Genomic DNA, 57,444 nt, shown 5'->3' on the forward strand with positions numbered 1-57,444 from the left:
AGCTCCAAATTATGACCCAGCCAAAGATGCAAGCTTAATAACCTATCCAACAACCGGAACTATTACTGGATTCAACGGTTTAACAGATATAGATAAATATATTCATATCGTTTCAGTGGATCGTGCCACTAATGTGAGTAGTGTGAAAACAATTCAAGTAAGAGATCTTGTTCAAAAGTTCAGAATCACAGAAAAATATCAATATCAAGATGCTGATGGGAATTTTCATGATTTACAAGCGCCAAAAACAGTTGAAGTGAATCGGGAAACAAATTATAGTCAGCTAGCTCCAGCACAAGCAGACAATTGGGAGATTGTTTCTTATATGGTGGATAATGGCAGTGAAATCAAACAAGATACTGCAACTATTAACAATGTAACAGACCATCATACAGTCACCTTTATTTATAAAAAAGCGGTTTCGACAGTGCATGTAAGACAAGTTATTTTAACCGCAGAGCCATCACTAGTTGAGCCAAGCTCAGGTTATATTGATTTTCTTCAGCAGGATACGCTGATGCATACTAAAGCTAATTCAGGAACAAAAGAGGATTTAGCATTTACACCAATCAAGTTGGAGATGCTTACAGGCTACTACACCTATCAAATCAGTCCGATTATTCCGGAATATTATCAATATAAGGGCTACCTAGTAACAGATAATTCTCATACAACAGGTGTAACAGTAGAGGATGGAACACTTCCTGTTTTAGATTTTAAAGTGAAGAAAGAATATTGGGTGACTATTTATTTAGAACCAATCACTACAACACCAAAACCTTATAGTTGGATATATCAAGCAGGAAAATTTGGACAGATACAATAAAATATAGCCATTTTATCTTTTATTTTAATTGAAGATAAGGTGGCTTGTTTTATGACTAGTGATATTTTAAGAAGTGATATATGGCGTGTCCTAATGATAAAATTGCTGGATTTCCCCTCATTTTATGAAACCCCTTACAAAAAGTTGTTGACAGGCATTTTTATTGATGATAGAGTAAACGTGTAAAAGTTAAGAAAACGCAGTGGTATCTTTCTTCTCTTTTATTATTTTTACCTTTTAAGTAAAACGTTTTACCTATAAATTAAAAATTTGAGGGGGTTGGATTGGAATGATGAGTAAAAGAGCCGTAATAATTGATACAGATCCAGGGATTGATGATGCAGTAGCACTTGCGATTGCCTTATATTCAGAGGCATTAGATGTTCGCTTATTAACAACGGTAGCTGGTAATGTGAGCTGTGATAAGGTCACAAATAACTTATTGAAATTGTTAGCATTCTTTAAAAAAGAGATACCTGTTGCAAAAGGGGCAGCACGCCCTTTGTTAAGAGAAGCGATTGATGCCAGTGATGTTCATGGTTTATCAGGAATGGAAGGTTACGATTTTCCTGAGGCTAGCAATCATTTATTACTTGAAGAACATGCAGTAGAAGCGATGTACCGTGTCATTATGGAAGCAACATCCAAAATCACATTGGTTGGGATTGGTCCTTTAACCAACTTTGCATTGTTATTAAGAATTCATCCAGAGGTTGCAGAGAAAATTGATGAAATCGTGATTATGGGTGGCGCAATAGCAGGTGGTAATAAAGGAGTAACCTCTGAATTTAATATTGCAGTAGATCCAGAAGCTGCAAAAATTGTGTTTGAAAGTGGTATTAAGATTGCTATGGCTGGGTTAGATGTTGGGCTGAAAGCTTTGGTTTTCCCAGAGGATAGCGAAAAAATTAAGTTAATGAATCCTGTTGGAGATATGATGTATCATCTCTTTAAAAAATATCGCGGCGGTTCATTTGCTACTGGGCTTAAAATGTATGATAGCTGCGCCATGGCTTATTTATTAAAACCTGAGATGTTTGAATTGGTGGATACTTATGTGGCTGTTGAAACGACGGGTGCATTAACTTCTGGCACAACTTTGGTTGATTTTAAAGGGTACTTAGGGCAAGCCGCGAATACAAAGGTTTGTGTGGATATTGATGAAGCGGTCTTTAAATCTTGGTTTTTAGCTGCCATTGAAAATTGTAAAGAATAGGGAGGTATTTCTAAATGGTTGAGTCGTTATTAGTGTTAGTTGTATTGGGTATTGTTGGCTATTTTATTATTAAAAATTATAATCCTGCTTTGATTTTAATTAGTGGTGCTTTAATTTTATTAGTGGCATCTGTTGTGATGGGACATGCGTTATATCCAGCAGGTGAAGGTACGGGTATTGCATTTTTTGATATTTTCTTGAAATTAAAAGATACGATTATTGGGCAGTTAAGTTCTGCTGGTTTGGTCATTATGATTTTATTTGGTTACTCAGGTTATATGAATGCGATTGGCGCAAACCAAAAAGCAGTTAATTTCTTAGTAAAACCAATGACAAAAATTAAATCTAAACATCTTTTTGTACCAATTGTTTTCTTATTAGGAAACCTAATGTCATTAGTGGTACCTAGTGCGTCTAGTTTAGCGATTATTTTGATGGCTATTTTATATCCTTTATTACAAGGGATTGGGATTTCTTCATTAACGGCAGCAGGTGTGATTGCGATGACTGCAACAATTATGCCAACACCTTTAGGTGCGGATAATGTGATTGCAGCAGAGACCTTAAATTATGATGTATTGGATTATGTTTTATGGCATGCAAGAGTTTCGATTCCAGTGCTATTAATTTTAGCAGTGGTGCATTATTTCTGGCAAAAATACTGTGACCGTAAAGAGGGCGCAGCAGCTTTTGTTCAAGTAGATGAGAAAAAACTAGCAGCTAAAGAAGAGATTCAAGTTCCTTCATATTACGCAATTTTACCATTGTTACCTTTAATTTTAATTGTGGTGGTTGGTATTATCGGGATGTTCCAAGCGGATATTAAAATGGATATTTTCGTGTTAACCTTTATTTCCTTCTTTATCTCTCTTATTATTGAGTCACTAAGAAGAAAATCTTTCAAAATGGCACATGAAACGTCTACTGAAATGTTCAAAGGTATGGGACAAGGCTTTAGCCAAGTTGTAATGTTAGTTGTGGGTGGTTCATTATTTACAACTGCGATTCAACAATTGGGTGTGATTGATATGCTGATGTCTAGTGTTGAAAATTCGCAATCAGCAGGTGTTTTAACAACCTTAATCTTTAGTGGCGCAACCGCCTTGTTTGGTGTCTTAAGTGGTGGAGGACTTGCCATGTTCTATGCGGTGATTGAATTGATTCCAAATATTGCTGAGCGTGCAGGGATTGATGGGATTTTAATTGCCTTACCAATGCAAATGATTGCCAACTTAGCGAGAACGATTTCACCAGTTGCTGCAGTTGTGATGATTGTTTCTTCTTCAATTGGAGTTAGCCCAATGAAACTATTGAAACGTACCAGTGTACCAACGATTATTGGGATTATTCTAGTTGTTGTCTTGTCACTCATTATTTTACCTTACTAATGATGGAAGCTTATCAATTTGAGCATGCCTCAATGAGAGATTATTATACTTTGTCTCAATTGTTGGCTGATGCAAAAGCAAAAATGACGTCGCTTGGAATTATCCAGTGGAATGAACACTATCCAAATGGTAATGTAATAGAACAGGATATTATGGAGGGAAAGCTTTGGGTGCTACGTTCACTTGATGATGAGGTGCTTTGTATGGGCACCTTGACACATGAACCGCTTGAGCAAGGCGCAGCAATAAATCCTCATCAAATTTATTTGAAAAGGGTTATTACTGCTTCCAATAGTGGGATAAAAGGCTTAGGTAGTTTATTTCTGAAGCATTGTTTCTTACAGCTAGAGCCACAAATTACTACCATTTATTCTTGTACCAATCATACAAATTTTTTAATGAGAAAGTTATTGGAAAAAGAACAATTTGTTAAAATAGGTGAACATCAATTAGCTGGCCGAGAAGCGATGGGATCATTTTATATTTATGAAAGAAAATTAAATACAGATTTTTTGTTTTAGAAAGAAGGGATGTCCTGTGAAAAAATTGATTGTCTTAGGTAGCTTAAATTTAGATTTGGTGATGACAACAAGCAAGTTACCAAATATTGGAGAAACGATTCTGGGTGAAGATATTCAATATATGTTAGGTGGGAAAGGTGCTAATCAGGCTGTCGCAGCTTCACGTATTGGGCAAGATGTGACTTTGTTAGGTGGTTTAGGCGATGATACCTTTGGTGAAAAAATTCGTAAGCATTTAGCAGAAGAAAATCTTGATCTCACCCATGTGAAGACCTTTAACAATATGTTTACAGGAATCGCAAGTATTTTCAAACTCCCAACTGACAATAGTATTGTTGTGATTCCGGGAGCCAATCATTTAGTTGATACACAGTATCTGACAGAGGTTCAGTCAGTGATTCAGAAGGGAAATGTTTTATTGAGTCAATTGGAAATACCTTTAGAGACTGTGAAAGAGGGGATGGCATTTGCGAAAGAGCAACAGATGTTGACCATTTTGAATCCAGCGCCTTATCATGAGGGTGTGAAGGAGATCATGCCTTTTGTCGATATTGTGACACCAAATGAAACAGAATTTGAAGGCTTATGTGGCCAATCTTGGTCAACTGTTGCTGAATTAGAGCAGGAGATGCTGGCTTGGAGTGAAGCGAATCAAACCCAGCTGATTGTGACAAGAGGAGAGCATGGCACTTCTTATACCAATCATGGGAAAGTGATTCATTTACCAGCGATTCAAGTGAAGGTTGTAGATACAACTGGAGCAGGAGACACATTTAATGGGATTTTAGCTTATGAGCTAAGCCAAGGGATGTCAATGGATGATGCAGTTCGCAGAGCAAGTATTGGTGCATCATTGTCAGTACAAGCTTTTGGGGCGCAAACAGGGATGCCTACTAAAGCTGTTTTAGATCAAACAGATTGTGCTTAAAATAGAAGAGAAGAAAGAAGCTGAGACGGTGTGAATCAGCTTCTTTTTTGCTGTGAAAAAATTTTGCTTTTTTAGTGAAAAATGATTGTCAAAAATTAAAAATATCTGTATGATGTAGAAGTTGCTAGTAAACCTTTAGTTTAGTATTGGTAAACTATATTGTTTGTAAGTTTAGTAGAAGTAAACTAGAATGCTTAAAGGAGCTTATCATGGAGATTGGTAGTCGGATTAAGAATTTAAGGATACAGAAAAATTTAACCCAAGAAGAGTTGGGCGAACGAACGGATTTAAGTAAAGGGTATATTTCTCAGTTGGAGCGTGATTTAAGCTCTCCTTCAATGGAGACCTTTTTTGATATATTAGAGGTTTTAGGCTGTACACCAAAGGATTTCTTTGATGAGGGTGAGCAGGAGCAGCGCGTGGTTTATCCAAAAGAGGAAATGACGACTTTTTGCGATGAAGAGCGAGGCTATCAAATTGAATGGTTGGTCCCAGAATCAAATGAAAATGAAATGGAGCCAATTATGCTTTATTTAGAAAAAAAAGGAATGTTTAAAGAGTTTGAGCCATCCCTAGCAGAAACCTTTGCTTATGTAATAGAAGGAGCGGTTTGTGTTGAAATTGGGTTGAATCGATACTATGCAAAAGCGGGAGAATCTATTTATTATCACGCCAATGCAGCGCATCAAATCAAAAATAATTTTGATGGGGCGAGTAAATTATTACTGGTTGCCACCAATTCATATTTATAATTTTTTAGGAGGGGGTAAAAAATGCCAAATCAAAGCATTATTACATTTAAGGATGTTGTGAAGGAATACGATGATCAACCAATTTTAAATCATGTTGATTTTGAAATAGAAAAAGGGAAATTTTATACATTATTGGGACCCTCAGGCTGTGGTAAGACCACTATTTTACGCTTAATAGCAGGCTTTACTGATGCAACTTCGGGGGAAATCTATTTAGATGGGAAAAAGGTCAATGATATTCCTGCTAATAAACGCAAGGTCAATACTGTTTTTCAGGATTATGCTTTATTTCCGCATATGAATGTGTTTGACAATGTGGCTTTTGGGCTATCTATTAAAAAAATGGCGCAACAGAAAATTGTTGAGAAAGTCAAAGAAGTATTGAAAATGGTGCAGTTATCAGGCTATGAAAATCGTGAAATTAGTGAAATGTCAGGTGGGCAGCGCCAACGTGTGGCCATTGCGAGAGCCTTAGCAAATGAACCAGAAGTGTTGCTATTAGATGAACCCTTATCAGCATTGGATTTAAAATTGCGAACAGAAATGCAATATGAATTACGTGCCTTGCAACGTCGCTTAGGGATTACCTTTATTTTTGTCACCCATGATCAAGAGGAAGCCTTAGCGATGAGCGATGAAATTTTTGTGATTAATAAGGGGCATATTGTGCAAAGTGGGACACCAGTTGATATTTATGATGAACCAATTAACCGATTTGTTGCTGATTTTATTGGGGAAAGTAATATTGTTAAAGGGAATATGATGGATGATTATCGTGTGAAATTTGTTGGGAAAGAATTTGAATGTGTGGATGCAGGGATGCGTGAAAATGAAGCAGTTGAAATTGTCTTACGACCTGAGGATTTAGAGATTACTGCTGTGGAAAAAGGCAAGCTCAAGGTTAAAGTAGATACCCAGCTTTTCCGTGGGGTACATTATGAAATTGTTTGTTCAGATACAGATCAAAATGAATGGGTGATTCACTCAACTAAAAAAGCAAAAATTGGTGCTGAGGTGGGCTTGTATTTTAATCCTGAGGATATCCATGTGATGCGCTTTAATGAAACTGAGGAAGAATTCGATGCTCGTTTAGAAGCTTATGAAGAAGAATAGGGGGAAATGAAATGACGACAAAAAAATCGAAATTATTTTATTTTATTCCTTATAGCATGTGGATTTTGTTATTTGTGATTGCTCCTATTTTATTGATTATTTATCAATCATTTTTTGATGTCAGTGGCCATTTTACTTTTGCTAATTATCAAACCTATTTTAGTTCTGGGACGTATTTGCAAATGACTATTAGCTCGGTTTGGTATGCTTTTTTGATTACACTATTTACTTTTTTAGTGAGTTATCCAACCGCCTATTTATTAAGTAAGACTAAGCATAAGCAATTATGGTTGCTATTAATTATTTTGCCAACTTGGATTAATTTATTGCTGAAGGCTTATGCATTTATTGGGATTTTCAGCAGTAATGGGAATGTAAATGGCTTTTTAGAATTTATCGGGATTGGCTCAAAGCAGATTTTATTTACGGATGTCAGCTTTTTATTTGTAGCGACTTATATTGAGATTCCATTTATGATTCTACCGATTTTTAATGCTGTAGAGGAAATTAATCCATCTTATATTAGTGCAAGTACAGATTTAGGGGCAAATGCTTGGCAAACTTTTCGTCGAGTGATTTTTCCGCTGACTTTAAATGGCGTGAAAAGTGGGGTTCAAGCAGTCTTTATTCCTTCTTTATCCCTATTTATGTTAACCAGATTAATTGGTGGCAATCGTGTAATTACGCTAGGAACAGCGATTGAGCAGCATTTCTTGGTAACGCAAAACTGGGGGATGGGCTCTACGATTGGTGTGGTGCTGATTGCGGCAATGGTCATCATTATGCTACTGACTGGAGAGAAGAAAAAAAGGGGGCGTAAAATGAAATGAAGAAAACTGGATTGAAATGGTCAAATCTTTATTTGATACTCGTTTTTGCGATTTTGTATATCCCCATTTTTTATTTGATTTATTACTCTTTTAATGAAGGTGGGACCATGAATAGCTTTACTGGCTTTACTTGGGATCACTATAAAGAAGTTTTTTCTGATACGCGCTTATTGGTGATTGTGTTAGATACTTTGTTAGTGGCTTTATTGTCTTCGCTGATTGCTACTTTTATTGGAACAATGGGTGCTTTAGGCATTTATTATACAAAAAAGCGGCCAATGAGAAATGCGTTGTTAAGTGTGAATAATGTGTTAATGGTCTCGCCAGATGTGATTATTGGCGCAAGCTTCCTAGTATTCTTCACTTTTTTAGGGATTGGATTAGGCTTTGGCTCGGTTTTAATGTCACATGTGGCCTTTAGTATTCCCATTGTTGTGTTGATGGTTTTGCCTAAATTGAAGGAAATGAATGATTCCATGATTTCGGCGGCTCACGATTTGGGCGCAAACAATTGGCAAGTCCTCAGTCGTGTGATATTACCTACTATTTTACCAGGTATTTTAGCCGGGTATTTTATGGCCTTCACTTATTCCTTAGATGATTTTGCGGTGACCTTCTTTGTAACAGGGAATGGCTTTAGCACCTTATCCGTTGAGATCTATTCACGTGCAAGACAAGGCGTTAGCTTATCGATTAATGCATTAAGTGCATTGATGTTTGTTTTTGCTTTAACATTGGTTATTGGCTATTACTTTATCATGCAGCATAACATAAATAAAAAGAAAAAACAGCGGAAACTCGCAGAAATTGAGGCGGTGAAGATGCGATGAAAAAATTAGCACCATTGATTATGGGGATTTTATTGATTTGTGGTATTTTATATGGGACAACAACATACATGAACCAGGCGCAAGGCTATACAGTTGGGAATACATTAACCTTATATAATTGGGGCGATTATATAGACCCAGCCTTGATTAAGAAATTTGAAACAGAAACAGGCTATAAAGTCTCTTATGAAACATTTGATTCAAATGAAGCGATGTTTACGAAAATAGAGCAAGGTGGGACCAGCTATGATTTAACCATCCCCAGTGAATATATGATTCAAAAAATGATGGATAAAAACATGCTACTCCCCTTAGATAAAAGTAAAATTGTTGGATTAGAGCATATAAATCCAGCGTTTCTGGATTTAGCTTTTGATCCAGATAACCAGTATTCGATTCCCTACTTTTGGGGTACTGTAGGTATTGTTTATAATGATAAATTTGTAAAAGAAGAAGAGATGCTGCATTGGGATGATTTATGGAATCCAGCCTTGAAAAACAATGTGATGCTAGTCGATGGTGCAAGAGAAGTGATTGGTTTTTCTTTAAATAGTTTAGGGTATTCTTTAAATGATCGAGACCCAAAACATTTAGCAGAAGTAACTGAGAAGCTAGATGCCTTATCGCCTAATGTGAAAGCGATTGTAGCAGATGAAATAAAAATGTATATGGCGCAGGAAGAAAGTGCGGCGGCGGTGACCTTTTCTGGAGAAGCTGCGGAGATGTTAGCAGAGAATGAGCATTTGCATTATGTTGTGCCAGAGGAAGGGTCAAATGTGTGGTTTGATAACTTTGTGATACCAAAAACAGCAAAGAATTTTGATGCAGCTTATGCCTTTATTAATTTTATGTTGCGACCAGAAAATGCAGCTCAGAATGCAGAGTATGTAGGCTATTCAACACCGAATAAAGATGCGTTGCAATATTTGCCAGATGAAGTGACTGCTGATGAGCAATTTTATCCTAGTGAAGAGACCATGGCGCATTTGGAAGTGTATGAGAATTTAGGGCAACAGGCGTTGGAGTTGTATAATGATTTATTTCTTGAGTTTAAAATGTATCGGAATTAATAGCAAAAATTCGGTGAAAATGGTCATTTATTTTATCGTGCAAAGCAATATGATATTCGAAGACGTGAATATCTTAGAACGAATGGAAAATATTGTTTATGTAGAATTGCTTCAAATAGAGTATATGGTAGATGTTGGGAAACTTAGTAATAAAGAGATAGATTTTGTTGCAAGAAAACGAGATGAAACGCTTTATGTTCAAGTCGCCTATGAGTTACCAGATAATAATCATGAAACAGATAATTTATTGAACATCAAGGATAATTATAAGAAGATTGTTGTGACTGGGAGATATCATGAGGTGGAACAAATTGATGGGATATCGATTGTTTATATTGTTGATTGGTTGTTGGGTGAATAGTTTAGGAACTAAGTAATGAAAAATAGTGACATTTGTGATTTTTTATTTTTTTTAAATAAGGCAATCAAATGCTATAGGCTATTAAAACAGCTAGTGACTCGTTAAAAAATAGCAGAATACACTCACTCTATTTAAATAAAAAGGATTAACTTTGGTAAAATCATCAAAGTTTAATCCTTTTTTTACTTCATAATTTGATTTTTTAGTAGTTCGATTAATCCGGGGAAGTGTTGATTCAATCCGTCTATGTTGACTTCGTATTTATATTTATTCCTTTCCTTATGAAGTAAGATAATATCTGCTTCTCTTAATGTTTTTAGATGATGAGACATTGTCGACTTTACTATGGGATAACGTTCTTTTAGTAAACAGCCTCTTTTCTCATCCAATAAACAAAGAACAATATCTAAGCGAATAGGATCGCTTAGTGCTTGGAGAACTTGCAGTAAGTTCATGTCATATTTTTCATCGTTATCAGTATTTATAAAGGTTTTATCAATTTTCATACTGTCATTTTACCATAGAAAAAAAATAATCGATAGACGATTGATTTCATTTTTAAAAGTAGTATACTAAAAGTAGGTTCGATTGAAATCGAACCTGATTAGGAAATAGGGTCTTTGGCTAAAAAAAGAGAGTAATAGACAGAGTTGGCAGGAAGTTACATAAAGAAAGGGAGTAAGAGACGTATGGGACAAATTGATTTCAAAGATAAAGTAATTTGGATAACAGGTGCTTCTTCAGGGCTAGGAGAAGCTATGGCACATGAATTTGCTGATTGTGGAGCGAAAGTCATTTTATCTGGTCGTAAAGAAAAGGAATTAGTAAGAGTACAATCTCAAGTGGCTAATTCAAGTATCTTAATTCTTGATTTATTACAATCAGAAACCTTTGAAAATAAAGTGAATGATGCAATTTCTTTGTACGGTCATGTAGATATCATTGTTCATAATGGTGGAGTAGGACAAAATGCGTTGGCAATAGATACGAAAAAAGAAGTGCAGCATACTATTTTTGATGTGAATTTCTTTAGTACAACAGAATTGACACAATACTTGCTCCCTCATTTTAAAAAAAGAAAAACGGGAAATATCGTTTTAATATCTGGTGTTTTAGGAAAAGTAGCATTACCTGGTCGCTCATCATACTCTGCTTCAAAGGCAGCACTTCATGGTTACTATGACAGTTTAAGAGCTGAGCTGATAGAAGATAACATTGATGTTACCATCCTTATACCAAGCTTTTTAAAGACTGATTTGACAAAAAAATCTTTGAGTTATAATGGAGACCGTTCCAACAAAGAAGCTGAAACTGCTGGTTGTCCAGTTGATAAGGCTGCAAAACAAGTTGCAAATGCAGTTTTTAAGAAAAAATACCAAGCTTTTATTGGGAATAACGATAAGGGGCGGTTATTACTCCTTATTAGTCGATTATTCCCATCATTAGCAATTAGTATGGTTTTGAAACAAGTAAAAAATAATTAGAAATCATGATAGATTTGCTATTTACTATAAAACAAAAAGATTGGAGAGTAAAGTACCTTTTGATATAAGGAAGAGTTACATAGTAAAGCTTTATAGGTTAGAAACGTTCAATCAAAAAAGATATTATTATCGCTACGTTAGTTGGTTGTATTGTGAAACTGAAAAAGAAATAACAATTGAAGTGATTATCTAACCACACTATTTTTAGAGGATTTGCAAGGTGATAAAGTGTTGGAAGATTTGAATTATTGGAAGAAAAATAATGCGACTAATGTAAAATGAATAAAAACTATGAGTTTATGGGGTAGATTTACTTGGTTTTGGTTTTTTACCATTCTACCAAAGAGTATAGGATTATTTTTAAATTAACGATGAAGAGACGATTTTACCAATCTAAGATGTATCAGAATTAATAGCAAAACTCAGTGGAAATGGCTAAAACCAATAAAAATAGGAGAGAGAGTATCTCCATGTTCACTGTCAGTTTTCCAAAATAACAAAAAAAGCGACGAATTTGTCGCTTTTTTTGTTATTTAATTTTTTCTACCAAGAAAGCCGTTATGAAATGTTAAAATGCGGATGGTGTACCAGTTTTTTGTATTGAGCTCGGCTACTATTTCGGTAAAAGATCAGCTAAATAGTATTGTTTTAGTACATCATGCATGCTATTTTCAGCTTCATTTAATACTCTGATACCATTATTTGTAATTTCATCTAGAATTTCAGTCTCATATAGAACCTCTCGATTAAATTTTTTGTGTATACTAAATAAATGATTTTCATTTTCAATAGCTAAAAAAACTTCCATTAGAGTAACCTCATCTATACTCTTATTTAATGCAACACCACCAGTTGGTCCAGCTTTAGAAACTAATAATTGTGCGTTTTTTAATTTAGTAAGCACCTTATTTAGAGTCGGTACAGGTATGTTTAGACCTTTTGACATCACACTGGTTGATAGGTAGCTATATTTCTTCTCTGATGACTTAAAGTGAATGTATAGTAAAATCTCAATTGCTTGAGAAAATGCATGTGAATAAGCACTCATTTTTTTCCTCCTTATCTTATTACAGTCTGTATTTTATCGAAATCTCACAAAATAGCAATTATTGCGTCACGCTTACTTTACCAGTATAGCCAAGTTTTTATTGACAAACAAGATAAAGAGGAGTATCTTTCATACAACAGCTAATTATATACATATTAGATAGATATATATAAAGAGGCGTCAGAAAAAAGTATTCAGTCATATATGAAGACAAACTAAAGAAAATGATTGCTGATGTTTTGGAAGGTAAATCTATCGCAGAATAAATATACCTAGACAGTGAGTTGGAAAGGATAACTATTGTGAAGGCTCTTCTAGAAAAATTAGAAGAGCTATCCAACTGCTTCGCCTTTAGCTGTATGACTGATTGAATGGAGGAGGAAATCTATGAAACGAAGAGTCGTCATTACAGGACTTGGTCTCGTTACTCAGTTAGGGACAGGAGAAATTGAATCGTTCGAAGAAAGGCTAATCATATCACCTAAAATAAGTATCAAAGTACCAAAAGAAACCAGATAAAAATAGAAGTTATCAACTTTTCACTATATTCCTGCAGCAGAGGCAGAAAATGCTGATCATTCAACTTAGTAAACCTACTTTGCTAATTAACGATAAACTAAAAGAAATGAGGAATCAGAGATGAGTTTTATCCAAATAGAAAACTTGAAAAAAGAATACAAAACAGGAGATCAAATTACCACAGCATTGAAAAATATATCTTTTAATGTCGAAAAAGGTAGTTTTACTATTATTTTGGGGCCTAGTGGTTCCGGTAAAAGTACAACGCTAAATGCTATCGGTGGCATGGATCATATGACTGCTGGAAAGGTTATTGTGGACAGCGAAGATATTGCTAATCTTTCTTCTACACAGTTAACAGATTACAGAAGAAGTGAAGTCGGGTTTGTTTTTCAATTCTATAATCTCATTCCTTCTCTAAACGTTCTAGAAAATATTGATATTGTCAGAAAAATGAGTAAGTCTTCAATATCAAGTGAGACAATTCTAGAGGAAGTTGGTTTAGCTCAGAGAAAGCACCATTTTCCTAGTGAACTTTCTGGTGGTGAACTTCAACGAGTATCAATTGCGAGAGCTATATGCAAAGACCCAAAAATACTTTTATGCGATGAACCAACAGGAGCGTTAGACACCGAAACTGGTAGAAAAGTCTTACAATTGTTGCAAAGTATGGCTAGACTACATAATAAAACTGTCGTTATTGTTACACATAACTCGTCTATTGCTCAAGCTGCCGATAGAATCATTCACATTAAAGATGGCATAGTTGAAAAAGTAACCAATAATCCGCACCCTATCGGAATCGATAAGGTGGTGTGGTAAATATGCTAGAACTACTAAAAAAAAATCTAAGAGATTTTTGGTCACTAAAAGGAGAATTTTTCTCAATAATCTTTCTATCATGCATCGCAATCTTGCTTTTTTCTGGCTACACAAATGGTTGGCATGGGATGCAAAAAAACTTTGATGAACTGAGTGAAAGTAGTCATTTGGCCGATGCTTGGGTTAGCGTCTCTGATATTGCTGAAGATGATATAGAAGCGCTGAAAAAATTAGAGTATGTAGATGAAGTTCAAGGTGAGACTCGCATTCAAGCGGATGTTGTTGATAAGGATGATCATCAAATTCTCACCGTTATTCCTGATTCAAATGAAATATCTACAATAACAAGTCTAAGCGGTCAAGATTTTGATATTGATTCTGAAGGCATTTGGATTGATCAAAAACATGCAGAAGAAAACAGTTATGGGATTGGTGACAAGATCATTTTGTTAGTTAACAACGAACCTTTGTCAATTACTGTCAAAGGAATGATTAGCTCTCCGGATTTCATTGGTTATACAGGTCCAAATAACTCTGTGATTTATGACACTGGTTTGTATGGATATGCTTATGTTACACCTAAAACCTTGAAAGATGCACTCGCTACCAACACCTTATTATTAACTTTTTCGGAGGATGTGACACTAGAAGAAGTAAGAGAGGATGTTGAAAATATTCTTCAAGGTAAATATTTGAATTTAGTTGATCAAAATGACTATCAGTATCTATCGAATTATTTACAACGCATTCAAATGTTACGAAGCATGTCAATTATCTTTTCCATAGTGGTCTTTTTACTAGTGATATTGACCACTGTTACGACTATGCAACGTCTCGTTAATAATCAGCAAACCATTATTGGCACTTTTAAAGCTCTTGGGGTTAAAAATTCAACGATTATGATTCATTACAGCTTATATGGGTTTCTTGTTACTTTAATTGGTGGCCTATTAGGCGCAATGATAGGGCCACTAACCTTGACGCCTTTTTACATTAGGGTGCAAGAGAATCAGTTTAATATTTTTAATTTAAAGGGTGCGAGCTCTCCTTTTACACTATTGTTAATCACCATATTAGTTGTCCTAGGAACTTTATCAGCACTTCTAACAATCAGAAAGGATGTACAGAATACACCAACAGAAATTCTACGTCCTTCTGAAAGTAAACGAGTAAAAAAAATACTCCTAGAATACTTTCCACAATTCTGGAATCGTTTGAGTTTCGAATGGCGTTGGATTTTAAGAGATTTTTTCAAAAACAGAATAAAATCTTTAATCGCAGTATTGGCCATAATAGGAAGCATGGCTTTACTGACAACTAGCTTGAACAATCAATACTCTTTACAAGAAACAAATAATGAATTATATGGGACACAGTACAGCTACAATAACAAAATTCAATTAACAGGTTTATCAACTTCTGAAAACCAAAATGAGTTGTTAAGTTCACTAAGCAATGATGGTCAATGGGTACTTGAAAATTCTGCGATTATTCAAAACAGTCAAAGTAGTGAGACAGGAATACTAACTGTGGTTGATGAAGGATTATATGTCCAACTAAATGATAGAGAAAATAACAGTATACCTTTAGAACAAGAAGATGTCGTAGTGTCTGAACAATTTGCTGAAAATAATGGGTACCGAATTGGGGATACCATCCAAATACGTCCTTTGGGAAATGACAGTTATTTTAATGGCAATATTACAAATATTGCTAAAGTAAGTTCACCACAGGGCGTTTTTATGTCTAGAAAATATTGGGAAGTACAAGGCTTAACTTTTAATCCAAGTTCTTTATTGACAAGTAAAGATTTGAATAATAACGCTCTTGAGGACTTTGATTTCGTTGGAAATACGGTGTCTCTTGACAGCCAATTGGAAGATGCAAATTTAGTTTTAAATAACATTAGTGGGATTATTTTAGTGATGGCTGTCGTAGCGATTCTCTTAAGTTGGGCACTGTTGTATAACTTGGGAACTCTTAACTTTACAGAAAGATATAGAGAATATGCAACTTTGGAAGTTTTAGGATTTCGAGAAAAAGAAATACAATCTATGATACGAAATGAAAATCTACTAACTTTTGGAATTGGCTGGCTAATTAGTATTCCAGTTGGAATCGAGTTTTTGAATCTTTTCGCAGCAATGAGTAGTACAAATTCTACAGATGTGTTTCCATTTAACAGTATATCACGTGTGATTTTGTCTTCGTTAATTATTTTACTGACTGTCTTAATCATTAGTAGTCTAGTAAGTAGAAAAGTCAAAAAGATTAATATGATTGAAGCCTTAAAAAGTGTCGAATGATGAAACGCGTCAGAAAGGATTGTAACGGATGATGAAAAAAGGCTATTGTCGGTTCGATTATTTTTACAAAAAAGAGCGATAATCGCAGCATTGCGACTATATCACTCTTTACATGACCTGCCAATCTATTTATCACGAATCTTTAAACAAAATAAATAATAACTGAAAGTTAAAAATAGGATGAATAAATCAAATCGTGCAATAGTTGGACCTAACACGGCCAGTCGATTTTTTAGCAAAAATGTACCCAGTAAAAGGATTGCATCTGCGATTGTGGAAATGAGTGCCATCTTCTTTGCTATGTTCTTCTTTTTCAGTAACAGTAGAAAGATAGGGGCTAGAACACCAGTCATTAAATTTGCAATCCATAAAATCAGAAATGGAAATGGGTAATTTGTAAAGTAAGCAACTACAGATTGCCCATATCCATGAACTTGATAATAACTTGAGTTATGAGATAGCATCATCAATAAATCATAGATTCCCATTGCATACATAAATATCATAAATGAAGAAAATAATAAGATAATGACGCTATGACGATGATTCTTAGAAAAATGTTTTTCTTTACGCATAAATCATGACTCCTATTCATGATTATTTGCCATTAAAGCATCATACTTTTCAGCTTTTTCTTTTAATTGTTCTATATACGCCTCAAACTCCTCCATGCTTTTAAATCCAAAATTTTTTTTAACATAGGTAATGATTGGCATGCCTTTATTTAGTTCTTTAATCATTCGATTAGTTGTCACTTTTATTCGGTCCTTTCTGAGGATAGATTTGATCTAAAAGTTCTCTTGTGGTTTTCATAAAATCATCACTTGAAATGAGGGCGATTCCAGGGTGATCTGAATGCTCATCCCCTAAAATGACCAGTTCATCTCCACTGTGCCAATGAAAGATTTCTCTAGCTTCTTTAGGCAGTACAACTTCTCCATCATGACCAATTTTAGTCATTCCAAAAAAATGTTTTCCTTTAGGTGCAATACTGATTTCTTCACTTGAGCCATCATAATGAAGTAAATTATCAATTGAAACCTCAAATATTTCAGCAAGTGCCAGACAATTAACCACATCTGGAATGCTTTCACCATGCTCCCATTTTGCGACAGCTTGTCTTGAAACATTGATTTCATTTGCCAATTCTTCTATAGACATATGATTTATTCTACGAAGATATAAAATGTTATTTGCGATATTTAATTCTTTGATTGCCATTTCAGCACCTCCTTTTTTATTATACTATGGTTGATAGCAAACCAAAACCATGCCCCCTTTACTTTTATTGTTAGTTTTAGTTGCATTGTATATTTGAACAGGAAACTCATTGGTTAAGGTATAAAAAGAAGATCGTTCCATATGTTTATACGCTTTTTATTATTCATTAGAATCTGGCAACATCTGATTGATTCTCAAAGCCAAGTGTAAATTCATTAAATCATCAGAATTTTTTAAATTAATTTGGAGTGTTTCTTCAATAATTTTGAGCCGCGACCTAAGTGTATTTTTATGAATAAATAAGACATTTGCCGTTTGATTATGAGCAAAGCCATTGGCAAAAAAAGTTTCTAGGGTCTTTAAAAGGTCAGCATTTCTTTTTTGATCTACATCAATAATCGGTTGGATATAATCGTTTAACATTTGTTGTAAAAAATACTGATTAATTTTGCCAAAATCATCTGTGAAAATCTTTAAGATACCGAGATTTTTATAAAATTGAACACGCTTATCCTTTGAATTTTTTTCCATAAAGAAAATAGCCTGTTCAGCTTCTTTCCATGCTGATGAGAGGCACCAATATGGATGCAATTCACTTACGCCAATTTTAAAGACATCACTTTTACTGAAGGAAATAAAAAAGGTTTCTAATTTTTCTATAAAATCTTCAATTGAATGTTGTGAATCCCCCACTAAAAAAATGAAGTAGTCATCTTTGGAAAACAACAAAATATTTTCATTGACGAATTCTTCTAGATAAAAATTTCTCCAAAAATCTAAGAATTGCTCATTTTTTTCATCAAGCAGATCTGTGGAAGGAATGGTTGTATTTTTCAATAATACCATGCGATAGGACAGTTCTAAATGATTCCCCAATACTAAACTGATTTGTTTACGATTGGCTTCTTTTTTATTTTTAATGGTTAATAAATTCTCAAAAAATAAATTTCGATAATGTAAATTGGCCTTTTGAAATTCTCGATAGAAGGTCATTTTTAGGAGGTAAATGGATTGAATACTTTGAAGTTTAGCGATGGTATCTACTGAAATTTCTTTTCTGTAAACGGGGATTTTTAATAAAATAAAAAAGGCTATTTTTTGCTTTTGATAGATAGGAACAAATAGAATATGAACTTGTTGATTAGGCCACTTGAGGTTTCGATAGAAAAAGCCTTCAACGATTTTATGATCATTATCCTTACCAACAACACTCCATGAGTAGACTGAGGGCTTTGAAAAAGGCGCTAGATATTCTTTCCAATCAAAATCAAAAGAGTAATCTAGTAAATTGAACTTATAATCTGTAATCGCTAAAGAAAGATCAGCGACATTATAAACAGCTGAACAAAGATCATTCAAAAATTGATGGTCAGACAAAGAATTGATAATCGCTTGATAGAACTTTTCCGTATCTCTTAATAAGGTGGTGTGCTTTTTGATAATCAAGCTTTGAATGGGTGTTGTGATTTCACTCCAAGAAAATTTATCTTCTACAAGAACAACAGGGATATCATATTGGGAAAGTAGGGCAATCATTTCTGGCGTAATCCATTTTTTAAACTTCTTTTTGGTGATAATACCAGCCACTTGGTATTCTGCAAGCTTGGCAATAAATGGCTCATCAAAATGGGTTTCCATAAAATAGCCAATAATGAGTAATTCTTTTCTTTGAACCCATTCCACAATATTTGGGAAATCCATAATGGTGACGGATTCAACATGATTGAGCAACCCTTTTTTTGTGGCAATTAAATCAGAAAGTTTTAATGCATCGAGCTTTAATAATTCCATAATAGTTGTCTTTTTATCCATCTTTTTCACCCCTTTACTAATTGTACAAAAGAACAATGATAACGCTTCCTAAATGTATCTTTACACAATTCATTTTAACTGAATCTTTTTGTAAAATAAAGGTAACAAAGAAAAGGAGGCAATCATGTGAGCTGAAAGCTGTCAGGAAAAATCTGGAAATCATACATGGTATGTGGTCAAGTTCAGAAAATTTATTTTCTGAAAAAGGTAATGAATGAAGCTGTATTTATTTTTTCTTTAAAGAGTGCACCGCACACTCATTTTTATGACAACTTGTATCGTTAAGCGGACACGATACGGAATGGAGCTAAAATATGAGAAATACATTTAAAGGTAAAGATTATTTAGCATTTAAAGATATGACCAAAGAGGAAATTGAATTTGTAACAGATTTATCCTTAGATTTTAAAAAGAAATGGACAGCACGTGAACCTCATGACTATTTAAAGGGACAAGTTTGGGCAGGGTTATTTGAAAAAAATAGTACCCGAACTAGAAATGCTTTAGAAAGAGCAGCAGCAGATTTGGGCATCAAATTAGTCTATTTACGTCCAGATGAAATGCAAATGACTCGTGGTGAGCCACTGAAAGATACTGCAAGAATTTTAGATCGCTATTTTGATGGTTTATTTATTCGAACTTTTGGACATGAAATTGTTGAAGAGTGTGCCAGCTGGATGGAAAATCCTGTGATTAATGGTTTGACTGCTCTGGAGCATCCAACTCAAGGGATTGCTGATTTAATGACGATTAAAGAGAAAAAAGGCAAGCTAGAAGGGCTGAAAATCTGCTATTCAGGTAACCTTTACAATGTTGCGTATACAACGATGATTTTCTGTGCAACATTTGGAATGGACTTATCCATTGCTTGTCCTGCTGGTTTAGAGCCAGATCCAGAAATATTGCAGGAGACTAAGGAGCGTGCAGCAAAAACAGGTGCTAAAATTGTTTTCACGCAGGATTTTGATGAAGCTTTAAAGGATGCTGATATTGTTTATGGCATGTCACAATATAGTATGGGACAATCTGATGAGGAAGTTGCCTACTTAAAAGAGGCATTTAAACCGTATCAAATTACAATGGAAGCAATGAAAAAAGCTAAATCTGATGCTATATTTATGCATTGCTTACCTGCTCATCGTGGTGAAGAAGTAACCGATGAGGTGATGGAGTGTGAACAATCTGTTATTTTTGACGAGGGTGAAAATAGAATGCACTCAATCAAAGCAATCCTAGCAGTTGTGGCAAATTAGGAGGGATTCAGATGGCAAAGCTTGTTATTGCTTTAGGAGGAAATGCATTAGGCCAGTCTGTAACGGAACAAAAACAATCAATTAGCAAAGTGGTTCCAGTGATTGCAGATATTATTGAAGAGGGACATGAAGTTATTCTAACCCATGGAAATGGCCCACAAGTTGGGATGATTCATTTAGCATTTAGCAATTTTTCAGAGGAAAATCAAACAGCAGCTATGCCTTTTGCAGAATGTAATGCTATGAGTGAAGGCTATATTGGTTATCACTTACAGAATGCACTATTGAATGAATGTCAGAAACGCAATCAAAAGAAAGAAGTTTGTACCTGTATTACGCAGGTTTTAGTAGATCAAGAGGATCCTGCTTTTCAAAATCCTACCAAACCAATTGGTCGTTTTTATTCAAAAGCAGAAGCGGAACAGCTTACTCAAGAAAAAGGACTCATCCTGCGAGAAGATGCTGGGCGGGGTTATCGACAAGTAGTTCCTTCTCCAAAGCCACAAGATATTATTGAAAAAGAGAGCATTATGACGCTGCTGGCAGCAGATAAAATTGTGATTGCTTGTGGTGGTGGCGGTATTCCTGTGATTCAATCCAAAGAAGGGCTGACAGGCGTTGAAGCAGTGATTGATAAAGATTTTTCCAGTGAAAAATTAGCTGAATTGATTGGTGCAGATAAGTTGATTATCCTAACGGAAGTGGATCAAGTTTACTTGAATTTTGGGACCAAACAGCAGAAAGCGTTGGGGAAAGTTTCTGTTTCAGAGGTTGAAAGCTACCGTGAGCAACAACATTTTAAAGCAGGATCTATGTTGCCTAAAGTAGAAGCTGCCATTCAATTTGTTAAGCAAAAAGCAACGAATGAAGCCATTATTACATCAATAGCAGCGATTCAGGAGGCACTGATGTATCGCAATGGCACCATTATTGTGGAAGGTGGTGGAAATTGATGGAAGCTACAAAGAAAAAGCGCAAGTTTAAAACACCTAATACGTATGTCATTGTCTTTTTTGTCTTAATTTTTGTCGCTGTTTTAACCTGGTTTATTCCAGGAGGACAATATCAACTAGATGATGCTGGTCGGGCAATGGCCAATACGTATACGCGAATTGATTCCAATCGTCAGGGGCTTTGGGATATCATTATGGCACCAATTATTGGGATGGTAGGAAATGAGCAGGTTTCAGGTGCCATAACGATTTCTTTAAATATTATGCTATTTGGTAGTTTTTTAGAAATGATGGATACTGCAGGGGCAATCAATATTGCCTTGAAAGGTGTCGCTAAAAAATTCCAGAAAAACTATTATGTTTTAATTACAGTGTTAACCTTTATCATGGGGATTTTCGGTACTGTGCAAGGTTCTTATGAAGAAGGATTTGTTTACTTACTCATGTTTTTACCGATTATTTTAGCATTAGGCTTAGATACGATTGTTGCACTAATGATTGTCATTTTTGGGACACAAGCAGGGTGTGCTGCTTCAATTGTTAATCCATTTTCAACAGGGATTGCTTCTGGTATTGCGGGGATTAGTCCAGGTGAAGGGATTGTTTTTAGAACCTTAATTTTTGTTGCGCTACTCTCCTTATGCTCATTTATGATTTGTACTTATGCCAAAAAAATTAAAAAAGATCCAGAAAAATCAGTTCAATTTTATCGTAGAGAGCAAGATTTGGCAGAGTTTGCGAGTGGAAGTGACAACGAAGAAACCTTAAATAAACGCCAAAAGAAAGTGTTTATGATTTTTGTGTTAACGTTTGCTATTATGATTACTTCATTGATTCCTTGGACTTCTTTAAATGAAAATTGGACGATTTTTAATACCTTAACGAATTGGATCAATGAATCCCCAATTTTAGGGACGATTTTAGGAAATGATTTGATTCCTTTTGGTGATTGGTATTTTAATGAGATCAATGGCTTATTAATTATTATGACGATACTAGCTGGTGTGGTGATGAAATATCCGATTGATAAAACCATTAATATTTTAATTAAGGGAGCAGCTTCTCTTGTTTCAACGGCTTTTATTGTGCCACTTGCAAGAGGGATTCAAGTGATTATGACGGATGGAAATATTACCGCAACGGTTTTAAATGCCTGTGAAAAAACACTTGGTAGTTTTCATCCTTTAGTATTCGTTCTTGTTTGTTTTCTAGTTTATGGTTTGCTCGCAACCTTTATTCCAAGCTCAACAGGATTAGCTGCAGCAACAATGTCTGTAATGGCACCGTTAGCCATCTTTTCAGGTGTTTCTGAATCAACAATGGTTGTGATTTATAATTTAGCATTAGGCTTGGTTAAAATGTTTGCACCAACTTCGATTATTGTAATGACTTGTACACAAGCCGTTCATGTCGATTATGGAACCTGGCTGAAAACTGCTGGGAAATACATTTTTATATTTTTCTTAATCTGTTGTAGTATTTTGCTATTAAGTGTCGCGCTATTAAATTAAGGAGTGATAAAATGAGTGAAAAAATTTATGTTCGCAATGCAACAAATGAATTAAAAAAGGTCATCGTTTGTTCTCCAAAATATTATGTATTTAATGCAATTAATGAAATTACAAAAGAGTGGATGGAAAAAGGCGAAACTGAACAAAATGATCGTATGGTTAGTGAATGGCAAACCTTGATTGATGCCTATCAAGAAAATGGTGTAGAGGTCATTGAAGTAGAAGCGCAGCAAGAATTAGAGGTTCAAACTTTTGCCCGAGATTTTGGGGCAATGATTAAGGAAGGCGCCATTATTGGGAAGTTTCGTCATCCAGCTCGTCAAAGAGAAACGGCAATCTATGAAGCAAAATTAAAAGAACTAGGCATTCCAATTGTTGCCCGAGTAAATGCAGGCTGCTTTGAGGGTGGCGATTTTTGGATGATTGATGAGCATACCTTAGCTTTTGGGCTGGTTGATCGGACAGATACTGCAGGGATTGATAATTTACGAGAGCAGCTTGCGCGCTATGGTTATACAGTAGTTGGTGTGCCTTCATCCCCTTCTAACCTTCATCTAGATATGATTTTTAATATTGTTGCGGAAAAGATTTGTCTTGCAGCGACTGATGAGTTGCCGTATGATTTCTTACAGATGTTGAAACGTCGTAACTTTAAAATCATTCACGTCCCAAGTGAGTTGGTTTTTAAACATGGCTGTAATGTGCAAGCATTAGGCAATGGACGTGTCTTAGGGATTGAAAATAACAAAACAGTGAATGCTGCTATGGAAGCAGAGGGATTAAAGGTGATTAAACTACCTTTGGAACAAATCCTAAAAGGTGGCGGCGGACCACATTGTATGACTTATCCAGTTGAAAGAGCTTAGAAAAACGCCACTTAAATTCTTGCAACACAAAGTTAAATTTGAAAAAAAAAACAGTGAAATCATTTGAGCTTGATGCGGATGATTTCACTGTTTTTACAAGTTTATTCAAATAAATGAAGTTTTCTTACTTGAATCTATCTAAAATTTCTTCTGATTGTGCACCTATTTCTTATTTTTCAACACCGTCAAAATAGTTAATGGAATACAAATGACAATAAAGCCAATCACAGAAATGACCAAGCTTACTAGCCAAAATCCTTTTATTTTGAATAAATCAACAATAAATAGGCTCACAACAACAGATAGCGCATAACAAATAAATAATTGTACAAATCTTTTAATACTCATGATAAAAACCTCCTTAATCAATCGTTAAATGACCAATAGCTTTATTTTACTATAAAATGGTGTCGTTTAATAGAGAGAGCTATAAGGGAGAATTCATGAGGAAAGGTATTGAATTGACAAGTAAAGTGCAATTGCTATACTAAGGATAAGTCTATTAGGAAAGTAGGGATTTGATATGTACATAAAAGAAAATCAGGTAAAGGTGAGTCCAAGGGGCGGCAAGTAAGGAAAGAAGGAAATACATGTTTAATAAAAATTGTACAGATAAGGTTACTTTAAGAAGCATCGAGACAACGGATATTTTTGATTTATGGAAGATTGCTTTTGATGGGGATTTGGAATGGATGAAATGGAATGGTCCTTATCTCAAGGATCCAGTGCTTTCGCTTGAGGCATTTACAAAGCTTGCAGAAGAGCGTTATGTGAATAATCCGTTTGCAGCAGTCGTTGTGTATGAAAATCAAATAGTAGGTCAAGTTTTTGCTTTTTGGGAAGATGGTACATTGAAGCAATGGCTAGAATTTGGGATTTGTCTTTATGACCAAAGCACTTGGAATAAAGGGATTGGTTCTGAAGTGATTCAGTGCTGGATCACCTATTTATTTGAAACTGTTCCTTTGATTCAGAGAGTTGGTTTTACTACTTGGTCAGGAAATAAAGGGATGATGAAGATCGGCGAAAAACTAGGGATGGTCAGAGAAGCGCAAATCAGAAAAGTCAGATACTATCAAGAAAAGTATTATGATTCTATCAAATATGGTGTGCTTCGAGAGGAATGGCAATAGCTTGATGCCATCAAAAAAGGAGGACATTGTTTGAAACAAAACAATGTCCTCCTTTTTATTTAAACGACAGTAATATGATATCGTTTGTTTTTTGAATCGATGATTTCAAAAAGATAATCCTCTTGGTTATGTGTTGTCGCTTTTTTAGTGATTGAATTGGCAAAAGCATCAATCTCGTTAGGCGAAATGTTTAACTCATCTCTGATGGTTTTGATTAGCTTATTTTTGAATGTATCAATTTTCTTGGCTTTAAGCACACCACGCCATTTTTTATCATCGGAATCTTCAAGCGTTTTCCTAAGTTCTTCAAATTTGGTTTCCATATGCTCTTGTTGTGCTAAATCTTCGTATCTAAATCTAAAATAGAAAAAACCAACATGATAAAGCTTTGAGCAAATAATTTTTTCATTTTGCATCACATCGTCATGTAATTTTTTGATATCTGATTCTCGTCTGATTTTTGCCACAATGAATAAAATAATACCAATCGGAATTAAAATAAATGCTAAATAGGTTGCCCATAGAAAAATCACGTTTGTGGATTCATCACTAAAGAAAAGATCCCAGAAATAGTCAAAAGGAATATCATTCTTAGTCAGGGTTTGGAAAGTTGAAGCAAGGTTATAAAAAAGAATAATACCGCCAATTGAAAAGGCGCCCATTGCTGTGTTATGTAGTGCAGAACTAAACGTTACATTCTTTTTGAAATAATCAAAGCTTTTTAGATTTTTTTTCGTGCGTTCTAATAAATCTTGCATAAAGTATTCTCCTTCTATCATCATTTTTTCTTATTTATTATAACAAAAGAACGAGTGGGAAGAAAGAGGCGGAAAAATTTCTTTTATTTAAAGCAATAACTTTGTGAAAAAATACATTCCAAAAGAATGCATCCCAACAAGCTTCTGAATAAATAGATTCTTATTTTGTGCAAAAACAGACATTACAAATCTTAAAAAGAAGAGTATAATAGGTGGGCAGTATTAAATTTAATGGAGCGATAAAATAATGAAATCAGGTGAACACATGCGAACAAAGAAAACGATGGATGGAAATACAGCTGCAGCATATATTTCATATGCCTTTACAGAGGTAGCAGCCATCTATCCAATCACGCCTAGTTCCACAATGGCAGAGCTTGTCGATGAGTGGACATCAAATGGTAAAAAGAATATGTTTGGACAACCCGTAAAAATTGTTGAAATGCAATCAGAAGCAGGCGCAGCGGGTGTGGTTCATGGCTCACTGAAAACAGGAGCACTAACCACAACTTATACAGCTTCACAGGGATTATTATTAATGATTCCCAATATGTACAAAATTGCAGGAGAATTATTACCTAGCGTTTTTCATGTGGCCAGCCGTGCGGTTACAACGAATGCGTTAAATATTTTTGGGGATCATAGTGATGTGATGTCAGCTAGACAAACTGGTTTTGCCATGTTAGCTGAAGGAACAGTACAAGAGGTAATGGACTTATCAGCGGTTGCACATTTAGCGACCTTAGAAAGCTCTGTTCCTTTTATGAACTTCTTTGATGGGTTTAGAACCAGTCATGAAATTCAAAAAATTGACGTATTGGAATATGATGAATTAAAAGGTCTCGTCAATACAGACGCTCTGACAGTCTTTCGTAAACGAGGGATGAATCCAAATCATCCGAGTGCCAGTGGTACCAACCAAAATCCTGATATTCATTTCCAACAAAGAGAAACCATTAATGGCCATTATGATCGCTTGCCTGAAATTGTCTCTCACTATATGCAAGAAATTAATGCTTTACGTGGAACCAATTATAATTTAGTCAATTATTACGGGGATCCTGAAGCGACAGAAGTGATTGTTGCAATGGGTTCTGCTACTTCTGTGATTGAACAAACTGTTGATTATTTAAATGCGCAAGGTAGAAAAGTTGGCTTGTTAAATATTAGACTTTATCGTCCATTCCCAGTTGAAGCTTTCTTAAAAGCGATGCCTGCGACTGTACAAAAAGTTGCTGTGCTTGATCGTACCAAAGAACCAGGTGCTGGCGGAGAGCCATTACTGCTTGATGTTCAAAGTGCGTTATACAATTCAACTCTGCGTCCACAAGTCATTGGTGGTCGTTATGGTTTAGGCTCAAAGGATGTCAATAACACACATATTATCAGTATTTTTGACCATTTACTTGAATCAGATTTAAAACAACGTTTCACAGTCGGGATTGTGGATGACGTCACCAATCTATCTTTAGATTTGGGAGAAAACATTGATTTAACACCAGCTAGCACGTATCAAGCGAAATTCTGGGGCTTTGGCTCAGATGGGACAGTAGGTGCAAATAAAGCAGCGATTAAGCTGATTGGGGATCATACCGATTTATTTGCCCAAGGCTATTTTGATTATGACTCTAAAAAATCTGGTGGCTTAACTGTTTCTCACTTACGCTTTGGTCAGGATGAAATCAAATCAAGCTTCTTAGTGAATCAAGCAGACTTTATTGCCTGTCATACAGCAGCTTATTTAAATAATTATGATTTAGTCAAGGGACTGAAAAAAGGCGGTATCTTCCTACTCAATACCATTTGGGAAGGTGAAAAACTGGAACGTCATTTGCCTTATCAGTTGAAACGTTATCTTGCTGAAAATGAGATTCAATTCTATACCATCAATGCGATTGAGCTTGCAAATGAAGTGGGGCTAGGTCGTAGAATTAATACGATTATGCAAACTGCTTTCTTCAAATTAACGAATATCATGCCTTTTGACGAAGTAGTGACTTTACTCAAAGAGCAAGCAATGGTTAGCTATGGGAAGAAATCAATGGCGATTGTCGAAAGCAATGTTCAAGCAATCGAGCAGGCTACGCAGTTATTGAAAAAAGTTGATGTTCCTACAAGCTGGCTAGAGGCTGAACCTTTAGCGCCAATCAAGAAAAATGGAGAAACACCAAGCTTTGTGATGAATATTTTAGAACCGATGGCACGTCAAGAAGGGAATAGTTTATCTGTTGGGACCTTAATGGAAAATGGGATGACAGATGGTAGTTTACCAGTGGGGATTTCAGCCTATGAAAAACGTGGGATTGCTTTAGAGGTTCCAGAGTGGATTCCTGAAAATTGTACGATGTGTAATGAGTGTGCTTTTGTTTGTCCTCATGCAGCAATTAGACCATTTCTTGCAGATGAGGAAGAGATGGAGGAAGCGCCTGCTGGATATATTACACGAGATATTCGCGGAGCAGATGGCTTACAATACCGTATTCAAGTAGCGGTGGATGATTGTACTGGTTGTGGTCTTTGTGTGGCTGCTTGTCCAGCAAAAGAAAAAGCGATTCAAATGCGTCCGTATGAAGAGCAAAAAGAACAAGCTGTGAACTGGGCCTTCTCAATGACTTTAAAAGCGAAGAAAAATCCATTTAAAAAGAATACCGTGCGTGGCTCTCAATTTGAGCAACCATTAGTGGAATTCTCTGGTGCTTGTGCAGGTTGTGGTGAGACCCCTTATGTGAAACTGTTGACACAGTTATTTGGTGACCGAATGTTGATTGCTAATGCCACAGGTTGTTCATCCATTTGGGGTGGTTCAAGCCCCGCGATTCCTTATACAACCAATCATGAAGGCTGCGGACCAGCCTGGTCAAACTCATTACTAGAGGATAATGCAGAGTATGGTTTTGGGATGCATTTAGCCAATCAAACAAGACGTGAAGCGATTGCTATGAAGATGGCAGAAGAGCTTGAAGGTGAGCAAATTAGCGAACCACTGAGAGACATTTTCTTAGATTGGTTAAATCATCTGAATGATAGTGAAAATACAAGAGAACGTGCCAAAGAATTAGAACTTGCTTTACTCCAAGAAAAAGATGGGCATGAAATCTTAGAAGAAATCTATCAAGATCGTGATATTTTTGCAAAACCTAGTCAATGGATGATTGGCGGCGATGGTTGGGCCTATGATATTGGCTTCGGCGGAATTGATCATGTATTAGCGAGTGGCGAGGATGTTAATATTCTAGTCATGGATAATGAAGTCTATTCCAATACTGGTGGGCAAACATCTAAAGCAACACCAGCTGCAGCGATTGCTAAGTTTGCAGCAAGTGGAAAATATGTATCGAAAAAAGATTTAGGGATGATGGCAATGAGCTATGGCAATGTTTATGTGGCACAAATTGCTTTAGGTGCCAACCAAATGCAAACCCTAAAAGCTTTTGAAGAAGCAGAAAAATTCCCTGGTCCTTCTTTGATTATTGCGTATACACCATGTATTAATCATGGTGTGATTGGTGGGATGAGCCAAACCTTAGAAGAAACCAAGCAAGCTGTGAATTCTGGTTACTGGTCTCTCTATCGCTTTAATCCAGCATTAGCTGAAAAAGGCAAAGTGCCAATGACATTGGACTTTAAAAAACCTGATTTTAGTACGATGAAAGATTTCATGCTGAGTGAAACAAGGTTCTCTTCTTTATACAGAGCCAATCCAACTGTTGCTGATCGCTTGTTTGGAAAAACTGTTAAGGATGCTGAAGTAAGATTCTTTAACTATGCAAGATTAGCAGGACAAGAAGAAAAAATTCGTGAGAAATTAAGTAAATAAATACACTATCATTTCCTTTGGCAAGATTGACCATCTTGTCAAAGGATTTTTTGTTTGCTTAGATATTATGAGTTAAATGTATAGGAAACGATTTGTGAGGTTTATATTTATGGTTTCTGTATATTCGGAAAACAACTGGATAAATGCTGTTAAATCAAGCGTTGACAGCGATTTTGGTGTAGGGTATGATTGCTTTGCAAGAATCAAATGTTAAATGCACTCGTTCTTTTTCTGTACTTTAAATAAGTGTACATTTTTAAATTCAAAGCTCAAAACGCGATTAAATCAGCGTTTTTTTGTTTGCCATTTTTATTGACTTCAAACAAATCATTTTATGTAAAAAACATTTGTTTGTTGCAATAATAGAATGAGGATGGTGTACATTAATGAGTAATAGAGTATCTAAGGTAGGAAAATGGGGGATGTTACTTGCTTTCTGTTTCGTATTGCTTTTCTCCTTTGGTAAACAAAGTCAAGCAGAAACAGTCCCGACTGTTGAACTTAAGGGAAGTCCAGTTAAAATAATTGAATTTGATGTCAAAAGAAATGGGGGGAAATATGAGTTAGAAAATTTAACCGTTATACCAAACTTTCCCACCATTGCTTCAGTGACCATTTCGATGCCTTCAGGTGTAAAACTGGAGCTGAATACACCAACAGGTTGGCAGTTGAATAATGACCCTAATGATAGTTTTATTAACTATACCTTAGACGCTCATAACACACCCACAGATGTTCAAAATGTTTTGAAACAATTGCGTTTAACGATTACAGATGAAGCGCAAACGAAAGGAATCGTGACCATTTCTTTAAGTGATAAGGAAATTACAGCATGGGAAGATGAAAATGGCGTTAAGCATTATTATCGCTATATTCCCAAAAGATTATCATGGGCAGCTGCCTATAATGAAGCAAAATCAGAAGCCAATAAATATAAAAATCTGACAGGCTATTTAGCGACCATTACAAGTGCAGCAGAGCATGATCATATCTTTAATGCAATTGCTAAAGAACCAGGTTGGCTAGGGGCAACTAGAATGGTGCGCAAGGATAATGGCGCAAAAATTCAAGATGAGCCAGCGATACTGACAGCAACTAGTTTCTATCGTTTAGATCAATCAATTTGGTATTGGGTAGCTGGACCAGAAGCAGGGTTAGAATTTTATAATGGCATTATAAAGGCTACAGGTTTACCAATACCAGGTGTCTATAATGGCTGGAGTGCTGGTGAACCCAACAATAATTGGCATAATATCAAGCCAGAAACAGTTTTACAATTTGCCTTAAATGATGGCACAAAGCCAACAAAATGGTGGAATGATTTGCCAAATGAAGGTGCGGAGACATGGCCATCCTCATTTTGGAACGAGGGTTACTATATTGAGTATAGTGCTTATGGTGGACAGACTGAGATAAATGATGAAAATGCGCATAGTGCAGATGTTCCACAGCGTGTTAGTATTAAGTATCGCGATCAAGATGATGCTTTGGCTTCTTTAACACCACCAGATCAGGAGTCAATCGGAGATGTTTTTGCGATTGGAACACCTTATGATGCTACTAGTTATGAGAAAACTATTTTGGGTTATGACTTGGTTTCCGTGCAAGGCAATCCAACAGGTAACTATGACAAGGATCCGATAGAAATTATTTATTACTATCGAAAACAGCAATTAACGTTTCATATTCAACAAGTAATGGTTCATGCTCATAGTCAATTAGTCGTTCCAAGTAAAGGATATGCTGAAATTAGGCGTGTTGATGCACAAAATCCGACAGCTGTTATGACCATAGCGGAACGCATAAATGTACGCGCATCCTCTCTTGTTGCAGATGCTAATGATTATCAAAAATCAATTGTGATACGAAATCCACCTGGAGAGTACTATCAGATAGAAGGGATTATTCCTGAATACTATCATTCTTTAGGCTATGTTTTAACTGATAAAGAGATCCCTCATTCACCAGCAGCTATCCAATCAGGATTTCCAACAATTGATAGTAATGGCGCAAGAGAATATTGGATAACTTTTTATCTGCAACCTACTACACCAACACCTCTTCCTTTTAGTTGGGTTTATCACGAGACTTCATTTGACGAGATAAAATAATAGATATATCAGCAGATTCTTTTGTGATTCTCTATTACTTTGTTATAATAAAGTCAATCAGTTAAAGGGAGATGGACGGATATGAGTGAAGAAAAAGAAGCCCTAAAGAGAATTAAAGATTTGGTTGCACAACATCAAGAAGATGAAATGGTAGAAAAAAAAGAAGAAGCAACCAAACCAACCTATCAAGAAACCATGATGAATATTATGGAAATTCTTTCAGAAATCGGTCTTTAGTTATATTATGGACTAAAAGTGCTACTTGAAAAATAAAAGTGTGAATATATTACACATTTTTCTAATTTGGAAACATTTCATGTTATAGTAAATGAACAGCTTAGAACTTATTTATTTCCAGACAACAGGACTTGTTCAGAATACATAAATAAGTACATCATGAAATTGGGTAGGAACGACTTTAAAGGGAAAAGTCGTTCCATTTTTTATACGATTTAATGAAATTAGATTTCTTTTTAAGATCTATTTAAACAATAAAGTTGAAATATAAAATCATAAGTGCTAGAATGAGGTTGTAAAAGAAAGCGTTTTATTAAAAAAGGAGGAAGAAACATGAGTATCTCAATTGTTGCAATTATTATTTTAACCCTCTATGTTGGCATCGGTCAGCTAGATGCCATTTCAATTCAAATGGGACCATATACCCCATTGTTTGGCGGCACAATTACAGGGTTGGTTTTAGGTGATTTACAAACAGGTTTAATCGTTGGAGGGACATTACAATTAATGACCTTAGGCGTAGCGACCTTTGGTGGGGCAACCGTGCCAGATTTTCTATCAGGATCTGTGATGGGGGCAGCTTTTGCTATTCTTTCAGGAAAAGGTCCTGAATATGGGATTGGGCTAGCCGTTCCAATTGGTTTATTATTAACTCAGCTAGATATTGTTGGTAGAATGACCAATACTTTTTTCCAACATATGGCAGATAAAGCAGCTGAAAAAGGCGATTATAAAGGTGTAGAGCGTGCGAACTTATTAGGAGCTCTTCCTTGGATGTTGACTAGAATGATTCCTGTCTTTATTGGTTTAACCTTTGGTGATCATGTGGTCAATGCAATTAATGCCTTTATTCCTGAATGGGTGATGGTCGGATTAAAAACAGCCGGTGCTATTTTACCAGCGATGGGGATTGCCATTTTAATGCGTTATTTACCATTAAAGAAATATTTCCCATTTTATATTATCGGATTTGTCTTGATGGCTTTTGGTGGCGCAAACTTCTCTCTTCTTGGTGCAGCTTTAGTAGGACTTGCTTTTGCAGGAATTTACCTATTAACCAAACGTGAAGCAGGTGCAGGATCCGCTGCAACAAGCAATCAGTCAAGTACAGTTTATGTAGATGATGAGGAGGTAGAAATCGATGAGTAATGAGACAAATAAATTAACGAAAAAAGATATTCGTAAAGTATACATTCGTAACCTATTTGGGTTACAATTAGGATGGAACTATGAAAAAATGCAAGGCCTAGGTTATGCCTATGTGATCATGCCAGCCTTGAAAAAATTATATACAACAAAAGAAGAAATGACGAAGGCGTTAAAACTACAATTAGGCTTCTTTAATACAACGCCAGCGATGTCTCACTTAATTGTAGGGGCAGATATGGCCTTAGAAGAAGAGTTCGGCATGTCTGATCCAACTGCAATTGCAGGTTTGAAAACAGGTTTAATGGGACCTTTTGCAGGTGTTGGTGATACTTTATTCGTAGCCATCTATCGTGCGATTATCTTTTCAATTGCGTCTTATATGGCGCTAAGTGGACAGGTAATTGGCTTAATTATTCCAATTATCGCTTGTTTAGCAGTGTTGTGGGTACGTTATAAATTTACCTATTTAGGGTATGTTCAAGGGCGTAAATTGGCAACAGAGTTTGCTGGACAGATGAAAGCATTCACTGAAGGTGCTTCTATTTTAGGGTTAACAGTAGTTGGGGCCTTAATTCCTTCTGTGATTAACTTTACTTTGCCACTTGAATATAAAATGGGTGAAGTCACATTATCTGTACAAGATATGTTAGATAAAATTTTACCAGGGTTATTACCATTAGGAATTGTCTTATTCTCTTATTGGTTATTAGGTAAAAAGAAAATGAATTCTACTCGTTTAATTTTTGTATTGATTGCTTTAGGAATGGTACTAGGCAACCTTCAAAATATCTTTAGCTTTATTGCTAGCTTATTCTAAACTAAAAAAGGTGGGAATTAACAATGACATTAACACATGCTCGTGTAGATGAAAGATTGATTCATGGTCAGGTTGCAACTGTTTGGACAAACTTAACAGGTGCAGAACGTATTATGGTTGTAAATGATTTAGTGGTTAAAGATGAAATGCAAATTGGTGCGCTAAAAATGGCCAAGCCAACAGGTGTTAAATTATCGATTTTATCAGTGAATAAAGCGATTACGAATATTTTAGCTGGTAAATATGATCATGAGAAAGTCTTTTTAATTACGAGAGATATTCCGGATATGGCCAAGCTCATTGAAGGCGGCGTTCCCTTAACAACTTTTAATGTTGGAAATTTATCGAAAAAAGAAGATACAGTTAATATTAAAAAATCAGTCAATTTAACAGAAGAAGATATCAAGATTCTACGTCAATTGGTAGCAGATGGTGTGAACATTACTGCACAAATGGTGCCAACTGAATCAAATGAATCCATTCTTAATTTTCTTCCAAAATAATCATATAAAGAGGTAGGCAAATCATGGAACTATTCACCCATATTCGAAATGAATACAACAATTTAAGCAAAGGCAATCAAAAAATTGCAGATTATTTATTAGCACATCCAGAAGAGGTATTGCATTTATCCGCTTTAGAAATTGGTGAAAAAAGCCAAACATCTGCTGCAACAGTCATTCGTTTTAGCAAGACCTTAGGCTACTCCAGTCTGGAGGAATTGAAAATCAATCTTGCGAAAACGGTTTCTCTTGCTGGAGATAAAGAAGTGCTAGACCCTGTTATTGCAGAGGAAGATACTACAAGGGAGTTAGCACTTAAACTAAGCTCAATGATGAATGCGGCATCAGAATCGTTTATTCATCACTTAGATGTGACGGCATTAGAAGAAATATTTGAAGCGGTAAGACGTTCAGATTGTGTGTATTTGTATGGTATCAGTGCATCAGGACTCCCTGCTTTTGATTTATATCATAAATTAAATCGTGTGAATATCAGGGCAAGATATGATTTTGATGCACATATGGGTGTTGAATTTTCTCATTACATTACCAAAAAGGATGTTGTGATTGCCTTCTCTTATAGTGGAGAAACCAAGGAAGTCTTGCTTCCTGTAAGGCAGGCCAAGCAAAATGGTGCAAAAATAATCGCTGTGACACGTAACCAAAAATCAGAGCTTTCTGAGCTGGCAGATGTGGTGCTTGCAATTCCTAATAATGAGCATTTGCTCAGAATCGGTGCGATTTCTTCAAAATTTTCAATGATGCTGATAGCGGATATGCTGTATTTAGGCATTGTCCAAAAGGATTTTGAACATATTGAAAAGGGCATCGTAGAGACCTCTAGACTTGCAAGGCAGCTAAAAAAGTAAGGGGTATGCAGAATGGATTTAACAAAACTAACAACTGAATCAAGAAATAAAGAAACAATGACGATTGATCAGCTTTCAACAGCGGAGATGGTTGCTGTAATGAATCAGGAAGATCAAAAAGTGGCACTTGCTGTGGAAAAGGAACTCCCACAAATTGCCAAAGCGATTGATGCTGTCAGTGAAAAATTTATGGCTGGCGGTAGAATGATCTATTGTGGTGCAGGAACTTCTGGGCGTTTAGGTGCTTTAGATGCGATTGAATTAACACCGACCTATAGTGTTTCACCTAAGCGGGCATTTGGTTTAATTGCAGGTGGTAAGGAAGCCATGTTTTCAGCCGTTGAAGGAGCAGAAGATAGCGAGGAACTAGCCATTGAGGATTTAAAAAAAGTTGATTTAACAGCAGCCGATATTGTGATTGCTGTTGCTGCAAGTGGGAGAACACCTTATGCGATTTCAGCCTTAAAATATGGCAATGAAGTAGATGCTTTAACCATTTCTGTGACCTGTAATGGTGCAAGTGAGATGAATCAGCTGGCTCAGATTGGGATTGCCCCAATTGTTGGACCAGAAGTTATTACTGGCTCTACGCGCATGAAAGCAGGCAGTGCACAAAAAATGGTTTTAAATATGCTCTCAACTGGTGTGATGATTCGTTCTGGAAAAGTTTTTAGCAATTTAATGGTGAATGTTCAGCCAACCAATTTAAAACTGGTTAAGCGTGCGCAAGGTATTATTGCACAGGCGACGGACGTATCAGAAGAAAAAGCACTTGAAATGTTAGAATTAGCGGAGATGGATGTGGCTGTAGCGATTGTCATGATTCAGACAGGACTTGATCCTCTAGCGGCAAAAAAAGCGGTTAAGGAGCATCAAGGAATGGTGACTCAAGTGATCCAAGCTTATCAGGCTGGTGAGTAGGTTGAAACAAGAAATAATAGTAGCGCAAATAGAAAAGTTAGTGCAGGATGATGTGATACCAGGAGCAAGCTTTGCTTTTGTGACAGCAACTGAGAGTCAGTCTTTTGTGATAGGAGATAGCCAAGTTCAGCCAACTAGAGAGCCTTTACAGCAGAATATGCTTTATGATTTGGCTTCTGTAACAAAGGTAGTTGGTACCACAACAAGAATCTTTCAGTTGATAGCACAAGGAAAGCTCACCTTTGATACAAAGGTCGCTAAGCTTTTACCAAGATTTAAGCTACTTGATGTAACATTAAAGGATTTATTGTTACATCAAGCAGGTTTACCTGGGGATTTTTCAAATAAGCATCAGTTATCTCAAGCTGATTTAATTGAAGCGATTTATCAGTGTGAACAGCCGATTTATCCGATTGGGAGCCAAACACTTTATTCTGATATTGGCTACATTTTATTGGGCTGGATCATTGAAGTTTTCGATGGTTCTTTGGGGCAAGGGATGCAAAAATTTATTTTTGAGCCTTTAGAGATGACGAACACTGGTTATCATTTGGCACAGCCTTTATCTCGCTTTGTTCCAACAGAATGTACCAAAGAAAGAGGCTGTATTCGCGGGAAATGTCATGATCATAAGGCTTTTTTACTAGCTGGTGAAAGTGGTAGTGCAGGTTTATTTTCTACCTTAACGGATTTGATTCATTTTGTTCAAATGATGCTCAATCAGGGGTGCTATCAAGGAAAAGAAGTTCTTTCATCAGTAGCTTTCGACTGGCTAAAAGAATATCAGCAAGGATCCAGAACATTAGGCTGGGAAGTCTTACAGCCGGATATTTATTATCATACAGGCTTCACTGGTACGAGTTTATTAGTCGATATGAAACGCCAAAATGGGTTTATTTTATTGACCAATCGGATTCATCCAAGTAGGGACAATCAAGCATTTGTTGAGGCGCGTAAAGAGATAGTAGCAAGGTTTATCTCCTAGCATACTGTTAAGCGTGAAGTGGATTAGATAGGAGATGGAATGAAGTGGTATTTTTCATAATCGCATTGGTGACAAGTACAATTGGTAGTGTTTTGGGAATTGGTGGCGGTATTATTATTGTCCCAACCTTACTGGCTTTAGGTGTTGCACAAGGGCTTACAGCTTTTAGCTCATCTTTGACGGTTTTTTCCATGGCTGTGATTGCTTGTTATCATCATTATCGTCATCAGCGAGGAGACCTTAAAACAGCGCTTTTGATTGCAATGGGGAGTGTGCCATTTTCTATTATTGGTTCATCTTTTAATCAAGGCATGTCTAAGCAACTTTTTTCATTCTTATATCTGGTACTATTGGCAGTGCTTTTACTGTTAATGTTTTCAGAAAACCAATTAAGAAAGTTACCTACTTCACTTTATAAAAATCCGATAGCCAAGCCCTTATTTGGTTGCTTTATTGGCTTCTTTGCGGGTTTGTTTGGTGTTGGTGGTGGCCCAATTGTAGTGCCGATTCTATTTTCTGTTTTTCATTTATTACCAAAAGATGTGGCAGCAACCTCTAGTTATGTCACACTGATTACAGCAACCATTACGCTATTAACTTATGGTTTAACAGGTCAAGCTGATTTTAGTTTAGGACTTTGGATGATTCCTGGTGCGATTCTTGGTGGACAATTAGGTGCACTATTGAGTAAAAAAATCAGCAATCGCTTGGTGACTTTATTATTCAACGCCTTATTGATTTTCTTATTAGGACAACAAATCGTTCAATTATTATTTTTTTAGAATGTGAGGATGGATGAGATGAAACCCAAATTAATTGTGATGAGTCATGGTTTAATGGCACAAGAAACATTGAAATCTGCTCAAATGATTGTTGGCGAAATTGATGGCGCCGTAGCAATTTCAATGCTAGAGGCAGATGGTTTAGAAGTGACAACTGATAAATTACGTGTGGCACTTGAAAAAATAGGTACAGAGGATGTTGTGATACTTGTTGATTTATTAGGCGGTACACCAAGTAATGTGGCAGTGAAAGCTTTCTTTGAACAGAAAAATATTGAAGTGGTGACAGGTTTAAACCTAAGCTTAGTGATTGAATATGCCGTTAGCCCACTGACTTCTGCGCTTGAAATGGCAGAATATCTAGCAACTGTAGGAAAAGATTCGATTCAAAAGGTCGAACGCTTATCGAATGATTTTGATGAAGAGGATGAGTATGAGGAAGACTAATTTTTCAAAAAGTGTGACTGTTTAAGGTGTATTTTATTCCTAAACAGTCACACTTTTTTTATGGAATCAGCCTTTTATTGAAAGCGTCAAAAATAAAATGCTGGAAACGGTTTTTTTATTGCCTGTAATTGTGTAGAATGAAGGGGAGTAAGATTAATTTATTTTACAGGAGGAATAAATAGTGAATTTAAAACAAATGGTAGGAGAAAAAGCAGCTGAATATGTGAAAGATGGGATGATTGTTGGGCTTGGAACAGGTTCAACTGCTGCCTATATGGTTGAAGCAATTGGTAAACGTGTTCAAAATGGCTTGAATATTGTGGGGGTTACAACATCTGATCGGACAGCTAGACAAGCTGAAGATTTAGGTATTCCATTAAAATCTGTGGATGAAGTCGATATGATTGATTTAACCATTGATGGTGCAGATGAAATTAGTGCGGATTTCCAAGGAATTAAAGGTGGCGGTGCTGCCCATTTATTTGAAAAAATCGTGGCAGATGCTTCTAAAGAAGTGATTTGGATTGTTGATGATAGCAAAATGGTTGAAAAATTAGGGGCCTTTCCATTGCCAATCGAAGTGATTCCTTATGGAAGTATGCAACTATTTAGAATTTTTGAAGCAAAAGGGTATCAACCTGCTTTTAGAATGACTGAAAAAAATGAAAAGCTAGTGACGGATGCAGGGCATTTAGTGATTGATTTGCATATGAAAGAGATTGAAGATCCTCATGCACTTGCTGCTTGGTTAGATGGATTAACAGGTGTGGTTGAGCATGGTTTATTTTTAGATAGGGTCAATACCATCATTGTTGGTAGCGCGTCAGGTACTCAAATTATTGAAGCAAGACCTTCTATCTAATGACATGAGGAGCTGATTTGTTTGAAAAATAAATATATTATGGCGCTAGATCAAGGAACTACTAGCAGCCGTGCTGTTATTTTTGACCATGAAGGTGAAATTGTCTCAAAGGCACAAAGAGAATTTAATCAGTATTTTCCAGAAGTGGGCTGGGTGGAGCAGAATCCAAATGAAATTTGGGGCTCTATTTTAGCAGTGATGGTTGAAGCATTGGGCAATGGCGATATTGAAGCAGAACAAATTGTTGGAATCGGGATTACCAATCAAAGAGAAACAACAATTGTTTGGGATAAAAAAACAGGAAAGCCGATTTATCCAGCAATTGTTTGGCAGTCGCGACAAAGTCAACCAATTGTAGACACCTTAAAAGCGCAGGGCTATGAGCCACTATTTCGAGAAAAAACAGGTTTATTAATTGATCCCTATTTTTCAGGAACAAAGATTAAATGGATTCTCGATCATGTCAAAGGTGCTAGGAAAAAGGCTGAGAAGGGTGAGCTAGCTTTTGGAACGGTTGATAGCTGGCTGATTTGGAAGCTATCTGATGGTAGAACACATGTAACGGATTGTACCAATGCTTCTAGAACCATGGTTTATAATATTTATGAACACAAATGGGACGAGGAATTATTAGCGATTTTGGAGATTCCTCTAGCAATGATGCCAGAGGTGCATTCTTCTAGTGAAATCTATGCCCATACCGTACCACACCATTTCTTTGGCCTAGAAGTACCTGTTGCAGGTGTGGCAGGGGATCAGCAAGCAGCCTTATTTGGTCAAGCTTGCTTTGAACCAGGACAGGTAAAGAACACGTATGGAACAGGTGGCTTTTTACTGATGCAGACGGGCAGTCAACCAGTTAAATCTCAACATGGTTTATTAACCACTGTGGCATGTAGTGTGGGTGGTGAGCGGTCTTATGCGTTAGAGGGATCCGTTTTCGTTTCTGGATCTGCCATTCAATGGTTGCGCGATGGCGTTGAAATGGTGAAGTCCGCTCCAGAATCGGAAGAGTTGGCGAGAAAAGTAGAGAGTTCAGATGGTGTCTATGTAGTCCCTGCTTTCGTGGGATTAGGAACGCCTTATTGGGACAGTGAAGCAAAGGGCAGTATGTTTGGTCTGACCAGAGGAACGAGAAAAGAGCATATTGTGCGTGCAACACTTGAGTCTATTGCGTATCAAACCAGAGATGTATTAGAGGCCATGATGAAAGATTCTGGGATTCCTTTAAAAACATTACGAGTAGATGGTGGTGCTTCACAAAATGATTTCTTAATGCAGTTTCAGTCTGATATTATAGGTGTTCCAGTAGATCGACCAGAAGTCGTTGAGACAACGGCACTAGGAGCAGCTTATTTAGCAGGGCTAGCAGTTGGTTTCTGGAAGGATCAAGCAGAATTAAAAGCGCATTGGAAATTACAGCAACAATTTACACCTGAAATTGGCGTTGTAGTCAGAGAAGATTTATATCGAGGCTGGAAAAAAGCAGTAGAAGCCACGCAACTGTTTAAAAACTAGTAACGGAAGTGAGTGATCTGATGAAATTTCAAAAAGAAATGACTGGGATTAAGGCAGAGCAACTTGTAGGCTTCTTTGTTGATTGGCCAAATCCTCCTAATCAAGAGACACATCTAGCTTTATTGCAAAAAAGTGATTACCGGGTACTTGCCATTGACGAAGCAACCAATCAAGTTGTGGGCTTTATTACAGCAATTTCAGATCAGGTATTATGTGCCTATATTCCACTATTAGAAGTATTACCAGCCTATCAGAAGTTAGGTGTGGGAAAAGAATTAATGACACAGCTACTGACCCAATTACAGGATTATTACATGATTGATTTATTGTGTGATGCAGACTTGCAGGAGTATTATGAAACCTTTAATATGTACCGTGCAAATGGGATGTTGATTCGTAATTATGGAAAGCAGTCAGGTAGATAGCATAAAAAGGAACAAAACGCTCAGCGTTTTGTTCCTTTTGTTTATAAATGCTTGGCAAAAAAGTCAGTAACCTCATCCATTAAATCAATTGTGACCAAATGCCCTTCCTCTTGCCCCGTTAGAAAAATAGTTTGCTCAGCAAAAGCTTCATTCTTAATCTGTGACTCAAAATCCGCTACCTGTTGATAAGGTATTTTAGGGTCCTCCGTACCATGCCAGAATAAGACAGGACGTCCTGCAATTGTTTCAGGTTTTAAGGATAAATCAAATTGTGGAATCCAGGATAAAACAAGTGGTAAATCCTTAGAAAAAGTTCCGCCTCTTTCAGTTACCGTTTGAAACATCAGCTTCACATATGCTGCAGGAGCGGGCGTGCCCATAATACTAGCAGCTACCTTGATTTCAGGATGATTGCTAAGTAAGGCTGCAGTAGTGATTCCCCCCATTGAATAGCCACCAACACCAATTTGTCTCTCTAATAACCAATCATGCTTTGCAAAATAATTAAGTATGGTCGTAAATTCAGCAATATTATATTGAATACTAGACCAAAAAGTCATTGAAGGAATCGAAGAAATTTTCACCGATTTTCTCTCTCCATGATGCATCGCATCGGGTAATATAACACGAAAACCATGAGCGGCTAATTTTCGCCCATGAGTGAGCATTAGCTCTTTTCGGTTACGCCAACCATGATATAAAATAATTAAAGGCAAAGCTTGATTCGCCAAATCTTTTGGGACAACCTCTAAAATAGGAATATCATTAATGCTACGTTTTCGAATCATCATTTTCATAGATAAACTCCTTTTTAAACTGAATGATATGCTTAGCATTGTACCGTTTATTACCAGAAATGTAAAAGTTTTCAACTTATTGAAGGCAATCATCAAAAGCTTTGATGATTGCCTATTTTGGTATCCTTTTAAGGTTTTTATACAACGAAATTAGTTTCTTATTTTTAGTAAGTTAAAAAGCTTGTGTTTTATCACTTAACTAGTATAATGATAATTAACAAGAGATAAAAGGAGGGGGAAAGAGCATTGAAGTATCATACAAAAAGCTCACTTATCTGGCTTAGAATGCTACATTTTGTGAATTATAGCAATCGTTTAACAAATGAACATCTAAAACCCTATGGTGTCACAGCAGCGAAATTTGATGCCTTGGTTCAGATTCAAACGCACCAACCCATTACACAAATGAAATTAGCAGAAAAATTACTTTTGACGCAAGCAGGGATTTCAAAAATGCTTAGCTCGCTAGAAAAAGAAGGACTAGTTTGCAAAAAGGTTCATTGGAAAGAGAAAGAAATCTCATTAACCCCCGCTGGAGAAACGTTTCTTACCAAAATATTGCCAACGCAATTAGACTTTCAATCATCTTTTTTTGAAGAGGTGCTGACCGAATCAGAAATCAAAGCACTCTATCAAATGATGACAAAAATAACCAAAAATGCTCATGACAAAATAGCAGATATTTAGGAGGAATGGAACTGATGGAAAAATATAGAATCAATGAAGCAGAGGGAATGGAATTTGGACTTTATTCCTTGGGGGATCATATGGCGAATCCATTAACAGGAAAAAGAATCTCACAGCAACAAAGAATCAATGAAATTGTTGAGATTGCAAAGTTTTCTGAAGAAGCAGGACTAGATATTTTTGGACTTGGAGAAAGCCATCAAAAATATTTTACAACACAAGCCAATCAAGTGATTCTTGGTGCGATTGCTCAAGCTACAAATAAAATAAAAATTTCTAGTGCGGTAACTGTACTTAGCGTGAATGACCCCATTCGAGTATATGAAGAGTATGCAACCTTAGATTTACTTTCGAATGGGCGTGCTGAAATTGTTGCAGGACGTGGCTCACGAGTTGGTGCCTATGAATTACTAGGATATGATTTAAAGAATTATGAGGAATTATTTGAGGAAAAATTAGAAATGTTGCTGCAATTAAATGATGCAGAACCAGAAGAATTGATCAACTGGTCAGGACAATTTCATGCACCATTAAATCAAGCAGAAATTTTACCACAGCCGAAAAATGGTCATTTACCAATTTGGCGTGGCGTAGGTGGTCCTCCTGGCAGTGCCATTAAAGCAGGTTATCAAGGTGTCCCAATGATGCTGACAACTTTAGGTGGACCAGCTATTAATTTTAAAATTGCTGTGGATGCCTATCGTGAAGCGCTACAAAGAGGTGGCTTTGATCCTCAAAAAATGCCTATTGCGACAACTAGCCTCTTTTATGTAGCGGATACAACACAAAAAGCGATGCAAGAAATGTATCCATTTTTAAATGAAGGCATGCTACGTATTCGTGGTGGTGGTTATCCAAAACAACAATTTGCTCAATCAAAAGATACACGGGATGCATTAATGGTGGGAAGCCCACAAGAAATCATTGAAAAATTACTTTATCAATATGAATTATTTGGTCAACAACGCTTCTTAGCACAAATTGACTTTGGTGGCGTACCGCTTGATTTAATCAAAAAGAATATCGAATTGATTGCAACAGAAATTATGCCAACTGTAAAAAAATATACAAAAAAAGAAGTCGCTAAAAGAAAGGAGCAAAATTAAGATGAAAATTGCAGCAATTATTGGATCTAGATTAGGGAATAATACGCGAGCAGTGGTTCATTTTGCAGTCACTGAAATGAAAAAATACGATCCAACTGTTGAAGTCTCTATCTTAGATGTTGCAGATTATGAATTGCCCTTTTCAGATGGTCGTGCCTTTTTTGAATATGAGCAGCCAGTGAAAGGTTTCTTAGAAACAATCATGGAAGCTGATGCCTTATTAATTGGAACACCTATTTTCCAAGCGTCTATTCCTGGAACCCTTAAAAATATTTTTGATATGTTACCTGTAAATGCTTTTGAAGGAAAAGTTGCGAGCATGATTGTGACAGCAGGCTCACCAAAGCATTATTTAATTGCAGAGCAACAATTGAAACCCATTTTATCTTATATGAAGGCAAACTTAGCACCTACCTATGTTTTTGTGGAGGAAAAAGATATTGTCCGAGGAGCAATTATGAATCCAGATGTTGAATTTCGAGTGCAACGTTTAGTTGAGGATACCGTGTTACTTGTAGAAGCCTATCAAGCGATGAGGGAGAAAAAGGAAGCGGCCTATGATTTTTAATCGTTAAAAGTCCAACATACATTGGAAATCAGTGTATGTTGGACAATATTGACTTCTCTTTATTGATTATTGGACCAAAGAAATTTTAACACTTCAGCATCCACTTGATCATTTTCATGTAAGGCGCTGTGTTGCGCTTTTGCACCATAGAAAACTTTTTCCTGATAATGTTGTGGGTTGAGCATAAAGCGAATACTTAAGGCACTTGAAACAGCAACGGATTCATCACTTTTGGTCCCATCTTCGACATCACCAGCAATATTTAAAATGTGTGTGTCTGCAGGGATTTTCTCTTTATTTTCTTTAAAAAAGGTAAAACGCTCTGTTTCAGTTTGCGGACCTGTTGGACCAAAGTCATAAGGTGAGACACCATCATCCGCAATGTATAAGCCATTAAAAGGTGAGCCAATTGCGACAAATTTTTGAATATGTGGGAAATGAGCGTCACTTGCATGCTCTTCTAAGTAATATAAGCCAGCGACTCCGCCTAACGAGTGACCAACAAAATGAATTGTTTCAATACCATAGTTTGATTTCAGCTCTTTCATTAAATCAACTAACCAAAGGATATTATCCTCAACGGAAACACGACTATCTTCATAGATAAATTGAATCGTTGGATTTTTTTTAGTTGTATCTAACTCACCAGTTGCTTCAATTGTGCCATCTTTTTTCATTGTTAAAATCAAGCCTTTTGTTGCAACACCGGATTCATCAAAGCGCTCAATCATTTTACCCAAACTATTTTTAGTCCCGGCGTATCCATGCATAAATACAGTTGGAATATTTGAATCAATCACTTCTTCTTTATCTATGGCATTTTGAACTTCCTTCCCAATTTTGGGTGGTCTCGTTAACCAAAAGACAGTTGCTCCTACCACAATAAGTAATGCTAATAGCCCAATGATTATTTTCTTTTTCACTCCGCTTCCTCCTCTAAATACCATGAATCTATTATACTAAATAATTCATTTAGAGTCGTTAAGGTTGTCTTAAGAAATCAAGTATCCAATTTTATTCATTGGGGTCAATCATTTAAAGTACTACAAAAAATATCAAGGGGGAATAAAAACATGATAACTGGATTACATCATATTTCTGCTCTGACAAAATCAGCAACAGAGAACCTTAACTTCTATACAAAGGTTTTAGGTTTAAGGTTAGTAAAAAATACTGTGAACCAAAGTAATACAAAAATGCGTCATCTTTTTTATGGTGATTATCAAGGAACGCCAGGTACCTTACTGACATTTTTTGAGGTTCCAAATCTGGGACATAGCTATTTAAGAAAAAGTTATTTTGAAACGGTTTACTTAGGCATACCAAAGGGTTCATTAAATTGGTGGAAGCAATGGTTAGAAAAAAATGAAGTTGTGATAACTGTTATGGAGGATAGCTTGTCTATTCAAGATGCTGATGGTTTTCAAATGCGACTTGTTGAAATAGATGAAGTATTAGCAACAGACCATACAGTGATACAACAAAAGATACCTCGTGAACGACAAATTATTAGGATATTAGGTGTAGCTGTCTTTGTTCCTAGTCCAGAAGACACGACCCAAACACTTGTTGATTGGCTAGGTTTAACAGTTATCAAAGGTAATGAATTAGTTGACCCGCTAGGGCGTAGTTTTACTGCTATTTATGATAGCTTTGGAAAAGAACCAACTAGAGCAGGAAGAGGAACCATTGATCATATTGCTTATCAAGTTGCTACTAAAGACGAAGTAGATGCACTCTACGAAAAAGCCAAACAACTTGATTTGACGATTGAACTTTTTGTAGATCGTGGTTATTTCAAAAGCCTTTATGTCAGAGACAGTAGTGGCTTACGAATTGAAGTTGCAAGCGATGAACCAGGTTTTCTAGTAGATGAATCGCTTGAAACGTTAGGAAGTAAATTAGCTTTGCCGCCATTCTTAGAAGAACAAAGAGCTGAGATTGAAAAAGGGCTGCAGAACTAACAAAAGCCAGTGCAAATTTTGCACTGGCTTTTGTTTAGGTTAATGCGACATCACGTTTTTTGAAGATAAAGTTTGTGACAAGATAAATAATTATGATATAAACAAGTAAGCCAATTGCTACTTGAACAAAGCTTAAGTCGCCTGCGATTGGATTATTTGTCGCAAAATTATTGATATCTAATAGATTAAAAATGGTCCATTTTAAAATTGGATATTTCGGAATCATATCGGCAATAAACATATTGACCAAGCTTCCTGAGAAAATCATGCCAACACCTAAGCCAACCGCCATTGCTTGAGAACGGAAAATAGATGAAATCATTAATGAAATGGTGACATAGGTCAGCATGGCAAGCAAGTTTGTGCCTGCTAATTGGAACGCGGAGATAAGTGCTGGTGTGGCACCTAAGCTGACCTGTCCTGGCAGCATTAAGGATTGAATTGGGAAGAAAATCGCCCCAACAATTAAAGTTGCAACCAATGTAAAGGCTGTTAATAAGACAGACAATAAAATCACTGTCATATATTTTGATAATAGAATTTGACTACGTTTGTATGGTCTTGTTAACAACAGTTTAATCGTACCATCCCCAAATTCAGCAGCCATAATAATACTTGCAGCAATCACGGCTAAGAAATTAACGATCATGCTCATATCTCCTATACTAGAGAAAAATGCACCTAAAGAAACAGTGCCATTTCCTTTAGTAATGGGTGTAACATCTGCTTTTTGATAAGCTTCAAAGTAATCTAGCTGCGTATTAATTTGTTTAAGAGCGTCTTCATTTTCCGCAAAGTTTTCTTTTTGCTCATTTAAATAGTCAATTGTGGAATCAACTGTTGTGAATGGTTTGCCTTCCTGATTATGCCCATAAATAGGCGTGTTTTTAGGTAAGGATTCAGATTCAACAATCTCACCTTCTTGATTTTGAACAGGTGTATCGAGGTCGTTTGTAAGTTGTGTCATAAACGCAACGAAAGTAAGAAGTGCAACAATCGTGATTAAATAAACAATAAATGAACGCTTTAAGGTTAATTTGCGCCATTCGTTTTTAATTAAATGCATCATTAGTATTGTCCTCCTTGGTTCGTAAGACTTAAGAATCTATCTTCTAGTGTTGTAGTCAGTGGGGTTGCACTATAAATTGGAATGCCCGCTCTAACCAGTATTGCAATCACATCAGGAATACTGTCACGTTTGATTTCTACAGTTAAGAAATCACCATCAGTTTTTGTGACAGATAGACCTAAGCGAACAATTTCTGCTTGTAAAGCAGCTTGCTCTTGCGTTTCAATTGTGAATTCAATCATCGAAGATGCTGTTACTTCTTCTTTTTTAAGTGTTTCATTGTGCGTTAATTTACCCTTTTCAATAATGACAACACGATCTGCAATCATTTCCATTTCGGAAAGCAAATGACTAGAAATCAAAATAGCTGTTCCTTTATCTGCGACATCGCGCATGAGTTGTCTGAAATCACGCATTCCTTCTGGATCAAGGCCGTTTAAAGGCTCATCCAAAATAAGTAAAGTTGGTTCATGCATCAAAGCTTGGGCAATCCCTAAACGCTGACGCATACCTAAAGAATAAGTTTTGACTTTATGGTGAATGGCATCTGTTAAATGAACCATTTCGACCATTTTATTTAAATCATCATCTGTAATATTTTTACGACTCATTCTAGCAAATTGTTTTAAATTTTCCCAGCCAGATAAATATTTATAAAATTCTGGGTTTTCAATAATTGCACCAACATGACCAATCGCTTTTTCAAATGACTGATCTAAATCATAACCATTAATCCAAACCTCACCTTGAGATTTGGAAATCAATCCAGTAATCATTCGGATAATCGTAGTTTTCCCAGCACCATTTGGTCCAAGTAAACCTAATATTTCTCCTTTTGCAACAGAAATTGTACAATCTTCTACAATGTTTGTTGTTTTCATTGTTTTGGTCAGATGCTTCGCTTCTAAAATAATCTCTGTCATTTTCTCTCCTCCATTCATTCCTGTATATTTTTATTATATATATTTTCTATATTGGCTACGACATTCGCTAGACGGAGGCTTCCTACGACTAAAGACCGATTTTATTTAAAAAAAATCAAAAATATTTACTGAAAAGTATTGATATTTGAGAGGAATGTCGTAAACTATTAGAGTATGTGAAAATAAATACAAAATAAAACTGGAATAAAGTGAGGGAATAAAAGTGAATACACCTGAAGAAATCTTAGCCATTACGATTCAGAATGGTGCAAAGAAAGTACAAAAAACTTTATCAGCAAAAATTATTTTAGGTTTTATTGGTGGCGCGATGATTTCGTTAGGCTACCTTTGTTATATTCGTGTCATTGCTTCAATTGCTGAGGAATGGGGCAGTTTTGCTAGTTTTATTGGAGCCTGCGTTTTTCCAATTGGTTTGATTGTGATTCTTTTGGCTGGTGGTGAACTGATTACTGGTAATATGATGGCAGTGAGTGCTGCTTGGTTAGATAAAAAAATTAAATTTCAGCAGTTAGTTTCCAATTTTATTGTGATTACACTCGCGAATGCACTAGGTGCACTTTTTGTAGCTTACATATTTGGGCATTTAGTTGGTTTGACGAGTACAGGGGTTTATGGACATGAAACAGCGATTGTTGCACAAGCTAAAATCGCAGCGACGCCATTGCAAGCCTTTTTATCTGGGATTGGTTGTAACTGGTTTGTGGGGCTGGCTTTATGGCTATGCTACGGTGCTAAAGATAGTGCAGGAAAGATTTTAGGGATTTGGTTTCCAGTGATGACTTTTGTAGCCATTGGTTTTCAGCATAGTGTCGCAAATTTATTTGTGATTCCAGCAGCTATTTTTGAAGGACAAGCTACATGGCTTGAGTTAATCAATAATTTTGTGCCAGTTTATTTTGGTAATATTGTGGGTGGCGCCATTTTTGTTTCATTATTATATTATAAAGCGTATCAGCATTAGAAGAGAACTAAAAAAGCTCGTTTGTTCGTAAAATCAACAAACGAGCTTTTTGTTTTTTGATAAATTTAATTTGATACAGTATTATTATATGAATTAATCAATGTTGAGTATTCACGTAAAAGCTTTTCTAGAGCAGTTTGTAGCGTGTCTGGATCACCAAAGCTACCAGTGACAGTGTTTGAAGCAGTTTTGAAAGAAGTAGCACTATTAACAAATGCAGTGATACCAATTGAATAACCATCTTTTTCTAAAGCATCTTTATCTTCAGAAATCTCTTTCAGCGCATCTAAAGCATTTGAAACTTTTGTGTTAACCTCAGTGTATTGTTCAGCAGTTAAAGTAATGCTACCATCTTCAGCAACATTGTCATAAACGAGATTTGTTGCTTCTTCTGCAGTATCAATGAAATCTAACATAGCTAATGAAACTTTATGTCCATCTTTTTCATAGCCTTCACGTTCTTCTTTTTCATGTTCTTCCATTAATTCTTGCATCTCATCATAAAATGCTTGTGCAGGCTCATCAAGTGCCTTATAGGCAACCATTAGCTTCTCATGTAGTTCTTTTCCTTTAGCGTAGTCGTCTGTTAAAAAGTCTTTTTCTTTGTAATAAGTATGGATATCTTCAAATATGTCAAGTTCATCTTTTAGTGCAGCAACAAGTTTTTCAGCTTTTCCATCAATATCCATTTTAGGCTTAGCTGATGTTGCTTCATCGGCAGCTTTAACGACTTCTTGTAAAGCATCTAAATCATGGTGCATGCTATATTCTGACCAATTTGATTCGTCGAAATTCATAAAGTTTGCCTCTTCATCCATATGGTTTTTAGCATAGTTGCTTTCATAAGAAGTTAACTTACCTGTTAAAATATTAAGTAGGTTGACATAATCATTATATTTATCAATTTCTTTGGTTTCTTTAGAAGAGCTTCCACCACTTATACCATCTTTTACACCATCTATTAGGCTACAACCAGTAGCAACAAAAGTGAGTGTCAGTACTGCAAGGATTGCAAATAACTTTTTCATCTTTTTCATTTTCATACCCCTTTTTTATAAATTACATGTAAACATGCCACCTATATTCTACTACAACAATTATTAAATAGCACTATTCCTTCTTCACAAGGAAACTTTTCAGAAATTTGTTTTTTAGTTTTGGTTTGTTGTTGAAGTTTCCTAAGAGGCGTTTTTATCAAATAAATAGCGCAGTAGGCGTACAATTTGGCTGAAAATACCGATAAAGAAAACAAAAGCAAAGAAAACATGGATGATAGCTGTCCAAGAGTATTGATCAATGAGACGTTTAAATGGTGTAAAAATATAGATTAAAAAATAAATGGCACTCACAAACCATAATTTAATGGCAACATTTCTGAGCATAATGATTCCCCTTTAATAATAGACTGCATTCATCATAACAAAATTCTAGCTAGGCGACAAATGATTCTCATCAGTTTAGATGTGCATTTTTAGAGAAGAAGGTGTAGAATTAATCATAAGATAATTTTTGAGAAAGAGGGATGCAAAATGAAACTAATCTTTATTAGACATGGTCAAAGTGAATGGAATGCTTTAAACCAATTTACTGGTTGGGTAGATGTTGCGTTAAGTGAGCAAGGCTTACAGGAAGCAAAAGATGCTGGCAAAAAAATAAAAGCAGCTGGCATTGAATTTGATGTTGCATTTACCTCTGTCTTAACAAGAGCGATTAAAACCTGTAACATTGTCTTAGAAGAGTCTGAGCAATTATGGGTGCCACAGATCAAATCATGGCGTTTAAATGAAAGGAATTATGGTGCTTTACAAGGTTTAAATAAAGCGGAAACAGCGGAGAAATATGGAGATGAGCAAGTGCATATTTGGCGTCGCTCATATGATACCTTACCTCCTTTATTAGAAGAAACAGACCCACGTTCTGCTGTCAATGACCGTCGTTATGCAAACCTTGAGAAACAAACCATACCAGGTGGAGAAAACTTAAAAGTAACCCTTGAACGTGCGATGCCTTTTTGGCAGGATGAAATTGCACCTGCCTTATTAGATCACAAAACCGTTTTAGTGGCAGCTCATGGCAACTCATTGCGTGCCTTGGCTAAATATATTGAAGGGATTTCTGATGAAGAGATTATGAATTTAGAAATTCCAACTGGACAACCACTTGTTTATGAGTTAAGTGATGATTTAAAGGTTGAGAAGAAATATTATTTATAAGCGAAAAAAAACAGCTAAATCCCTTTGGGTTTAGTTGTTTTTTCTATTCCTCTTCCTATGATTTTATGCTATACTGCCAAGTAATCATCTTAAGGGGGCGTCACATGAAAAATCGTTTATTATTGAAAGAATCATTTAAGATTATTTATCCTGTATCGATTGGTTTTATTCCTTTGGGCTTGGCTTGTGGGATGTTGCTTCATGATGTTGGCTTTTCGGTATTTGCTGTTTTTTTCATGAGTGCATTAGTCTATGGAGGCGCTTCTCAATTTATGGTGGCCTCTATGATTGTAGCAGGAGCGAATGTCCCCACTATGATTTTGATGACCTTTTTCTTGAATTTAAGGCATCTTTTAATGAGTTCTAGTTTATCGCGTTATTTTAAAAATAGTTCAAATGCTTTTATTTTATTTTTTACACATACATTAGCTGATGAAAGCTATGCAGTGAATTATAATCAATTTAAAAATCATCAGTGGGATGCACAGCATGCTTTAATGACCAATCAAATTCCTTATTTGACTTGGGTGCTTAGTGCAACCCTTGGTGGTGTTATTGGTGAATTTGTACAGATTGATACGGTTGTGATGAATTATGTCTTGATTTCAATGTTTATTTGTTTGCTTGTGATTCAATTGACCTCGTGGCTATTTGTGTTAGTGGCAGCTATTGCAGGTGGGCTCACCTTGTTATTTATGGTTTTGCTGAAGCACAATATTTCACTGATTATTGCGACCTTGTTGGCTGCAACAATTGGTTATTATATTGATCAATGGCTTGAGCAGAAAAAGGCGGTGGCGAAATCATGACAAAAGAGCAATTTTATTTGATTATTGGTATGGCTGTTGTGACTTATTTGCCTCGCATGCTCCCTATGTTGTTACTGAGTAATCGCCAAGTTTCTAAAAATTTAACACGCTGGATGGAATTTATTCCTGTTTCGATTTTTTCAGCTTTAATTTGTTCAGATATTTTCTTTTGGAATGGGGAGCTGTCTATTCAGCCATTAGAGAATATGAAACTGCTGCCAACTGTGCTTGTATTTTTTATTGCCTATAAAACAAAGAGCTTGATTTGGTCCATTGTTTTTGGGGTTGGTGGGATTATTTTATTACAGTGGTTGATTTGAAAAAGCGAGCTAAGATGATGGTCTTAGTTCGCTCTTTTTAATTCTTGGACGATTTGTTCAACTAGAAAAGCATAGCCAGCTTTACTGAAATGGAAGCCATCTGGTTGTAGCAAATCTGTATAGTCAGATAAGTCATACATTGTTTGCTGTAAATCAATTAGTTGCGTTTGGTAGGTTGCTGCAAGGTTCCGGACAACTTGACCATATTTTAGCAACGTTTCAGTTGGACGGTTTGCTTCTTGGACAGCTTGATTCGCTAGCGCTGGGGTAATAAGGAAGACTTTTTCTGCGCCAATTTGTTGAATGATTTGTTGTAGATTTTCTTCATAGCGTTCAATTGGAACTTGTGAATCAAGAGCGGCATCATTTGAACCAAAAAAGATGGTCACATAGTCTGGATGGCGATTGATGACATGTTTTTGAACGCGCGTTAAAGCCCCATCTGTGGTGTCTCCTGGAATGCCAACATTAATGATTTCCATGTGAGGTAATTGTGCTTTTAAGCCAGAGGTTAGCATAGTAGAAATAAAGCCATCAAAATAACCAGCAGTAATGCTGTCTCCAAATAAAATCAGTTTTTTCATGCGTCTTGCTCCTTGTCGAGTAATGTATTTGAGATGAAATGATAGGGTGCTTGTTCTGGATGAGCGAGCATTTTTTTGAGTTGTCTTGGTTGGAAGTTAAGGGTGTTAAGATTAGCTAATGGGAACCAAATGAAACGCTCATCCTCATGCTCATAGCCATTAAAATAGCTGTTTGGGACAAAAGGAATGGTCTCATTAAAAGCATCAATTGTATAATAAAAGGAAACTTCATGAAAGGGGCGGGCTGTTTCTAACTGTGTATCAGTGAAAAATAATTCTGCAGTTGCAAATAAGTCTTTATGTAGCACAGAGATGCCTAATTCTTCAGTTAACTCTCTCTCAATTGCATCAGAGGAGGATTCGCCAGATAGAATGCGTCCTCCTGGTAAACTCCAATGTTTCCCTTTGAAATTCTTTTCAAGTAAAATACAATCATTTTTTAGGCAAATACCTGCAACGCGATGATTAAAAGTAAAATCTCCTGCTTGTAAAGTCAAATCAATTTGTTTCATAAAGTCACTCCTTTTTTATTTACTCGCTTCAATTTCCTTTGTTAAGAAGAAAGAAATAGCGGTACGAATCACAACGATGGAAGCCAGCATAATGATATCATCAAAAGTTGGATTTAAAATTGTCTCAATAATATCTGCGGCGATTAAAATTTCTAAGCCAAATAGAATATAAGACCCTAGTCGATTTTTGATTTCATTATTGGTATGCACAGCATCCTTACGATTAGCAGCAGATATCTCCGATTTAATAAAAGCGACAACAGCTAAAAAGACACCCCAAACAATCACTGCAATCGATAAATAATCTAACACATCAATCAATAGTTGTAGGATATTTGTCATTTTCTCTAGCTCCCCCTTTGCTTCGCTTCTTTTGTTAAATCATACCATAGCTGAAAAGCAATGTGCCAGTATTTTAAGTCTTGTTTTCCCTTTTTAAATATGAGAATATGAAAATAACTAGCTTGATAAAGGAGATAAAACCATGACTATTGATGAAATTGTAAGCTATTTATTTGCACATGCTTCTGAAAAATTTAAAGCAAATGTTGTTAAATTAGGGATTCCAGAAGACTGCTCCATTGGTGTTCCAACCACTGAATTAAGAAAATTTGCTAAGCAGATACCGAAAGATAAGCTGTTTCTTAAGGAACTTTGGCAAACGAATTATCATGAATGTAAGATATTGGCAGTGCTCGCAATGAAGCCTAAAGAATGTACTAATGAGGATATTTATTTTTTCATGGAAGGGATTCAATCTTGGGATTTATGTGATTTGTTTTGTAAAACGATTGTAATTAAAATGGCAGACTATGGTACTTTTATTCAAGAGTGGATTGTACATAAGGACCTATTTTATAAGCGCGCAGCGTTTACCTTGATTGCAAGTACATCAACCCATGTAACGCTGACGATTGATGAAATAAAAGGCTATCTCAAACTCATTGAAACCTGTTCTGATGATGAGCGTTTATTAGTGAAAAAAGCAGCCTCTTGGGCATTGAGAGAATTAGGGAAAACAGATGAAGTGGCAAAAACTTTAAGTATTGAAACTGCTGAAAAATTAAAGAAAAGCACCTCTAAAGCTCAGCAATGGATTGCCAAGGATGCTTTAAAAGAGCTTGAGCTGCTGGTCAAAGTTGAAGGGCGGAAACGATTGATTTCAGCTAAGTCAAAAATGGGGAGAGAAGGCTAAATCTTTTTTTCTGAATGTGCTATAATAAGCAAATGAAAAAGAAGAAATGAGTGAATATTTTTGAATAAAAAAACTTGTAGTGAATCACGAGCGATTCAAACGCATCGTGTCTTTCCAGCTGATTTAAATCATCATGGCACTTTATTTGGTGGTAACTTAATGAGCTATATAGATGATACCTCTTCCATTGCGATTACCCGTCATTGTAGAAGACATTGTGTAACAGCTTCAACGGATTCTTTGGATTTCTTACATCCGATTTATGTGGATCATTCCGTTTGTATTGAAGCTTATGTGACAGGCGTAGGGACAAGATCAATGGAGGTTTTTAACAAGGTCATTGGTGAAAACTTATTGACTGGCGAGCGCTATCTGGCTGCGACTTCATTTATGACTTTTGTGGCATTTGATCCAGAAGGTGGAGAGATTGTGATTCCACAAATTGTGCCTGAAACAGCGGAAGAAAAAATGGTTTGTAGTGGTTATGAAGAACGGAAGCAAAAACGATTGCATCAAAGAGCGTTTAATGAAGCCTTTTTTGAACATGTTGATTTACATTTTCCTTGGCGTGAGAAGGATTAAAGATAGGAGGACATCATTTTTTGATGATGTCCTCTTTTTTATGCCTTAATAGTCACAATGGTGCGACCAACCATTTTACCAGCTAAGATTTTATCAAAGGCTGCTGGCAATTCTTCTAATTGTACTTCATGGTCAATCAATTGCTCCAACTGCTTTGGCTTCATATCAGAAGCAATTCGTTGCCAAATCGCTAAGCGAATCTCTGTTGGACACGCTACGGAATCAATTCCTAGTAATTTAATCCCTCTTAAAATAAAGGGGAAGACACTTGCTTCAAATTGAGTGCCAGCTGTTAAGCCACTGACTGCATATGCGCCGTTATAGGCTACTTGAGCAAATAATTGAGGCATAAGAGGTCCAGCAACTGGGTCGATCACACCATGCCATTTTTGCTTGGCTAAAGGACGATTTTTCTCTAGCGGTAAATCTTCAGGAGACAGGATTTCTGTCGCCCCTAATTGGGCTAAAAAGTCTTTCTGTGATGTAGCTTTTCGAGAGGAAGCCACAATCTTCTGATAGCCTAACGCTTTCAGCATAGCGACACTCATACTCCCAACACCACCAGTTGCTCCTGTAACTAATATAGACTGTTCAGGCGTAATCCCGTTTTTTTCTAACCAATAAATCGAAAGCGCTGCTGTAAATCCTGCTGTACCAACAATCATAGCTTCCTTCATTGAAAGGTTTTCAGGCAATGGAACGACCCATTCAGCAGGCACACAGGCGTATTCACTATAGCCACCATGATGAGCAGTCCCTAAATCATAGCCAGTAATCAGCACTTCTTGACCTACTTTAAATTGAGGCGCAGACGATTTCTTAACCACACCAGCCAAATCAATCCCTGGGATGAGGGGATAGGTACGGGCAACAGCACCGTTTACTTTAGTTGCTAAGGCATCCTTATAATTTACACCTGAATAATGGACTTCAATCAGTACCTCATTGGAGGATAAATCTTCGAACGAAAGCTGTTCAATTGCGACACTTGTCTGGTCCTGCTGCTTTGTGACAACTAATGCTTTAAAAGTATTCATAGGAAAGCTCCTTTATTTTTTAATACCTTCATCATAAATCAAATAAAGACGAAAGAAAAGGAAGAAAAAACTGTTTTTTTTTGGTACAATAAGCGAGAAGTATTCGCTAGGAGGATGAAATAATGGGCAAGTTAACCACAACGTATCATCAAATATCCCGTTCAGAGTGGGAAGGGTTCTACCAAAATGGTGTTTCCCCGCTGTCAAAAAGCGAATTGGAGCAGTTAAAAGGGCTAAATGATCGTATTTCACTAACTGACGTAGAAGAAGTTTATGTGCCTTTGACTCATTTAATTCACCTCTATATTGGGCAATATGAAATGCTACAAGCAAGCAAATTAAGATTTTTACAAAAAGAAGTCAAGAATAGTCCTTATATTATCGGTATTGCTGGCAGTGTGGCTGTGGGTAAAAGTACCACTGCAAGACTGCTGCAAATGATGTTATCTCGCATGTTTAAGGATAAGAAAGTACAGCTGATTACAACAGATGGTTTCCTTTATCCAAATGAGATATTGGAAGAAAAAGGGATTATGGACAAAAAAGGCTTTCCTGAAAGCTATGATATGGCGCGCTTAATTGCCTTTCTTGGTGAAGTCAAGGATGGACACCGCCATGTAAAAGCGCCACTATATTCTCATGAAATCTACAATATCGTGCCAGATGAATATGAGGAAATTGATGCACCAGATATTTTAATTGTAGAGGGGATTAATGTCTTACAGTCTCCTGCTAATCAACAAATTTATATCAGTGATTTCTTTGATTTCTCCATTTTTGTAGATGCAGCACCAGAGCGCATTGAAGAATGGTACCTTGAACGCTTTGGTTTACTATTAGATACAGCCTTTACAGATCCAACCAACTATTACTATCCGTATGCCATTGGTGACCGTGAAGAAGCCTTTACAATGGCACGAGATGTCTGGAAAACAGTCAACTTAGTCAATCTCCAAGAGTACATTTTACCCACCAGAAATCGGGCGGATTTAGTCATTCATAAAACAGCAGGACATAAGATTGATACCATCTATCTGAGAAAATATTAGAAATCGTTTAAAAATGTTGACCTAATAGGAAACAGTCGTTACAATTAAGGATAATATAAGTAGTCGCATGAGGATTTAGTGCG

At 36.2% G+C, this 57,444-nt stretch carries 62 protein-coding genes and 1 pseudogene; 45 read left to right on the top strand and 18 right to left on the bottom strand.

Annotation, left to right across the window (positions count from 1 at the left end):
• From BMW29_RS13910 to BMW29_RS00055, 11 genes and pseudogenes are all read left to right on the top strand, one after another.
• A partial coding sequence (locus tag BMW29_RS13910) for a hypothetical protein (protein WP_177165608.1) occupies positions 1-826 on the top strand: 826 nt, incomplete at its 5' end.
• 292 nt (positions 827-1,118) lie between these two features.
• The gene (rihC, locus tag BMW29_RS00010; protein ID WP_092649663.1) at positions 1,119-2,042 is read left to right on the top strand and encodes a ribonucleoside hydrolase RihC; all 924 of its coding nucleotides are present in this window, start codon (positions 1,119-1,121) and stop codon (positions 2,040-2,042) included.
• 14 nt (positions 2,043-2,056) lie between these two features.
• A complete protein-coding gene (gene dcuC / locus BMW29_RS00015; protein WP_092649172.1) occupies positions 2,057-3,430 on the top strand; it encodes a C4-dicarboxylate transporter DcuC in 1,374 nt (457 codons plus the stop codon).
• A 32-nt stretch (positions 3,431-3,462) separates the two neighbouring features.
• Positions 3,463-3,951 carry a hypothetical protein gene (locus BMW29_RS00020; protein WP_143047314.1) on the top strand — a complete coding sequence of 163 codons (489 nt, stop codon included), beginning with the start codon at positions 3,463-3,465 and terminating at the stop codon, positions 3,949-3,951.
• 16 nt (positions 3,952-3,967) lie between these two features.
• Positions 3,968-4,879 carry a ribokinase gene (rbsK, locus tag BMW29_RS00025; RefSeq protein WP_092649174.1) on the top strand — a complete coding sequence of 304 codons (912 nt, stop codon included), beginning with the start codon at positions 3,968-3,970 and terminating at the stop codon, positions 4,877-4,879.
• A 209-nt stretch (positions 4,880-5,088) separates the two neighbouring features.
• Positions 5,089-5,631: a helix-turn-helix domain-containing protein gene (locus tag BMW29_RS00030; protein WP_092649175.1), complete on the top strand. Its 543-nt coding sequence runs from the start codon at positions 5,089-5,091 to the stop codon at positions 5,629-5,631.
• A gap of 21 nt (positions 5,632-5,652) precedes the next feature.
• Complete coding sequence (locus tag BMW29_RS00035) at positions 5,653-6,744, top strand: ABC transporter ATP-binding protein (RefSeq protein ID WP_092649176.1); 1,092 nt, start codon at positions 5,653-5,655, stop codon at positions 6,742-6,744.
• An 11-nt stretch (positions 6,745-6,755) separates the two neighbouring features.
• Positions 6,756-7,574 (top strand): ABC transporter permease, encoded by an 819-nt coding sequence (locus BMW29_RS00040; protein WP_092649177.1) that lies wholly within the window; start codon positions 6,756-6,758, stop codon positions 7,572-7,574.
• On the top strand, positions 7,571-8,404 hold the full coding sequence (locus BMW29_RS00045) for an ABC transporter permease (protein WP_092649178.1): 834 nt from the start codon (positions 7,571-7,573) through the stop codon (positions 8,402-8,404). Before BMW29_RS00040 ends, BMW29_RS00045 begins: the two co-directional genes overlap by 4 nt.
• Positions 8,401-9,474 (top strand): ABC transporter substrate-binding protein, encoded by a 1,074-nt coding sequence (locus BMW29_RS00050; protein WP_092649179.1) that lies wholly within the window; start codon positions 8,401-8,403, stop codon positions 9,472-9,474. Before BMW29_RS00045 ends, BMW29_RS00050 begins: the two co-directional genes overlap by 4 nt.
• Positions 9,475-9,489: 15 nt before the next feature.
• Positions 9,490-9,835 (top strand): annotated as a pseudogene (locus BMW29_RS00055) (hypothetical protein); the annotation flags it as partial.
• 182 nt (positions 9,836-10,017) lie between these two features.
• Here BMW29_RS00055 and BMW29_RS00060 read toward each other — a convergent pair.
• The gene (locus BMW29_RS00060) at positions 10,018-10,341 is read right to left on the bottom strand and encodes an ArsR/SmtB family transcription factor (RefSeq protein ID WP_218139618.1); all 324 of its coding nucleotides are present in this window, start codon (positions 10,339-10,341) and stop codon (positions 10,018-10,020) included.
• Between the two features lie 183 nt (positions 10,342-10,524).
• On the opposite strand from BMW29_RS00060, the gene BMW29_RS00065 reads away from it, so the two are divergent.
• Positions 10,525-11,319, top strand: a complete 795-nt coding sequence (locus BMW29_RS00065) for an SDR family NAD(P)-dependent oxidoreductase (RefSeq protein WP_092649180.1) — start codon at positions 10,525-10,527, stop codon at positions 11,317-11,319.
• 613 nt (positions 11,320-11,932) lie between these two features.
• Here BMW29_RS00065 and BMW29_RS00070 read toward each other — a convergent pair.
• Positions 11,933-12,367, bottom strand: a complete 435-nt coding sequence (locus BMW29_RS00070) for an RrF2 family transcriptional regulator (protein WP_092649181.1) — start codon at positions 12,365-12,367, stop codon at positions 11,933-11,935.
• Positions 12,368-12,754: 387 nt separating this feature from the next.
• On the opposite strand from BMW29_RS00070, the gene BMW29_RS14155 reads away from it, so the two are divergent.
• The 3 genes from BMW29_RS14155 (at position 12,755) to BMW29_RS00080 (ending at position 16,014) form a co-directional block, all read left to right on the top strand.
• A complete protein-coding gene (locus tag BMW29_RS14155) occupies positions 12,755-12,886 on the top strand; it encodes a hypothetical protein (RefSeq protein ID WP_281241475.1) in 132 nt (43 codons plus the stop codon).
• 120 nt (positions 12,887-13,006) lie between these two features.
• Positions 13,007-13,708: an ABC transporter ATP-binding protein gene (locus BMW29_RS00075; RefSeq protein WP_092649182.1), complete on the top strand. Its 702-nt coding sequence runs from the start codon at positions 13,007-13,009 to the stop codon at positions 13,706-13,708.
• Positions 13,709-13,710: 2 nt separating this feature from the next.
• Positions 13,711-16,014: an ABC transporter permease gene (locus tag BMW29_RS00080; protein ID WP_092649183.1), complete on the top strand. Its 2,304-nt coding sequence runs from the start codon at positions 13,711-13,713 to the stop codon at positions 16,012-16,014.
• A gap of 125 nt (positions 16,015-16,139) precedes the next feature.
• Here BMW29_RS00080 and BMW29_RS00085 read toward each other — a convergent pair whose 3' ends face one another.
• From BMW29_RS00085 to BMW29_RS00095, 4 genes are all read right to left on the bottom strand, one after another.
• Positions 16,140-16,589: a hypothetical protein gene (locus tag BMW29_RS00085; protein WP_092649184.1), complete on the bottom strand. Its 450-nt coding sequence runs from the start codon at positions 16,587-16,589 to the stop codon at positions 16,140-16,142.
• A gap of 12 nt (positions 16,590-16,601) precedes the next feature.
• The gene (locus tag BMW29_RS13915) at positions 16,602-16,769 is read right to left on the bottom strand and encodes a hypothetical protein (RefSeq protein ID WP_177165609.1); all 168 of its coding nucleotides are present in this window, start codon (positions 16,767-16,769) and stop codon (positions 16,602-16,604) included.
• Complete coding sequence (locus BMW29_RS00090; RefSeq protein WP_092649185.1) at positions 16,759-17,235, bottom strand: helix-turn-helix domain-containing protein; 477 nt, start codon at positions 17,233-17,235, stop codon at positions 16,759-16,761. The genes BMW29_RS13915 and BMW29_RS00090 overlap by 11 nt, the downstream gene beginning before the upstream one ends.
• A gap of 159 nt (positions 17,236-17,394) precedes the next feature.
• Positions 17,395-19,047, bottom strand: a complete 1,653-nt coding sequence (locus BMW29_RS00095) for a PucR family transcriptional regulator (protein WP_092649186.1) — start codon at positions 19,045-19,047, stop codon at positions 17,395-17,397.
• 314 nt (positions 19,048-19,361) lie between these two features.
• Between BMW29_RS00095 and argF the strand changes: the two genes are divergently transcribed.
• From argF to BMW29_RS00115, 4 genes are read left to right on the top strand one after another with little or no spacing between them, the layout of a single operon-like run.
• Positions 19,362-20,300: an ornithine carbamoyltransferase gene (gene argF / locus BMW29_RS00100; RefSeq protein WP_092649187.1), complete on the top strand. Its 939-nt coding sequence runs from the start codon at positions 19,362-19,364 to the stop codon at positions 20,298-20,300.
• A gap of 11 nt (positions 20,301-20,311) precedes the next feature.
• Positions 20,312-21,253 (top strand): carbamate kinase, encoded by a 942-nt coding sequence (arcC, locus tag BMW29_RS00105; protein WP_092649188.1) that lies wholly within the window; start codon positions 20,312-20,314, stop codon positions 21,251-21,253.
• Positions 21,253-22,764 (top strand): YfcC family protein, encoded by a 1,512-nt coding sequence (locus tag BMW29_RS00110; RefSeq protein ID WP_092649189.1) that lies wholly within the window; start codon positions 21,253-21,255, stop codon positions 22,762-22,764. The genes arcC and BMW29_RS00110 overlap by 1 nt, the downstream gene beginning before the upstream one ends.
• An 11-nt stretch (positions 22,765-22,775) precedes the next feature.
• Positions 22,776-23,630 (top strand): dimethylarginine dimethylaminohydrolase family protein, encoded by an 855-nt coding sequence (locus tag BMW29_RS00115; RefSeq protein ID WP_092649190.1) that lies wholly within the window; start codon positions 22,776-22,778, stop codon positions 23,628-23,630.
• Between the two features lie 162 nt (positions 23,631-23,792).
• Here BMW29_RS00115 and BMW29_RS00120 read toward each other — a convergent pair whose 3' ends face one another.
• A complete protein-coding gene (locus BMW29_RS00120; protein WP_092649191.1) occupies positions 23,793-23,978 on the bottom strand; it encodes a hypothetical protein in 186 nt (61 codons plus the stop codon).
• Between the two features lie 242 nt (positions 23,979-24,220).
• Here BMW29_RS00120 and BMW29_RS00125 point away from each other — a divergent pair, with 242 nt between their 5' ends.
• Complete coding sequence (locus tag BMW29_RS00125; RefSeq protein WP_092649192.1) at positions 24,221-24,763, top strand: GNAT family N-acetyltransferase; 543 nt, start codon at positions 24,221-24,223, stop codon at positions 24,761-24,763.
• A gap of 59 nt (positions 24,764-24,822) precedes the next feature.
• Here the strand turns inward: BMW29_RS00125 and BMW29_RS00130 are convergent, their stop codons facing one another.
• A complete protein-coding gene (locus BMW29_RS00130) occupies positions 24,823-25,521 on the bottom strand; it encodes a hypothetical protein (protein WP_092649193.1) in 699 nt (232 codons plus the stop codon).
• A 265-nt stretch (positions 25,522-25,786) separates the two neighbouring features.
• Here BMW29_RS00130 and nifJ point away from each other — a divergent pair, with 265 nt between their 5' ends.
• The 14 genes from nifJ (at position 25,787) to BMW29_RS00195 (ending at position 40,964) form a co-directional block, all read left to right on the top strand.
• Positions 25,787-29,338, top strand: a complete 3,552-nt coding sequence (gene nifJ / locus BMW29_RS00135) for a pyruvate:ferredoxin (flavodoxin) oxidoreductase (RefSeq protein ID WP_092649667.1) — start codon at positions 25,787-25,789, stop codon at positions 29,336-29,338.
• A 386-nt stretch (positions 29,339-29,724) separates the two neighbouring features.
• Positions 29,725-31,449: a MucBP domain-containing protein gene (locus BMW29_RS00140; protein ID WP_092649194.1), complete on the top strand. Its 1,725-nt coding sequence runs from the start codon at positions 29,725-29,727 to the stop codon at positions 31,447-31,449.
• A gap of 81 nt (positions 31,450-31,530) precedes the next feature.
• Positions 31,531-31,686: a hypothetical protein gene (locus BMW29_RS13920; RefSeq protein ID WP_177165610.1), complete on the top strand. Its 156-nt coding sequence runs from the start codon at positions 31,531-31,533 to the stop codon at positions 31,684-31,686.
• 333 nt (positions 31,687-32,019) lie between these two features.
• Complete coding sequence (locus BMW29_RS00145; protein ID WP_092649195.1) at positions 32,020-32,835, top strand: PTS mannose/fructose/sorbose/N-acetylgalactosamine transporter subunit IIC; 816 nt, start codon at positions 32,020-32,022, stop codon at positions 32,833-32,835.
• Positions 32,828-33,652, top strand: a complete 825-nt coding sequence (locus BMW29_RS00150; protein WP_092649196.1) for a PTS system mannose/fructose/sorbose family transporter subunit IID — start codon at positions 32,828-32,830, stop codon at positions 33,650-33,652. Before BMW29_RS00145 ends, BMW29_RS00150 begins: the two co-directional genes overlap by 8 nt.
• 23 nt (positions 33,653-33,675) lie before the next feature.
• The gene (locus BMW29_RS00155) at positions 33,676-34,155 is read left to right on the top strand and encodes a PTS sugar transporter subunit IIB (protein ID WP_092649197.1); all 480 of its coding nucleotides are present in this window, start codon (positions 33,676-33,678) and stop codon (positions 34,153-34,155) included.
• A gap of 23 nt (positions 34,156-34,178) precedes the next feature.
• A complete protein-coding gene (locus BMW29_RS00160; protein WP_092649198.1) occupies positions 34,179-35,024 on the top strand; it encodes a MurR/RpiR family transcriptional regulator in 846 nt (281 codons plus the stop codon).
• A 12-nt stretch (positions 35,025-35,036) separates the two neighbouring features.
• On the top strand, positions 35,037-35,945 hold the full coding sequence (murQ, locus tag BMW29_RS00165) for an N-acetylmuramic acid 6-phosphate etherase (protein WP_092649199.1): 909 nt from the start codon (positions 35,037-35,039) through the stop codon (positions 35,943-35,945).
• Between the two features lies 1 nt (position 35,946).
• Positions 35,947-36,930 (top strand): serine hydrolase domain-containing protein, encoded by a 984-nt coding sequence (locus BMW29_RS00170; RefSeq protein WP_177165611.1) that lies wholly within the window; start codon positions 35,947-35,949, stop codon positions 36,928-36,930.
• 44 nt (positions 36,931-36,974) lie between these two features.
• Positions 36,975-37,712, top strand: coding sequence for a sulfite exporter TauE/SafE family protein (locus BMW29_RS00175; protein WP_092649201.1), 738 nt, complete (start codon positions 36,975-36,977; stop codon positions 37,710-37,712).
• An 18-nt stretch (positions 37,713-37,730) separates the two neighbouring features.
• On the top strand, positions 37,731-38,159 hold the full coding sequence (locus tag BMW29_RS00180; RefSeq protein ID WP_177165612.1) for a PTS sugar transporter subunit IIA: 429 nt from the start codon (positions 37,731-37,733) through the stop codon (positions 38,157-38,159).
• A gap of 181 nt (positions 38,160-38,340) precedes the next feature.
• The gene (gene rpiA / locus BMW29_RS00185) at positions 38,341-39,021 is read left to right on the top strand and encodes a ribose-5-phosphate isomerase RpiA (protein ID WP_092649203.1); all 681 of its coding nucleotides are present in this window, start codon (positions 38,341-38,343) and stop codon (positions 39,019-39,021) included.
• 21 nt (positions 39,022-39,042) lie between these two features.
• Positions 39,043-40,539 carry a glycerol kinase GlpK gene (gene glpK, locus BMW29_RS00190; RefSeq protein ID WP_281241476.1) on the top strand — a complete coding sequence of 499 codons (1,497 nt, stop codon included), beginning with the start codon at positions 39,043-39,045 and terminating at the stop codon, positions 40,537-40,539.
• A 20-nt stretch (positions 40,540-40,559) separates the two neighbouring features.
• Positions 40,560-40,964 carry a GNAT family N-acetyltransferase gene (locus BMW29_RS00195; protein ID WP_092649204.1) on the top strand — a complete coding sequence of 135 codons (405 nt, stop codon included), beginning with the start codon at positions 40,560-40,562 and terminating at the stop codon, positions 40,962-40,964.
• Between the two features lie 41 nt (positions 40,965-41,005).
• Here the strand turns inward: BMW29_RS00195 and BMW29_RS00200 are convergent, their stop codons facing one another.
• Positions 41,006-41,761 (bottom strand): alpha/beta fold hydrolase, encoded by a 756-nt coding sequence (locus BMW29_RS00200; RefSeq protein ID WP_092649205.1) that lies wholly within the window; start codon positions 41,759-41,761, stop codon positions 41,006-41,008.
• Positions 41,762-42,007: 246 nt separating this feature from the next.
• Between BMW29_RS00200 and BMW29_RS00205 the strand changes: the two genes are divergently transcribed.
• From BMW29_RS00205 to BMW29_RS00215, 3 genes are read left to right on the top strand one after another with little or no spacing between them, the layout of a single operon-like run.
• Positions 42,008-42,448, top strand: coding sequence for a MarR family winged helix-turn-helix transcriptional regulator (locus BMW29_RS00205; protein WP_092649206.1), 441 nt, complete (start codon positions 42,008-42,010; stop codon positions 42,446-42,448).
• A 14-nt stretch (positions 42,449-42,462) separates the two neighbouring features.
• Positions 42,463-43,554: an LLM class flavin-dependent oxidoreductase gene (locus BMW29_RS00210; RefSeq protein WP_092649207.1), complete on the top strand. Its 1,092-nt coding sequence runs from the start codon at positions 42,463-42,465 to the stop codon at positions 43,552-43,554.
• 1 nt (position 43,555) lies between these two features.
• The gene (locus BMW29_RS00215) at positions 43,556-44,122 is read left to right on the top strand and encodes an NADPH-dependent FMN reductase (RefSeq protein WP_092649208.1); all 567 of its coding nucleotides are present in this window, start codon (positions 43,556-43,558) and stop codon (positions 44,120-44,122) included.
• 59 nt (positions 44,123-44,181) lie between these two features.
• Here the strand turns inward: BMW29_RS00215 and BMW29_RS00220 are convergent, their stop codons facing one another.
• On the bottom strand, positions 44,182-45,045 hold the full coding sequence (locus tag BMW29_RS00220; RefSeq protein WP_177165613.1) for an alpha/beta fold hydrolase: 864 nt from the start codon (positions 45,043-45,045) through the stop codon (positions 44,182-44,184).
• Between the two features lie 150 nt (positions 45,046-45,195).
• On the opposite strand from BMW29_RS00220, the gene BMW29_RS00225 reads away from it, so the two are divergent.
• Positions 45,196-46,086, top strand: coding sequence for a VOC family protein (locus BMW29_RS00225; RefSeq protein ID WP_092649210.1), 891 nt, complete (start codon positions 45,196-45,198; stop codon positions 46,084-46,086).
• A gap of 34 nt (positions 46,087-46,120) precedes the next feature.
• Here the strand turns inward: BMW29_RS00225 and BMW29_RS00230 are convergent, their stop codons facing one another.
• Both BMW29_RS00230 and BMW29_RS00235 read right to left on the bottom strand, forming a co-directional pair.
• Positions 46,121-47,155 (bottom strand): ABC transporter permease, encoded by a 1,035-nt coding sequence (locus tag BMW29_RS00230; protein WP_092649211.1) that lies wholly within the window; start codon positions 47,153-47,155, stop codon positions 46,121-46,123.
• On the bottom strand, positions 47,155-48,078 hold the full coding sequence (locus BMW29_RS00235; protein ID WP_092649212.1) for an ABC transporter ATP-binding protein: 924 nt from the start codon (positions 48,076-48,078) through the stop codon (positions 47,155-47,157). The genes BMW29_RS00230 and BMW29_RS00235 overlap by 1 nt, the downstream gene beginning before the upstream one ends.
• A gap of 223 nt (positions 48,079-48,301) precedes the next feature.
• On the opposite strand from BMW29_RS00235, the gene BMW29_RS00240 reads away from it, so the two are divergent.
• Positions 48,302-49,060, top strand: coding sequence for a formate/nitrite transporter family protein (locus tag BMW29_RS00240; RefSeq protein ID WP_092649213.1), 759 nt, complete (start codon positions 48,302-48,304; stop codon positions 49,058-49,060).
• A gap of 65 nt (positions 49,061-49,125) precedes the next feature.
• Here BMW29_RS00240 and BMW29_RS00245 read toward each other — a convergent pair whose 3' ends face one another.
• Both BMW29_RS00245 and BMW29_RS00250 read right to left on the bottom strand, forming a co-directional pair.
• Positions 49,126-50,097 (bottom strand): DUF3829 domain-containing protein, encoded by a 972-nt coding sequence (locus tag BMW29_RS00245; RefSeq protein WP_177165614.1) that lies wholly within the window; start codon positions 50,095-50,097, stop codon positions 49,126-49,128.
• Between the two features lie 141 nt (positions 50,098-50,238).
• The gene (locus BMW29_RS00250) at positions 50,239-50,442 is read right to left on the bottom strand and encodes a hypothetical protein (RefSeq protein WP_092649215.1); all 204 of its coding nucleotides are present in this window, start codon (positions 50,440-50,442) and stop codon (positions 50,239-50,241) included.
• Between the two features lie 147 nt (positions 50,443-50,589).
• On the opposite strand from BMW29_RS00250, the gene BMW29_RS00255 reads away from it, so the two are divergent.
• From BMW29_RS00255 to BMW29_RS00265, 3 genes are all read left to right on the top strand, one after another.
• Positions 50,590-51,273, top strand: a complete 684-nt coding sequence (locus BMW29_RS00255; RefSeq protein ID WP_092649216.1) for a 2,3-diphosphoglycerate-dependent phosphoglycerate mutase — start codon at positions 50,590-50,592, stop codon at positions 51,271-51,273.
• 104 nt (positions 51,274-51,377) lie between these two features.
• The gene (locus BMW29_RS00260; protein WP_092649217.1) at positions 51,378-52,082 is read left to right on the top strand and encodes an AzlC family ABC transporter permease; all 705 of its coding nucleotides are present in this window, start codon (positions 51,378-51,380) and stop codon (positions 52,080-52,082) included.
• Entirely contained in the window at positions 52,079-52,402 is a 324-nt protein-coding gene (locus tag BMW29_RS00265) for an AzlD domain-containing protein (RefSeq protein WP_092649218.1), read from the top strand. The genes BMW29_RS00260 and BMW29_RS00265 overlap by 4 nt, the downstream gene beginning before the upstream one ends.
• 23 nt (positions 52,403-52,425) lie before the next feature.
• On the opposite strand, the gene BMW29_RS00270 is transcribed toward BMW29_RS00265, so the two are convergent.
• From BMW29_RS00270 to BMW29_RS00280, 3 genes are read right to left on the bottom strand one after another with little or no spacing between them, the layout of a single operon-like run.
• Positions 52,426-52,986, bottom strand: a complete 561-nt coding sequence (locus BMW29_RS00270) for a GDSL-type esterase/lipase family protein (RefSeq protein ID WP_092649219.1) — start codon at positions 52,984-52,986, stop codon at positions 52,426-52,428.
• Positions 52,983-53,498 (bottom strand): NUDIX hydrolase, encoded by a 516-nt coding sequence (locus BMW29_RS00275; RefSeq protein WP_092649220.1) that lies wholly within the window; start codon positions 53,496-53,498, stop codon positions 52,983-52,985. Before BMW29_RS00275 ends, BMW29_RS00270 begins: the two co-directional genes overlap by 4 nt.
• A gap of 15 nt (positions 53,499-53,513) precedes the next feature.
• Complete coding sequence (locus BMW29_RS00280; protein WP_092649221.1) at positions 53,514-53,840, bottom strand: DUF1622 domain-containing protein; 327 nt, start codon at positions 53,838-53,840, stop codon at positions 53,514-53,516.
• A gap of 142 nt (positions 53,841-53,982) precedes the next feature.
• Between BMW29_RS00280 and BMW29_RS00285 the strand changes: the two genes are divergently transcribed.
• The gene (locus BMW29_RS00285) at positions 53,983-54,693 is read left to right on the top strand and encodes a DNA alkylation repair protein (protein WP_092649222.1); all 711 of its coding nucleotides are present in this window, start codon (positions 53,983-53,985) and stop codon (positions 54,691-54,693) included.
• Between the two features lie 60 nt (positions 54,694-54,753).
• Entirely contained in the window at positions 54,754-55,275 is a 522-nt protein-coding gene (locus BMW29_RS00290) for an acyl-CoA thioesterase (protein ID WP_245706198.1), read from the top strand.
• A 38-nt stretch (positions 55,276-55,313) separates the two neighbouring features.
• On the opposite strand, the gene BMW29_RS00295 is transcribed toward BMW29_RS00290, so the two are convergent.
• The gene (locus tag BMW29_RS00295) at positions 55,314-56,312 is read right to left on the bottom strand and encodes an oxidoreductase (protein ID WP_092649223.1); all 999 of its coding nucleotides are present in this window, start codon (positions 56,310-56,312) and stop codon (positions 55,314-55,316) included.
• Positions 56,313-56,434: 122 nt separating this feature from the next.
• Here BMW29_RS00295 and coaA point away from each other — a divergent pair, with 122 nt between their 5' ends.
• Positions 56,435-57,361, top strand: coding sequence for a type I pantothenate kinase (coaA, locus tag BMW29_RS00300; RefSeq protein ID WP_092649224.1), 927 nt, complete (start codon positions 56,435-56,437; stop codon positions 57,359-57,361).
• Positions 57,362-57,444 lie beyond the last annotated feature (83 nt).

The sequence above is a fragment of the Isobaculum melis genome, assembly GCF_900111355.1.
In the GTDB taxonomy this organism is placed as follows: Bacteria; Bacillota; Bacilli; order Lactobacillales; family Carnobacteriaceae; genus Isobaculum; species Isobaculum melis.

Bases quoted from the DNA above. Each gene is read 5' to 3' on its own strand.
- BMW29_RS00050 (WP_092649179.1), top strand. From the start codon at position 8,401: ATGAAAAAATTAGCACCATTGATTATGGGGATTTTATTGATTTGTGGT.
- BMW29_RS00145 (WP_092649195.1), top strand. From the start codon at position 32,020: ATGAGTATCTCAATTGTTGCAATTATTATTTTAACCCTCTATGTTGGC.
- BMW29_RS00155 (WP_092649197.1), top strand. From the start codon at position 33,676: ATGACATTAACACATGCTCGTGTAGATGAAAGATTGATTCATGGTCAG.
- BMW29_RS00275 (WP_092649220.1), bottom strand. From the start codon at position 53,498: ATGAAACAAATTGATTTGACTTTACAAGCAGGAGATTTTACTTTTAAT.
- BMW29_RS00255 (WP_092649216.1), top strand. From the start codon at position 50,590: ATGAAACTAATCTTTATTAGACATGGTCAAAGTGAATGGAATGCTTTA.
- murQ (WP_092649199.1), top strand. From the start codon at position 35,037: ATGGATTTAACAAAACTAACAACTGAATCAAGAAATAAAGAAACAATG.
- dcuC (WP_092649172.1), top strand. From the start codon at position 2,057: ATGGTTGAGTCGTTATTAGTGTTAGTTGTATTGGGTATTGTTGGCTAT.
- BMW29_RS00200 (WP_092649205.1), bottom strand. From the start codon at position 41,761: ATGAAAATGATGATTCGAAAACGTAGCATTAATGATATTCCTATTTTA.
- BMW29_RS00215 (WP_092649208.1), top strand. From the start codon at position 43,556: ATGAAAATTGCAGCAATTATTGGATCTAGATTAGGGAATAATACGCGA.
- BMW29_RS00235 (WP_092649212.1), bottom strand. From the start codon at position 48,078: ATGACAGAGATTATTTTAGAAGCGAAGCATCTGACCAAAACAATGAAA.
- coaA (WP_092649224.1), top strand. From the start codon at position 56,435: ATGGGCAAGTTAACCACAACGTATCATCAAATATCCCGTTCAGAGTGG.
- BMW29_RS00125 (WP_092649192.1), top strand. From the start codon at position 24,221: ATGTTTAATAAAAATTGTACAGATAAGGTTACTTTAAGAAGCATCGAG.
- BMW29_RS00250 (WP_092649215.1), bottom strand. From the start codon at position 50,442: ATGCTCAGAAATGTTGCCATTAAATTATGGTTTGTGAGTGCCATTTAT.
- BMW29_RS00070 (WP_092649181.1), bottom strand. From the start codon at position 12,367: ATGAGTGCTTATTCACATGCATTTTCTCAAGCAATTGAGATTTTACTA.
- BMW29_RS00195 (WP_092649204.1), top strand. From the start codon at position 40,560: ATGAAATTTCAAAAAGAAATGACTGGGATTAAGGCAGAGCAACTTGTA.
- BMW29_RS00280 (WP_092649221.1), bottom strand. From the start codon at position 53,840: ATGACAAATATCCTACAACTATTGATTGATGTGTTAGATTATTTATCG.
- BMW29_RS00090 (WP_092649185.1), bottom strand. From the start codon at position 17,235: ATGGCAATCAAAGAATTAAATATCGCAAATAACATTTTATATCTTCGT.
- BMW29_RS00045 (WP_092649178.1), top strand. From the start codon at position 7,571: ATGAAGAAAACTGGATTGAAATGGTCAAATCTTTATTTGATACTCGTT.
- BMW29_RS00150 (WP_092649196.1), top strand. From the start codon at position 32,828: ATGAGTAATGAGACAAATAAATTAACGAAAAAAGATATTCGTAAAGTA.
- BMW29_RS00020 (WP_143047314.1), top strand. From the start codon at position 3,463: ATGAGAGATTATTATACTTTGTCTCAATTGTTGGCTGATGCAAAAGCA.
- BMW29_RS00265 (WP_092649218.1), top strand. From the start codon at position 52,079: ATGACAAAAGAGCAATTTTATTTGATTATTGGTATGGCTGTTGTGACT.
- nifJ (WP_092649667.1), top strand. From the start codon at position 25,787: ATGCGAACAAAGAAAACGATGGATGGAAATACAGCTGCAGCATATATT.
- BMW29_RS00260 (WP_092649217.1), top strand. From the start codon at position 51,378: ATGAAAAATCGTTTATTATTGAAAGAATCATTTAAGATTATTTATCCT.
- BMW29_RS00245 (WP_177165614.1), bottom strand. From the start codon at position 50,097: ATGAAAAAGATGAAAAAGTTATTTGCAATCCTTGCAGTACTGACACTC.
- BMW29_RS00095 (WP_092649186.1), bottom strand. From the start codon at position 19,047: ATGGATAAAAAGACAACTATTATGGAATTATTAAAGCTCGATGCATTA.
- BMW29_RS00230 (WP_092649211.1), bottom strand. From the start codon at position 47,155: ATGATGCATTTAATTAAAAACGAATGGCGCAAATTAACCTTAAAGCGT.
- arcC (WP_092649188.1), top strand. From the start codon at position 20,312: ATGGCAAAGCTTGTTATTGCTTTAGGAGGAAATGCATTAGGCCAGTCT.
- BMW29_RS00270 (WP_092649219.1), bottom strand. From the start codon at position 52,986: ATGAAAAAACTGATTTTATTTGGAGACAGCATTACTGCTGGTTATTTT.
- BMW29_RS00085 (WP_092649184.1), bottom strand. From the start codon at position 16,589: ATGCGTAAAGAAAAACATTTTTCTAAGAATCATCGTCATAGCGTCATT.
- rihC (WP_092649663.1), top strand. From the start codon at position 1,119: ATGAGTAAAAGAGCCGTAATAATTGATACAGATCCAGGGATTGATGAT.
- BMW29_RS00210 (WP_092649207.1), top strand. From the start codon at position 42,463: ATGGAAAAATATAGAATCAATGAAGCAGAGGGAATGGAATTTGGACTT.
- BMW29_RS13920 (WP_177165610.1), top strand. From the start codon at position 31,531: ATGAGTGAAGAAAAAGAAGCCCTAAAGAGAATTAAAGATTTGGTTGCA.
- BMW29_RS14155 (WP_281241475.1), top strand. From the start codon at position 12,755: ATGAAACGAAGAGTCGTCATTACAGGACTTGGTCTCGTTACTCAGTTA.
- BMW29_RS00285 (WP_092649222.1), top strand. From the start codon at position 53,983: ATGACTATTGATGAAATTGTAAGCTATTTATTTGCACATGCTTCTGAA.
- argF (WP_092649187.1), top strand. From the start codon at position 19,362: ATGAGAAATACATTTAAAGGTAAAGATTATTTAGCATTTAAAGATATG.
- BMW29_RS00040 (WP_092649177.1), top strand. From the start codon at position 6,756: ATGACGACAAAAAAATCGAAATTATTTTATTTTATTCCTTATAGCATG.
- BMW29_RS00030 (WP_092649175.1), top strand. From the start codon at position 5,089: ATGGAGATTGGTAGTCGGATTAAGAATTTAAGGATACAGAAAAATTTA.
- BMW29_RS00080 (WP_092649183.1), top strand. From the start codon at position 13,711: ATGCTAGAACTACTAAAAAAAAATCTAAGAGATTTTTGGTCACTAAAA.
- BMW29_RS00065 (WP_092649180.1), top strand. From the start codon at position 10,525: ATGGGACAAATTGATTTCAAAGATAAAGTAATTTGGATAACAGGTGCT.
- BMW29_RS00060 (WP_218139618.1), bottom strand. From the start codon at position 10,341: ATGAAAATTGATAAAACCTTTATAAATACTGATAACGATGAAAAATAT.
- BMW29_RS00225 (WP_092649210.1), top strand. From the start codon at position 45,196: ATGATAACTGGATTACATCATATTTCTGCTCTGACAAAATCAGCAACA.
- BMW29_RS00140 (WP_092649194.1), top strand. From the start codon at position 29,725: ATGAGTAATAGAGTATCTAAGGTAGGAAAATGGGGGATGTTACTTGCT.
- BMW29_RS00035 (WP_092649176.1), top strand. From the start codon at position 5,653: ATGCCAAATCAAAGCATTATTACATTTAAGGATGTTGTGAAGGAATAC.
- BMW29_RS00110 (WP_092649189.1), top strand. From the start codon at position 21,253: ATGGAAGCTACAAAGAAAAAGCGCAAGTTTAAAACACCTAATACGTAT.
- BMW29_RS00075 (WP_092649182.1), top strand. From the start codon at position 13,007: ATGAGTTTTATCCAAATAGAAAACTTGAAAAAAGAATACAAAACAGGA.
- BMW29_RS00120 (WP_092649191.1), bottom strand. From the start codon at position 23,978: ATGAGTATTAAAAGATTTGTACAATTATTTATTTGTTATGCGCTATCT.
- BMW29_RS00180 (WP_177165612.1), top strand. From the start codon at position 37,731: ATGAAACCCAAATTAATTGTGATGAGTCATGGTTTAATGGCACAAGAA.
- BMW29_RS00295 (WP_092649223.1), bottom strand. From the start codon at position 56,312: ATGAATACTTTTAAAGCATTAGTTGTCACAAAGCAGCAGGACCAGACA.
- BMW29_RS00130 (WP_092649193.1), bottom strand. From the start codon at position 25,521: ATGCAAGATTTATTAGAACGCACGAAAAAAAATCTAAAAAGCTTTGAT.
- BMW29_RS00160 (WP_092649198.1), top strand. From the start codon at position 34,179: ATGGAACTATTCACCCATATTCGAAATGAATACAACAATTTAAGCAAA.
- BMW29_RS00115 (WP_092649190.1), top strand. From the start codon at position 22,776: ATGAGTGAAAAAATTTATGTTCGCAATGCAACAAATGAATTAAAAAAG.